Annotated in this window: 57 protein-coding genes, 1 tRNA gene and 1 pseudogene (2 of these 59 only partly in view); 27 read left to right on the top strand and 32 right to left on the bottom strand. The window is 61.5% G+C overall.

Annotated features, from left to right (window positions below):
* Positions 1-358: the 3' portion of a response regulator transcription factor gene (locus tag AAFO92_RS06135; protein ID WP_347533774.1), read on the top strand. 248 nt of this gene lie to the left of the window's left edge; only the last 358 of its 606 coding nucleotides appear in the window; its start codon lies beyond the left edge, outside the window; its stop codon occupies positions 356-358.
* A gap of 142 nt (positions 359-500) precedes the next feature.
* Here AAFO92_RS06135 and AAFO92_RS06130 read toward each other — a convergent pair whose 3' ends face one another.
* The 4 genes from AAFO92_RS06130 to AAFO92_RS06115 all read right to left on the bottom strand — a co-directional run bounded on the left by AAFO92_RS06130 (position 501) and on the right by AAFO92_RS06115 (position 3491).
* Positions 501-788 (bottom strand): hypothetical protein, encoded by a 288-nt coding sequence (locus tag AAFO92_RS06130; protein ID WP_347533773.1) that lies wholly within the window; start codon positions 786-788, stop codon positions 501-503.
* A gap of 374 nt (positions 789-1162) precedes the next feature.
* On the bottom strand, positions 1163-2233 hold the full coding sequence (locus AAFO92_RS06125; protein WP_347533772.1) for a methyltetrahydrofolate cobalamin methyltransferase: 1071 nt from the start codon (positions 2231-2233) through the stop codon (positions 1163-1165).
* Positions 2234-2236: 3 nt separating this feature from the next.
* On the bottom strand, positions 2237-3169 hold the full coding sequence (locus tag AAFO92_RS06120; protein ID WP_347533771.1) for a methylenetetrahydrofolate reductase: 933 nt from the start codon (positions 3167-3169) through the stop codon (positions 2237-2239).
* A gap of 25 nt (positions 3170-3194) precedes the next feature.
* The gene (locus AAFO92_RS06115; RefSeq protein WP_347533770.1) at positions 3195-3491 is read right to left on the bottom strand and encodes a virulence factor; all 297 of its coding nucleotides are present in this window, start codon (positions 3489-3491) and stop codon (positions 3195-3197) included.
* Between the two features lie 237 nt (positions 3492-3728).
* On the opposite strand from AAFO92_RS06115, the gene AAFO92_RS06110 reads away from it, so the two are divergent.
* Both AAFO92_RS06110 and AAFO92_RS06105 read left to right on the top strand, forming a co-directional pair.
* Positions 3729-4841, top strand: a complete 1113-nt coding sequence (locus AAFO92_RS06110; RefSeq protein ID WP_347533769.1) for a Ppx/GppA phosphatase family protein — start codon at positions 3729-3731, stop codon at positions 4839-4841.
* Positions 4841-5563, top strand: a complete 723-nt coding sequence (locus AAFO92_RS06105; RefSeq protein WP_347533768.1) for an RlmE family RNA methyltransferase — start codon at positions 4841-4843, stop codon at positions 5561-5563. The genes AAFO92_RS06110 and AAFO92_RS06105 overlap by 1 nt, the downstream gene beginning before the upstream one ends.
* Here AAFO92_RS06105 and AAFO92_RS06100 read toward each other — a convergent pair.
* Together AAFO92_RS06100 and AAFO92_RS06095 are read right to left on the bottom strand one after the other, a co-directional pair.
* Complete coding sequence (locus AAFO92_RS06100) at positions 5547-5750, bottom strand: hypothetical protein (RefSeq protein WP_347533767.1); 204 nt, start codon at positions 5748-5750, stop codon at positions 5547-5549. The two genes, AAFO92_RS06105 and AAFO92_RS06100, sit on opposite strands and share 17 nt — an antisense overlap.
* A gap of 114 nt (positions 5751-5864) precedes the next feature.
* The gene (locus tag AAFO92_RS06095) at positions 5865-7694 is read right to left on the bottom strand and encodes an extracellular solute-binding protein (RefSeq protein WP_347533766.1); all 1830 of its coding nucleotides are present in this window, start codon (positions 7692-7694) and stop codon (positions 5865-5867) included.
* Between the two features lie 272 nt (positions 7695-7966).
* On the opposite strand from AAFO92_RS06095, the gene AAFO92_RS06090 reads away from it, so the two are divergent.
* Entirely contained in the window at positions 7967-8740 is a 774-nt protein-coding gene (locus AAFO92_RS06090; protein WP_347533765.1) for a 3-hydroxybutyrate dehydrogenase, read from the top strand.
* 91 nt (positions 8741-8831) lie between these two features.
* Positions 8832-9854 (top strand): patatin-like phospholipase family protein, encoded by a 1023-nt coding sequence (locus AAFO92_RS06085; protein ID WP_347533764.1) that lies wholly within the window; start codon positions 8832-8834, stop codon positions 9852-9854.
* On the opposite strand, the gene AAFO92_RS06080 is transcribed toward AAFO92_RS06085, so the two are convergent.
* Together AAFO92_RS06080 and AAFO92_RS06075 are read right to left on the bottom strand one after the other, a co-directional pair.
* Positions 9851-10549 carry a DUF502 domain-containing protein gene (locus tag AAFO92_RS06080; protein WP_347533762.1) on the bottom strand — a complete coding sequence of 233 codons (699 nt, stop codon included), beginning with the start codon at positions 10547-10549 and terminating at the stop codon, positions 9851-9853. The two genes, AAFO92_RS06085 and AAFO92_RS06080, sit on opposite strands and share 4 nt — an antisense overlap.
* Before the next feature lie 124 nt (positions 10550-10673).
* Positions 10674-11582, bottom strand: a complete 909-nt coding sequence (locus AAFO92_RS06075) for a pseudouridine-5'-phosphate glycosidase (RefSeq protein WP_347533761.1) — start codon at positions 11580-11582, stop codon at positions 10674-10676.
* Positions 11583-11961: 379 nt separating this feature from the next.
* Between AAFO92_RS06075 and AAFO92_RS06070 the strand changes: the two genes are divergently transcribed.
* From AAFO92_RS06070 to AAFO92_RS06050, 5 genes are all read left to right on the top strand, one after another.
* Positions 11962-12927: a homocysteine S-methyltransferase family protein gene (locus AAFO92_RS06070; protein ID WP_347533760.1), complete on the top strand. Its 966-nt coding sequence runs from the start codon at positions 11962-11964 to the stop codon at positions 12925-12927.
* Between the two features lie 10 nt (positions 12928-12937).
* Entirely contained in the window at positions 12938-13534 is a 597-nt protein-coding gene (locus AAFO92_RS06065; RefSeq protein ID WP_347533759.1) for an N-acetyltransferase, read from the top strand.
* A 153-nt stretch (positions 13535-13687) separates the two neighbouring features.
* Positions 13688-14497, top strand: coding sequence for a 30S ribosomal protein S2 (gene rpsB, locus AAFO92_RS06060; protein ID WP_347533758.1), 810 nt, complete (start codon positions 13688-13690; stop codon positions 14495-14497).
* A 77-nt stretch (positions 14498-14574) separates the two neighbouring features.
* On the top strand, positions 14575-15447 hold the full coding sequence (gene tsf / locus AAFO92_RS06055; RefSeq protein WP_347533757.1) for a translation elongation factor Ts: 873 nt from the start codon (positions 14575-14577) through the stop codon (positions 15445-15447).
* A gap of 524 nt (positions 15448-15971) precedes the next feature.
* The gene (locus AAFO92_RS06050) at positions 15972-17093 is read left to right on the top strand and encodes a serine/threonine protein kinase (protein ID WP_347533755.1); all 1122 of its coding nucleotides are present in this window, start codon (positions 15972-15974) and stop codon (positions 17091-17093) included.
* 336 nt (positions 17094-17429) lie between these two features.
* Here the strand turns inward: AAFO92_RS06050 and AAFO92_RS06045 are convergent, their stop codons facing one another.
* Both AAFO92_RS06045 and aroQ read right to left on the bottom strand, forming a co-directional pair.
* Entirely contained in the window at positions 17430-18185 is a 756-nt protein-coding gene (locus tag AAFO92_RS06045; protein WP_347533754.1) for a LuxR family transcriptional regulator, read from the bottom strand.
* A complete protein-coding gene (aroQ, locus tag AAFO92_RS06040; RefSeq protein ID WP_347533753.1) occupies positions 18182-18625 on the bottom strand; it encodes a type II 3-dehydroquinate dehydratase in 444 nt (147 codons plus the stop codon). Before aroQ ends, AAFO92_RS06045 begins: the two co-directional genes overlap by 4 nt.
* Positions 18626-18923: 298 nt before the next feature.
* On the opposite strand from aroQ, the gene AAFO92_RS06035 reads away from it, so the two are divergent.
* Together AAFO92_RS06035 and AAFO92_RS06030 are read left to right on the top strand one after the other, a co-directional pair.
* Entirely contained in the window at positions 18924-19577 is a 654-nt protein-coding gene (locus AAFO92_RS06035; RefSeq protein WP_347533752.1) for an IS1595 family transposase, read from the top strand.
* Positions 19574-19801, top strand: coding sequence for a transposase (locus AAFO92_RS06030; protein WP_347533751.1), 228 nt, complete (start codon positions 19574-19576; stop codon positions 19799-19801). Before AAFO92_RS06035 ends, AAFO92_RS06030 begins: the two co-directional genes overlap by 4 nt.
* A 99-nt stretch (positions 19802-19900) precedes the next feature.
* Here the strand turns inward: AAFO92_RS06030 and AAFO92_RS06025 are convergent, their stop codons facing one another.
* Positions 19901-20533 (bottom strand): hypothetical protein, encoded by a 633-nt coding sequence (locus AAFO92_RS06025; RefSeq protein ID WP_347533750.1) that lies wholly within the window; start codon positions 20531-20533, stop codon positions 19901-19903.
* A gap of 188 nt (positions 20534-20721) precedes the next feature.
* Between AAFO92_RS06025 and AAFO92_RS06020 the strand changes: the two genes are divergently transcribed.
* Together AAFO92_RS06020 and AAFO92_RS06015 are read left to right on the top strand one after the other, a co-directional pair.
* Positions 20722-22095, top strand: a complete 1374-nt coding sequence (locus AAFO92_RS06020) for an ISNCY family transposase (protein ID WP_347533749.1) — start codon at positions 20722-20724, stop codon at positions 22093-22095.
* A 17-nt stretch (positions 22096-22112) separates the two neighbouring features.
* Positions 22113-22535 carry a hypothetical protein gene (locus AAFO92_RS06015; RefSeq protein ID WP_347533748.1) on the top strand — a complete coding sequence of 141 codons (423 nt, stop codon included), beginning with the start codon at positions 22113-22115 and terminating at the stop codon, positions 22533-22535.
* A 187-nt stretch (positions 22536-22722) separates the two neighbouring features.
* On the opposite strand, the gene AAFO92_RS06010 is transcribed toward AAFO92_RS06015, so the two are convergent.
* Both AAFO92_RS06010 and AAFO92_RS06005 read right to left on the bottom strand, forming a co-directional pair.
* Positions 22723-24120 carry an MATE family efflux transporter gene (locus AAFO92_RS06010; RefSeq protein ID WP_347533747.1) on the bottom strand — a complete coding sequence of 466 codons (1398 nt, stop codon included), beginning with the start codon at positions 24118-24120 and terminating at the stop codon, positions 22723-22725.
* A gap of 148 nt (positions 24121-24268) precedes the next feature.
* The gene (locus tag AAFO92_RS06005) at positions 24269-25492 is read right to left on the bottom strand and encodes an acyl-CoA dehydrogenase (protein ID WP_347533746.1); all 1224 of its coding nucleotides are present in this window, start codon (positions 25490-25492) and stop codon (positions 24269-24271) included.
* A gap of 117 nt (positions 25493-25609) precedes the next feature.
* On the opposite strand from AAFO92_RS06005, the gene AAFO92_RS06000 reads away from it, so the two are divergent.
* The 4 genes from AAFO92_RS06000 (at position 25610) to AAFO92_RS05985 (ending at position 29988) form a co-directional block, all read left to right on the top strand.
* Positions 25610-26515, top strand: a complete 906-nt coding sequence (locus AAFO92_RS06000) for a LysR family transcriptional regulator (protein ID WP_347533745.1) — start codon at positions 25610-25612, stop codon at positions 26513-26515.
* A 145-nt stretch (positions 26516-26660) separates the two neighbouring features.
* Positions 26661-27686 carry a LysR family transcriptional regulator gene (locus tag AAFO92_RS05995; RefSeq protein ID WP_347533744.1) on the top strand — a complete coding sequence of 342 codons (1026 nt, stop codon included), beginning with the start codon at positions 26661-26663 and terminating at the stop codon, positions 27684-27686.
* 302 nt (positions 27687-27988) lie between these two features.
* Positions 27989-29038, top strand: coding sequence for a hypothetical protein (locus tag AAFO92_RS05990; protein ID WP_347533743.1), 1050 nt, complete (start codon positions 27989-27991; stop codon positions 29036-29038).
* A gap of 176 nt (positions 29039-29214) precedes the next feature.
* Positions 29215-29988: an SDR family oxidoreductase gene (locus AAFO92_RS05985; RefSeq protein WP_347533742.1), complete on the top strand. Its 774-nt coding sequence runs from the start codon at positions 29215-29217 to the stop codon at positions 29986-29988.
* Positions 29989-30206: 218 nt separating this feature from the next.
* Here AAFO92_RS05985 and AAFO92_RS05980 read toward each other — a convergent pair.
* The 12 genes from AAFO92_RS05980 to AAFO92_RS05925 all read right to left on the bottom strand — a co-directional run bounded on the left by AAFO92_RS05980 (position 30207) and on the right by AAFO92_RS05925 (position 39078).
* Positions 30207-30283 (bottom strand) — tRNA-Arg (locus tag AAFO92_RS05980).
* 176 nt (positions 30284-30459) lie between these two features.
* The gene (locus AAFO92_RS05975) at positions 30460-30591 is read right to left on the bottom strand and encodes a hypothetical protein (RefSeq protein ID WP_347533741.1); all 132 of its coding nucleotides are present in this window, start codon (positions 30589-30591) and stop codon (positions 30460-30462) included.
* A gap of 206 nt (positions 30592-30797) precedes the next feature.
* Positions 30798-32018, bottom strand: coding sequence for a cysteine desulfurase (locus AAFO92_RS05970; protein ID WP_347533739.1), 1221 nt, complete (start codon positions 32016-32018; stop codon positions 30798-30800).
* Between the two features lie 3 nt (positions 32019-32021).
* Positions 32022-32624, bottom strand: a complete 603-nt coding sequence (locus AAFO92_RS05965) for a Yip1 family protein (protein WP_347533738.1) — start codon at positions 32622-32624, stop codon at positions 32022-32024.
* Complete coding sequence (locus tag AAFO92_RS05960; RefSeq protein WP_347533736.1) at positions 32621-33106, bottom strand: YIP1 family protein; 486 nt, start codon at positions 33104-33106, stop codon at positions 32621-32623. Before AAFO92_RS05960 ends, AAFO92_RS05965 begins: the two co-directional genes overlap by 4 nt.
* Positions 33106-34392 (bottom strand): Fe-S cluster assembly protein SufD, encoded by a 1287-nt coding sequence (sufD, locus tag AAFO92_RS05955; RefSeq protein WP_347533735.1) that lies wholly within the window; start codon positions 34390-34392, stop codon positions 33106-33108. The genes AAFO92_RS05960 and sufD overlap by 1 nt, the downstream gene beginning before the upstream one ends.
* A complete protein-coding gene (gene sufC, locus AAFO92_RS05950; protein WP_347533734.1) occupies positions 34392-35147 on the bottom strand; it encodes a Fe-S cluster assembly ATPase SufC in 756 nt (251 codons plus the stop codon). Before sufC ends, sufD begins: the two co-directional genes overlap by 1 nt.
* A 75-nt stretch (positions 35148-35222) precedes the next feature.
* Positions 35223-35537, bottom strand: a complete 315-nt coding sequence (locus tag AAFO92_RS05945) for a heavy metal-binding domain-containing protein (RefSeq protein WP_347533733.1) — start codon at positions 35535-35537, stop codon at positions 35223-35225.
* Positions 35537-35896, bottom strand: coding sequence for an ADP-ribosylation/crystallin J1 (locus AAFO92_RS05940; RefSeq protein ID WP_347533732.1), 360 nt, complete (start codon positions 35894-35896; stop codon positions 35537-35539). Before AAFO92_RS05940 ends, AAFO92_RS05945 begins: the two co-directional genes overlap by 1 nt.
* A complete protein-coding gene (sufB, locus tag AAFO92_RS05935) occupies positions 35893-37416 on the bottom strand; it encodes a Fe-S cluster assembly protein SufB (protein ID WP_347533731.1) in 1524 nt (507 codons plus the stop codon). The genes AAFO92_RS05940 and sufB overlap by 4 nt, the downstream gene beginning before the upstream one ends.
* A gap of 17 nt (positions 37417-37433) precedes the next feature.
* Positions 37434-38501 carry a cysteine desulfurase family protein gene (locus AAFO92_RS05930; protein ID WP_347533730.1) on the bottom strand — a complete coding sequence of 356 codons (1068 nt, stop codon included), beginning with the start codon at positions 38499-38501 and terminating at the stop codon, positions 37434-37436.
* Between the two features lie 115 nt (positions 38502-38616).
* Positions 38617-39078, bottom strand: coding sequence for an Rrf2 family transcriptional regulator (locus AAFO92_RS05925; protein WP_347533729.1), 462 nt, complete (start codon positions 39076-39078; stop codon positions 38617-38619).
* A gap of 156 nt (positions 39079-39234) precedes the next feature.
* Between AAFO92_RS05925 and AAFO92_RS05920 the strand changes: the two genes are divergently transcribed.
* The 3 genes from AAFO92_RS05920 to AAFO92_RS05910 all read left to right on the top strand — a co-directional run bounded on the left by AAFO92_RS05920 (position 39235) and on the right by AAFO92_RS05910 (position 40679).
* Complete coding sequence (locus tag AAFO92_RS05920; protein WP_347533728.1) at positions 39235-39888, top strand: alpha/beta hydrolase; 654 nt, start codon at positions 39235-39237, stop codon at positions 39886-39888.
* 4 nt (positions 39889-39892) lie between these two features.
* Complete coding sequence (locus AAFO92_RS05915) at positions 39893-40144, top strand: hypothetical protein (RefSeq protein WP_347533727.1); 252 nt, start codon at positions 39893-39895, stop codon at positions 40142-40144.
* A 409-nt stretch (positions 40145-40553) separates the two neighbouring features.
* On the top strand, positions 40554-40679 hold the full coding sequence (locus tag AAFO92_RS05910) for a hypothetical protein (protein WP_347533726.1): 126 nt from the start codon (positions 40554-40556) through the stop codon (positions 40677-40679).
* A 30-nt stretch (positions 40680-40709) separates the two neighbouring features.
* Here the strand turns inward: AAFO92_RS05910 and mfd are convergent, their stop codons facing one another.
* Complete coding sequence (mfd, locus tag AAFO92_RS05905; protein ID WP_347533725.1) at positions 40710-44168, bottom strand: transcription-repair coupling factor; 3459 nt, start codon at positions 44166-44168, stop codon at positions 40710-40712.
* Positions 44169-44202: 34 nt separating this feature from the next.
* Complete coding sequence (locus tag AAFO92_RS05900) at positions 44203-44733, bottom strand: component of SufBCD complex (RefSeq protein ID WP_347533724.1); 531 nt, start codon at positions 44731-44733, stop codon at positions 44203-44205.
* A gap of 119 nt (positions 44734-44852) precedes the next feature.
* Here AAFO92_RS05900 and hemB point away from each other — a divergent pair, with 119 nt between their 5' ends.
* Complete coding sequence (hemB, locus tag AAFO92_RS05895) at positions 44853-45848, top strand: porphobilinogen synthase (protein ID WP_347533723.1); 996 nt, start codon at positions 44853-44855, stop codon at positions 45846-45848.
* A 3-nt stretch (positions 45849-45851) separates the two neighbouring features.
* On the opposite strand, the gene AAFO92_RS05890 is transcribed toward hemB, so the two are convergent.
* On the bottom strand, positions 45852-46664 hold the full coding sequence (locus AAFO92_RS05890) for a methyltransferase domain-containing protein (protein WP_347533722.1): 813 nt from the start codon (positions 46662-46664) through the stop codon (positions 45852-45854).
* Between the two features lie 196 nt (positions 46665-46860).
* On the opposite strand from AAFO92_RS05890, the gene AAFO92_RS05885 reads away from it, so the two are divergent.
* On the top strand, positions 46861-47421 hold the full coding sequence (locus tag AAFO92_RS05885; protein WP_347533721.1) for a YSC84-related protein: 561 nt from the start codon (positions 46861-46863) through the stop codon (positions 47419-47421).
* Here AAFO92_RS05885 and AAFO92_RS05880 read toward each other — a convergent pair.
* The 4 genes and pseudogenes from AAFO92_RS05880 to AAFO92_RS05865 all read right to left on the bottom strand — a co-directional run bounded on the left by AAFO92_RS05880 (position 47411) and on the right by AAFO92_RS05865 (position 49538).
* On the bottom strand, positions 47411-48031 hold the full coding sequence (locus tag AAFO92_RS05880) for a hypothetical protein (protein ID WP_347533876.1): 621 nt from the start codon (positions 48029-48031) through the stop codon (positions 47411-47413). The genes AAFO92_RS05885 and AAFO92_RS05880 overlap by 11 nt on opposite strands.
* Positions 48032-48250: 219 nt before the next feature.
* A pseudogene (locus AAFO92_RS05875) lies at positions 48251-48922 on the bottom strand (NAD(P)-binding domain-containing protein); the annotation flags it as partial.
* Positions 48923-48936: 14 nt separating this feature from the next.
* Complete coding sequence (locus AAFO92_RS05870) at positions 48937-49182, bottom strand: hypothetical protein (protein WP_347533719.1); 246 nt, start codon at positions 49180-49182, stop codon at positions 48937-48939.
* Positions 49183-49268: 86 nt separating this feature from the next.
* A complete protein-coding gene (locus tag AAFO92_RS05865; RefSeq protein WP_347533718.1) occupies positions 49269-49538 on the bottom strand; it encodes an usg protein in 270 nt (89 codons plus the stop codon).
* Positions 49539-49731: 193 nt separating this feature from the next.
* Here AAFO92_RS05865 and gyrA point away from each other — a divergent pair, with 193 nt between their 5' ends.
* From gyrA to AAFO92_RS05845, 4 genes are all read left to right on the top strand, one after another.
* Positions 49732-52479, top strand: a complete 2748-nt coding sequence (gene gyrA, locus AAFO92_RS05860; protein WP_347533717.1) for a DNA gyrase subunit A — start codon at positions 49732-49734, stop codon at positions 52477-52479.
* A gap of 170 nt (positions 52480-52649) precedes the next feature.
* Entirely contained in the window at positions 52650-53249 is a 600-nt protein-coding gene (locus AAFO92_RS05855) for a hypothetical protein (protein WP_347533716.1), read from the top strand.
* A gap of 106 nt (positions 53250-53355) precedes the next feature.
* Positions 53356-54198, top strand: coding sequence for an NAD-dependent epimerase/dehydratase family protein (locus AAFO92_RS05850; RefSeq protein WP_347533715.1), 843 nt, complete (start codon positions 53356-53358; stop codon positions 54196-54198).
* Positions 54199-54422: 224 nt separating this feature from the next.
* A protein-coding gene (locus AAFO92_RS05845) for a nucleoside-diphosphate sugar epimerase/dehydratase (protein ID WP_347533714.1) crosses the window boundary here: on the top strand, positions 54423-55420 show its 5' portion. 880 nt of this gene lie beyond the right edge of the window; only the first 998 of its 1878 coding nucleotides appear in the window; the start codon lies at positions 54423-54425; its stop codon lies off the right edge, out of view.

Raw genomic sequence — 55420 nt, 5'->3', positions numbered from 1 at the left:
GGCCACGCCTGATGTTGCCCGCCGCGCGCTTTCCTCGGGGGCTGTCGGGTTTCTGCCCAAGACGCTTGCGCCGCAATCCCTGGTCAACGCGGTGCGGCACATGCTGACCGGCGAGGTCTACATGCCGCTGGAGTTCCTGAATGACGAGGGCGCGGATGAGGCCGATGTCACCCTGACCCCGCGGGAACGCGACGTGCTTCTGGGGATTACAGAGGGGAAATCAAACAAGGAGATCGCCCGTGACCTGGATATCCAGGAAGTGACCGTCAAGCTTCATGTCAAGACGCTGTCGCGCAAGCTTGGCGCGCGCAACCGGACTCACGCTGCCATGCTGGGGCGCGACCTGGGGTTGATGTAGCCGAAACCGTGGGCGTGTCTGTGTCTGCTTGGCGGACAAAGTGAGCCTTCGCAGCAGCAGCGCTAGTGGGTGTTTCCAACTTCATTTGCAAATCAGTGTGTTTGGTCAGTCGGTCGCCGCACAGCCGTATCTTTGAGAAAATTTAAAGCTCAGACTTCAGAACGAAAAAGAGAAAAGCTGCGAGTGCTACGGCGACCATCAGGCCAACTTCGATGCCAAAGAAATCCAAAAAAAACAGACCGGCGAAAACAACAAACGCCAAGCCAGACAAGAAAAAGGCCCATCCATTAAAGGCGATGTCAACCACGACGGAGACAATCCAGGAAATCACACCCGCTTCTGGATGAGAAGCCGACTCTGGGCGACTTCCGCGACTTACTCTCGGTGCGATGCGCACCAGCCTCTCCTGAAATGACTTTCGATCGGCCATGTCTTGATTCTGCAATTACGTTTTGTGCCTTCCCTACTGTGGCCCGGAAAATTGGCAAGAGTATGGCAAACAGACCTTGGTGCAGCCCGCAGCATCAAGCGCTAAGCGGGACGAAACGGACCTTCACAACAGAGGGCAGTGACAGACCGCGGGTGGGCGCAGCTACGTATGCTAGTCGCGCTTTATGGTGACACACACCTCCAACGAGTATTGGGTTTGTAACTTCGAAAAAGCGCCCGCCCATAAGGGCGGTCGGGCGCTGCGCGCCTAGATTCCGGGCAAGGGTGCCATGGCCGCTTTGGGCTCGGAGCGGACATTCCGAACAAAAAAAGACCCCGCTACCTGACGGGGCCTTCGTTTGTCTATATCCGCGATCAGGCGCGGCGGCGGCGGCCCCCGGCGCGGCCGCCACGGCCACCGCGGGCGCCGGCTTCTTCGCCGGGCTTCGGCGGGGCCTTGTTGAACTTGATCCAGTTGCCGCCATGCGGGTCGTTATTGGTCAGGAAGTTGGCGGCCATGATCGCCTCCATCTCCTTGCCTGCCTTGGCCTTGGTCGATCCCAGGCCAAAGAGCTGGCAGAAGCTTTCTTCATCCATGTCCTCGGGCAGCACGATACCGGCGGCGGCGATTTCGGCCTTCTTGGCCTCGATCTCGGACGGTTTCACCGGCAGTGCAATCGGGTTCATGATGGCCGAGGTCATCCCGGCACCCATCGCCATCGGCAGGAAGGCGTTGTTGATGCCATGCCTGTTGGGCAGGCCGAACGAGATATTGGATGCGCCGCAGGTGGTGTTCACGCCCAGTTCCTCGCGCAGGCGGCGCACCAGGGTGAAGACCTGCTGACCGGCAGTCGCCATCGCACCGATCGGCATGACCAGCGGATCGACCACGATGTCATGCGCCGGGATACCGAAATCCGCCGCGCGTTCGACGATCTTCTTGGCGACGGCAAAGCGCACGTCGGGATCCTCGGAGATACCGGTGTCGTCGTTCGAGATCGCCACCACCGGCACGTTGAACTTCTTGACCAGTGGCAGCACCAGTTCCAGCCGGTCTTCCTCGCCGGTGACCGAATTCAGCAGAGGGCGGCCCTCGGCGGCTTGCAGGCCAGCCTCCAGCGCACCCGGCACCGAACTGTCGATGCAAAGCGGCAGATCGACCAGCCCCTGGACCAGCTCGACCATCTTGGTCATCAGCGGCGGCTCGGTCTCGTTCGGGTTGGGGTTGGAGTTATAGACCACGCCCGCGTTGATATCGAGAACCGTCGCCCCGGCGGCGGCCTGCGCGAGCGCATCCGATTCCACGGTCGAGAAATCGCCCGCTTCCAGCTCGGCCGCCAGCTTCTTGCGGCCCGTCGGGTTGATCCGTTCCCCGATCACGCAGAACGGTTCATCAAACCCGATGACGGCGGTCTTGGTTTTGCTTTCGACGATGGTGCGGGTCATGTCTTATCCTTGTTGGTTGGCGGGAACGGTCGATGTGCCCCCGTTTTCAATCGCCCAGGTGGCGTTGGTCTTGATTCCGCCCAGCGGGAAGAAATGCACGTTGGTGATATTGAAATCGGGGTTGGCGGCCTTGTGGGCGGCCAGCTCCGCGATCACCTCGGTGGGCTCGTAGGGCAGCAGCAGCTTGGTCACGTCCATCGCGCGTTTCTGCAACACCTTCAGCGACGGGCCGACGCCACAGGCGATGGCGAACTTGATCAGCGTCTGCAGCTTGGCGGGGCCAGCGATACCGATGTGGATCGGCAGTGTGATGCCCGCGGCGGCCAGGTTGTCCGCCCAGGCGATGATCGGCTTGGCGTCGAAGGCAAACTGCGTGGCTAGCGCCATCTCGGCATCGGTGGTCTCGGAAAACTTCTGTTTCCAGCGCAGTGCGTCCTCGACATTCTTCATCGAACCGTCGGGGTCAATATCCCTGTTGCCCTCGGGATGCCCGGCGACATGCAGGCGCTTGAATCCGGCCTTGTCGAACTCTCCCGATTCCAGCAGCTGCATCGAGCTGTGGAAATCGCCATGCGGTTCGGTCACACCGCCCGCAAGCAGCAGCGCCTGGTCGACATCCGCCTCGCCCTGGTAACGGGCGATCCAGTCGGCCAGCGTTTTCTGATCCTTGATGATGCGCGCCGGGAAATGCGGCATCACCTTGTAGCCTTCGGCGTTGACGCGCTTGGCGGTGGCGACCATGTCCTCGATCGGTGTGCCCTCGATATGGGCGATGTAGACACGGGTGCCGGCGGGCAGCAGTTCGCGGAAATCCTCGACCTTCTCAGCGGTCCGAGGCATCACCTCGATCGAGTAATCCCTGAGGAATGCCTCGACCTGACCATTGACTGAGGGCGTCCCCGGTTTTTCGCGCTTGCGGAAGTTCAAAAGAGCCATTGCGGCCTCCCATCAATATTCGGGCTCATGCCCAGCCATCATTGGCGATCAGGGCCTTGATCCGGTCCTGATCATATTCGGCGTCCAGCCGGGCGGCCTCGGTTTCGGCCACCTGATCGGCATCTCCTTCGACCGGGTAGGGATCGGCCTTGCGCCATTCGGCCAGGTAATCATCGGTGCTTTTCGCGTTCACCTTCATGGCGGCGCGGTCGATAGCCTGTTCGAACCGTTCCGGCAGCTGCTTTTTCGCGCCCCGGCGGCCCTTGCCGACAATCACCTGTGCGGGAATGTCCCGCCAGTACACGATGGTTACGTCAACCATGGCTGATTCCTCTTTGCCCAGTTGCCTTTCTCTAAAGCAGCATGGTTCAAATGCGACATCCATTTTCGACAAGTTTGCGATCATGAACGACGCGCGCACCCTAGCTTACACCCGACGGGCGCGGCTACCGCAGAAATTGTGAAAATATCTCAAGATCATGATCGATATCGCCAATGCTTGCGCGACGAACGGATTGGAATTAGTTTGGGGGCAACTCGAAATGGAGGGCGTGACGTCATGACGCCCAAGCGTCCCGAAGGTGCGGGCGCGATCCCTGAAACGGTAGAGAGCCCCGCACTGAGCTCGCCCGATCCAGCCAACCTCTACGCGGCGCTGGATCTGGGAACAAACAGTTGTCGTATGCTGATTGCCCAGCCGCAGGGCAGTCAGTTCGTGGTGGTCGACAGCTTCTCGAAATCGGTACAGCTGGGCGCCGGGCTAGAACGCTCGGGGCGGCTGTCGCGCTCGTCGATCTACCGGACGATTCAGGCGCTGAGGGTATGCCAGCAAAAGCTGAAACGGCATCGCGTCAAACGGATGCGCCTGGTGGCGACCGAGGCCTGCCGCCGCGCCAGCAACGGCAGCGAATTCATGGCCCGGGTGCGGCGCGAGACCGGGTTGCAGCTGGATATCATCGAACCCCAGGAAGAGGCGCAGCTGGCCGTCGTTTCCTGTGCGCCGCTGGTCAGCCGCAACACCGATCAGCTGTTGGTGGTCGATATCGGCGGCGGCTCGACCGAGCTGGTGTGGATCGACCTGACGGATGTCCCCCCGGCGGAGCGGCCGAAATCCATCATGCGGATGCATAACGGGTTTCACGCCGCGTCCCGCGAACGTCCGGCGGCAAGGGTGGTGGACTGGATCAGCGTACCGCTGGGCGTGGCGACGTTGCGCGACCAGTTCAACGATGTCGAGGATGACAGCGCCCGGTTCGCGCTGATGAGCTGGTTCTTCGAGGAGAACCTGGCCGAGTTCGCCCCCTACAAGGACGAACCGCCGCGCGAGGGGTTCCAGATCGTCGGGACCAGCGGCACGGTGACGACGGTGGCGGCCAGCCATCTTGGCCTCAAGCGGTATGACCGCAACAAGGTGGACGGGCTGCGCATGACCAGTGACGAGATCGACAAGGTGATCCGCAACTACCTGGCGCTTGGGCCCGCCGGGCGCCGGCGCGATCCGCGGATCGGGATGGACCGGCAGGCGCTGATCATGTCGGGCGCGGCGATCCTGCAGGCGCTCCTGCGCTGCTGGCCGACGGATCGGCTGTCGGTGGCGGACAGGGGGCTGCGCGAGGGGATGCTTTATGCGCAGATGTCGGAGGATGGTGTGTTGACGGATGGGGATGCGTGATGGCGAAGGGGCCGGATGGCAAGAACACTTCGGGGCGCGGGCAGCGCGATCTGACGGTCAAGGTCAAGACCGCGCGCGGACGCCGTGCGTCGTCAACCCGCTGGCTGCAACGTCAGTTGAACGATCCCTATGTCAAGCGTGCCCAGGCCGAGGGGTACCGCGGTCGGGCGGCGTTCAAGATCATGGAACTGGATGACAAGTACCGGTTCCTGGTGCCGGGGGCGCGGGTGGTTGACCTGGGCTGCGCGCCGGGCGGCTGGTGCCAGGTGGCGGTGCCACGGGTGAATGCCCTGGGCGAGAAATCCGGCAAGGCGGTGGGCCGGATCATCGGGGTGGACCTGCTGGAGGTCGAGCCGCTGGCCGGTTGCGAATTCCATGTCCTTGATTTCATGGAAGACGGTGCCGACGACAAGGTCAAGCAATGGCTGGGCGGCAAGGCCGATGTGGTGATGTCGGACATGGCGGCGGCGTCCTCGGGTCACAAACAGACCGACCATCTGCGGATCATGGCGCTGTGCGAGGCGGCGGCCTGGCTGGCCTTTGACGTGCTGGAACAGGGCGGCACCTTCGTGTCCAAGGTGCTGGCCGGCGGGGCAGAGGGCGAATTGCAGAAGATCCTAAAGCAGCGCTTTGCCAAGGTGGCCAATGTCAAGCCGCCGGCATCGAGATCGGACAGCTCGGAAAAATTCGTCGTGGCCACGGGGTTCAGGGGCGAGAACTAGACGCTTTGCCGGTATCGGTGTTGAACGATCTGTCGGCGCGTGCCAGAAACCGCTGGATCTGTGATCGTTCCAGATCCTCCCGTGGCGGCGCGGCGCGATTGGCGGCCCGCAGGATGTTGTCCTGGCGGATCAGTTCGAACAGGCGGGCGTGACGCAGCTGTGAAGCTATGCGGTCCGGTTTGTCCATCGACCCCTCGTGCGTGAGCGCGTGGCTTTTTGCACCGGGCAGATTGACATTCCATTAAGGCGAATTTGGCGCGCCCCCGCAGCGATATTGCGGCGAATGGCGGCTATGTTGCGGTCAATCTTCCTCGTACCACCAGACCTCGGGCAGGAAATGCACGCCGTCGCCGTAAATCGGCAAATTGTCCTTGGGGTATTTCAGCTCTTTCAGATGGGCGATGCGGCCCACGGAATATTGCTGGATCGGGATGGCATAGCGCCCGCTGGTCAGAACCCGGTCCAGGGCGCGGGTGGCGGCGACGAAATCCTCGCGCGTCTGGGATTGCAGCATCGCGTCGATCATCGCCTCGGCAGCGGGCGATTTCATGCCCATCAGGTTGCGCCCACCGGGCGTGTCCGCCGCCTGTGCGCCCCAATAGAAAACCTGTTCATTGCCGGGGCTCAACGAGATCGCCCGGCGAAAGAAGGCCAGATCGAAATCATAGTCGGCCTCGCGCGCATCATATTGCGCCGAGTCGATGGTTTCGATCTTCAGCGCGATGCCAAGACGCTCCAGCGCGCGGGCATAGATATCCATCATCGTCGAGGCCTGCTGGAGAAGCCCGTCCTGTTTCAGCACCACGTTCAGGATCAGCGGGCGCCCGCGGGCGTTGGTCAGCACACCGCGCGCGTCGACGGTCCAACCGGCATCGGCCAGAAAATCGCGGGCCCTGAGCAGGTTCTTCCGCGCCTGCACGCGATCGGGGCTTTCGGGCAGGGCATAGCCCGACAGCGCCTCGGGCGGCAGGTCGCTGGCGAAGGGTTCCAGCAATTCCCTGACCCGGCCCGTGGCCGGGCCCGGGCGCATCCCCAACTCGGAATTCGAGAAATACGAGCTGATCCGCGGCTGCCGCCCCCCGGTCAGCGTGTCATTGATGGAGTCGAAGTTGAAGGCGTGGATCAGCGCATCGCGCACGCGGATATCGTCCAGCGGCGGGCGGCGGGTATTCATCACGAAACCGGCCATGCCCGACGGTTTCTGATCCGGGATTTCGGATTTGACGATGTCACCGCGCTGGACAGCGGGAAAGCTGTACTGCGCATCCCATTTCTCTGCGTTGAATTCGCGCACGTAAGACACCGCGCCACCCTTGAACGCCTCTTTCAGCACAGTGTCATCGCCGTAGAACTCTATGCGGATCTCGTCGAAATTGCTGGTGCCCCGGCGCAGCGGCAGGTCCTTGCCCCAGTAATCAGGGTTGCGGCGCAGCACGACGTTCCGCCCGACCTCGTAGCTGTGCACCGCGTAGGGGGCGGAACCGATCGGCACATCGCTGATCCCGGCCTCGGCGAAATCCTTGCCGTCCCACTGGGATTTCTTGAGGATCGGGCGCAGACCGGCAACAAGCGCCAGTTCCCGGTCCGCGACGTTGAACGTCATCCGCACGCGGCGCGGTCCGGTCGCCTCGATCCTGTCGATCTTGGACCAGACGCCACGATAGCGGGCATGACCCTCGCTGCCCAGCGTGCGGTAGGACCAGATCACATCCTCGACCGTGACCGGGCTGCCGTCGGAAAACCGCGCCTCGGGGCGCAGGGTGAATTCGACCCACTCCCGATTCGGGCCGGTTTCGACCGATTCGGCCAGCAGCCCGTAAAGCGTGAAGGGTTCGTCATAGGACCGCCCCATCAGCGTCTCGTGCGTGAGGTAGCGCAGCTGCCAGGGCGGGGTGCCCTTGACGGTGAACGGATTGAGCGAATCGAAGCTGCCGACATTGCCGGTAACAACCCGCCCGCCCTTGGGGGCGGCCGGATTGGCATAGGGCAGGGACACAAAATCAGGTGGTAGCGCGGGATCGCCATACATAGCTATGCCATGAACGGGTTCCGCAACCAGTGGCTGAGTGATGGAGAGAACAAGGAAAGCAGCTGCCAGGGTCCGCAAACGGCGGAAAAATTCTGATCTCATTTCGGCAACAATTCCCCGGATTCCTTGTTTGTCTGGGCTGGAACGTAATTAGGGTTTTACGTCTTTTCAAACTTTTAGCTTGGATGCGAGCGCCAGATTGCTTATAAAGGGGTTACTGCTCGATAGGTTTCTTGCCTGTATGAAACCTGCCTCAATAACTTAACGCCCGCTTCGTGCGGGCGTTTTTTTTTGGACCGCCCTGTGCGGTATTCCACTGCACTTTGCAGATGCAGCATGATATGCAGGCCCCATATACCAAAGGAGGGCTGAACATGTCGCTATCGGGTAAGACCGCAATCATCACCGGATCGAATTCGGGTATCGGCCTGGGGGTCGCCACCGAGTTGGCACGGGCGGGGGCAGATGTGGTGCTGAACTCGTTCACTGATTCGGATGAGGATCATGCTCTGGCCGAAAAGCTGGGCGCAGAGCACGGGGTGACGGCGCGCTATATTCAGGCCGACATGTCGAAGGGCGACCAGTGCCGTGCGCTGATCGAAAAGGCCGGGGCCTGCGATATCCTGGTCAACAATGCCGGCATCCAGTATGTCGCGGGCATAGATGCCTTTCCGGTCGAGAAATGGGATGCAATCATAGCGATTAATCTGAGCTCGTCCTTTCACACGACGGCGGCGGCCCTGCCGCTGATGCGCAAGGCCGGCTGGGGCAGGGTGGTCAACATCGCCTCGGCCCACGGTCTGACCGCCAGCCCGTTCAAATCGGCCTATGTGGCGGCCAAGCACGGGGTTGTCGGGCTGACCAAGGTTACCGCGCTGGAGACCGCCGAGGAACCGATCACCGCCAATGCGATCTGTCCGGGCTACGTGCTGACCCCGCTGGTCGAGGCTCAGATCCCCGATACGATGAAGGAATACGGGATGGACCGTGAAACCGTGCTGCGCGAGGTGATGCTGACGCGCCAGCCCAGCCGGGAAATGGCCACCGTCGACCAGATCGGCGGCACGGCGGTGTTCCTGTGTTCCGAGGCGGCCACGCAGATCACCGGCACGACGATCAGCGTCGATGGGGGGTGGACCGCGCTGTGACGGGTTTCGGATTGCTGGCGCAATCCGACCGGGGTGGGGGCGTTGCCCCCACACCCCCAGAGTATTTCAGGAACGATGAAGGATCGGCGGGATGGCCAAGCTGAAACGCATCAATCTGGCGCTGCAGGGTGGCGGTGCGCATGGGGCATTTACCTGGGGTGTGCTGGACCGGTTGCTGGAGGAGGAGCGGATCGAGGTGGCGGGTATCTCGGGCACCTCGGCGGGGGCGCTGAACGGCGCGGCCTTCAAGGCCGGGTGGCTGATGGGCGGGCGCGAGGGCGCGCGCGACAATCTCGACTGGCTCTGGGGGCGGATCGGCGCGGTGCAGGACATGCGGATGCCGGTCTGGATGGCGGGGGTGATGCCCGCGCCGGCGCTGGTCAGCGATGTGCTGCAGATGTCCTGGCCCTTCACGGTCATGGACACCATGTCGCGGGTGATCTCTCCCTATGCCTACGGGCCGTTCTACAGCAACCCGCTTCGGCCCGTGGTCGAGCGTTTCAGCTATGACAAGGTCTGTGCCGATCGGGGGCCGTCATTCTGCGTCTGTGCCACGAACGTGCATAGCGGCAAGATCAGGGTGTTTACCGGCGACGAGATCAGCAGTGAAAGCCTGTTGGCCTCGGCCTGCCTGCCGACATTGTTCCAGGCGGTGGAGATTGACGGCGAGCATTACTGGGACGGCGGCTATACCGGCAATCCGGCGCTGTTTCCGCTGTTTGCCCCGGGGCTGCCGGATGACATCGTGATCGTCAACATCAATCCGCTGGAACGCGCCGAGGTGCCGCGTGCGGCGCATGAAATCCAGAACCGGATCAACGAGATCAGCTTCAATTCTTCTTTGCTGCGCGAACTGCGCGCGATCAGTTTCGTCCAGCGGCTGATTGCTGAGGGTGCGATCACCGAGGGCGCGATGAAACGCGTGCTGGTGCACATGATCGCCGATGACGACCTGATGCGGGAACTGTCTGTTGCCACCAAGCTGTTGCCCAACCCCTATTTGCTGGGCCGCCTGAAAGAGGCTGGGCGCGCGGCGGCGGATCGGTTTCTGGCCGATCATTTCGATGATCTGAACGTTTCCAGTACGACCGACCTGAAAGAGATGTTCGGTTAAGCCCGGTTGCCGTTGCCGTTGGTCTTGCCGTTCCCGTTCTGCCCCGGATAGACCAGGCCTGCAGAAATCACCAGCTTGGCGGCATCCTCGATCGACATTTTCAGTTCGATCACATCCTCCCGCGGCACGAACAGCAGGAAACCCGAGGTCGGGTTGGGGGTGGTCGGCAGGAAGACGCTGAGCATCTCGTTGGCGGTTTCGGGATGGGCCGCCACCTCGCCCTTGGCGGTGGTCGAGATGAAGCCGATCGCCCAGATCCCCTTGCGCGGATACTGGATCAGGCAGGCCTTTTCAAAGCTGCGTTCGGACTGGGCAAAGACCGTTTCGGAAATCTGCTTGATGCCCGAATAGATCGTGCGGACGACGGGCATCCGTTCGACCAGGGATTCCGCGTAGGCGATCAGCGAGCGGCCGATCAGCCCCTTGGCAACCCAACCCACGAAGACCGTGAAGATCAGGAAGAAGATGACGCCGACGCCGCGCAGGTTGATGCCGATATATTTCTCGGGGTTGAAATTATAGGGCACCAGCGGCAGCACGACCCCGTCGATCCAGCCGATCACCGACCACATCAGCCAGATCGTCAGGCCCACCGGCGCAATGACCACCAGGCCGGTCAGGAAACTGGCGCGCAGCCCGCCGAAGAGGCGTGGTTTCTTGGGTTGCGGCGGTTCTTCGTCGAAGGGCGTGTTCATCAGGCACAAATTATTGGGTCAGGACTGCGCACATGTAAGCAGAATTCCGCCGGGCGACAATGGGGCAGGGCAACAGATTTCCGATGGATATTCGCGGTTTGCCTGAATTTTCAACCCTGCGTTGCTAATGGCGCACCAATTCAGCGGCAATCGCTGCCGCCAGGCGCGCATTATTCAGGACAAGCGCGATATTGGCCTTCAGAGTTTGCCCCCCGGTCAGGTCACCCAGGCGTTTGAGAAGATAGGGGCTGACGGCCTTGCCGGTGATGCCCTGATCGTCGGCCTCACGGCTTGCGCGGGCAATCAGGGGCGCAAGGCGGCTGGCCGGGATCTCATGCGCCTCGGGGATCGGGTTGGCCACCAGCTGCCCGCCGGGCAGGCCAAGCTGCGCCCGCATCCTGTGGGCCGCGGCGATCTGGCCGGCATGGTCCATGCGCAGCGGCGCGGGCAGACCGGACTGCGCCGACCAGAAGGCGGGAAAGCTGTCCTGACCCACGGCGATCACCGGCACGCCAAGGGTTTCGAGCAGTTCGAGTGTCTTGGGCAGGTCGAGGATGGCCTTGGCGCCCGCACTGACAACAGTCACCGGGGTTTGGGCCAGTTCCTGCAGATCGGCGGAGATGTCAAAGCTCTGCTCGGCGCCGCGATGCACGCCGCCGATCCCGCCGGTGGCAAAGACCGCGATCCCGGCCAGATGGGCCGCAATCATCGTCGCCGCGACTGTTGTCGACCCGGTGCCGCCGCGGGCCAGGCAGACCGCCAGGTCGGCCCGGCTGAGCTTGGCCACGTCCGGTGTCCGGGCCAGGCGCGCCAGCTGCGCATCCGTCAGGCCGATGTTCAACTGCCCGTTCAGCACCGCGATCGTGGCCGGGGTCGCGCCGGCCTCTCGCACGGTGCGTTCCACCTGGCGGGCGGTTTCCAGGTTTTCGGGGTAGGGCATCCCGTGGGTGATGATCGTGCTTTCCAGTGCAACCACGGGCGCGCCGAGGTCGCGCGCCTTGCGGACATCCGGTGAGAGGGTCAGGAATTTCATGGGCGGATCATGTCGCGATGCGACCGGTTTCGCAATTGTCGTTGATCCGATGACAGCATGAATTGCCTGGCATGAATTGTTTCAACACAGGTGTTTCAGCGACGTATCAGACCGCGCTTTTCTGTTTCAGTTGTAACAACGTCATCAGGCGCGCCACCCGCGTCTGGTCTGTAAACCATATGAAAACAGACCGTTTCCCGGCAAGGTCAGCAAAAAGCCGCCCTTGCAACATTTGAAACGCAAAACCCCGCCGGGTGAAAAGAAACTGCAACCTTGGCGGCGCAGACCCGCCACACCGCAGAACTGCCCGGTATTCAGAGGGGCGCCTGTGGACACCCTGTAACCGGTGTACGCACCGATCGAACAAGGACTTTAGAATATGGCACATTTCACGAGTACAACAATTGACGCGCTGGTATCGGCCAAGCAGCCTTTTCTGACCGATGGCGGCCTGGAAACGACGCTGGTCTTCCTCGAAGGGGTGGACCTGCCCGCTTTTGCCTCCTTTCCGCTTCTGAACGACGAAAAGGGCCGGGCGATGCTGAAGGGATATTTCGAGAGATACCTGCGACTGGCACAGGAAAATGCCACCGGGTTTGTGCTGGACACGCCCACCTGGCGCGCCAGCCAGGGCTGGGCCGAAGATACCGGCCATACCCCGGAACAGATCGACCGGATCAATGCCAAGGCGGTGCAGTTTGCCCGCGACATCGCAACGGAATGGGAGGCCAGGGGCGTGCCCGTCGTGGTCAATGGCGTCGTTGGTCCGGCGGGCGACGGCTATGTGCCGGACCACGCCATGTCGGCGAAAGAGGCGCAGGAATACCACGCGCGGCAGGTGGTCAACTTTGCAACCGCCGGTGCGGACATGGTCTCGGCGGTGACGATGAACTATGTCGAAGAGGCGATCGGCATCGCCCGTGCCGCGCGGGCTGCCGGGGTGCCCGTGGTGATCTCGTTCACCGTGGAAACCGATGGCAGGCTGCCCACCGGGCAGAGCGTTGCCGAGGCCATCGCCGAGGTGGACAGCGCGACGGATAGTGCACCGATCTATTACATGATCAACTGCGCCCACCCCGATCACTTCTCGGCCATTCTTGATGGCGCCGACTGGACCCGCCGCCTGGGTGGGCTGCGGGCCAATGCCAGCCGGATGAGCCACGAAGAGTTGGACAATGCCGAAGAGCTGGATGATGGTGATCCGCAGGAATTCGGCCAGCTGCACGCGGCCCTGATGCAGGGGCTGACCGGGATCAAGGTGCTGGGCGGTTGCTGCGGCACCGATCACCGGCATGTGCAGGCGGTCGGGGATTGCTGCGTCAAGGGCCGTGCCCATGCCGCTTGAAGGAGACACTATGCAGTCCGTTCTGATACGCCCTGCCGGAGTCGACGACGCGCCTGTTTTCAGGCGCGTCTTTGAACTGGCCAGCGAGGGCCTGGCGCCCTGGGTCTGGCAACAGGCGGTAACGGCGGACAAGGATGCCGGCGCGATCAGCCTGGAGCGCATGGAGGCGAAACTTGGCGCCGCCGCACCGGGCACGGCGCTTGTGGCCGAAATGGGCGGGCAACCGGTGGGCGGGGTTATTACCTATGACATCGGCGCCGAGCCGGAAGAGATCGAAGACGACACCCCGGCGGTGTTTGTCCCCCTGATCGAGCTGGAAAACCGCGCGCCGCGCACGCATTACGTCAATGCCCTTGCCGTCTTCCCGCGTTTCCAGGGGCAGGGCATCGGCCGCCGCTTGCTGCAGGCGGTCTATCGCAACGCGTTGGATAACGGCATGAGCCTGATCGCCGAAGACGCCAATCTGTCCGCGATCGGGCTTTATGAAACCGAGGGGTTCACCGAGGTTGCCCGCCGCCCGGTTGTCGAGGCGCCCGGCTGGTCCAGCCCGGGGCAGAACTGGATCCTGATGATCCGTCCGCCACAGACGGCAGGGGCGCCGATTTAGCCCTTGCCACGGGGCGCATTCTCCAGTATGCGCCCCTTCATTGAAATCCGCAGGTACGGGCGGGCCGTTGGGGGAGACATCCCCATATGTCCACCGGTTGAGGCATCCGCCTCTCATCCCGTGCCGAGGCGAAAACCGGAAAAGGAAAACGACATGGCTCTTCCAGAGTTCACCATGCGTCAGCTGCTTGAAGCTGGCGTTCACTTCGGCCACCAGACGCAGCGTTGGAACCCCCGCATGGGCGAGTTCATCTATGGCGCGCGCAACGGCATCCACATCATGGACCTCACGCAGACCGTTCCGCTGCTGGACGCGGCGCTGAACGCGATCCGCGAAACCGTCGCCAAGGGCGGCCGGGTTCTGTTTGTCGGCACCAAGCGTCAGGCCAGCGCCCCGATCGCCGAGGCGGCCGAGAAATGCGCGCAGTATTACATGAACCACCGCTGGCTGGGCGGCACGCTGACCAACTGGCAGACCGTTTCGAAATCGATCCAGCGCCTGAAGCAGATCGATGAAGCCCTGGAAGGCGGCGCCGAGGGCCTGACCAAGAAAGAGCGTCTGGGCATCGAGCGCGACCAGGAAAAACTGCAGGCCTCGCTGGGCGGTATCCGCGAGATGGGCGGCACGCCGGACATGCTGTTCGTGATCGACGTCAAGAAAGAAGCCCTGGCCGTGGCCGAAGCCAACAAGCTGGGCATCCCGGTCGTGGCCGTGGTCGATACCAACTGCTCGCCCGACGGGATCGATTACATCATCCCCGGCAACGACGACGCGGCGCGCGCCATCTCGCTCTATTGTGACCTGGCATCGCGTGCGGCGCTGGACGGCATGTCGGCGCAGCTGGGCGCGGCAGGTGTCGATCTGGGCGCGATGGAAGAAGCCCCGGCCGAGGAAGCCGTAGAAGAGGCGCCCGCGGAAGAAGCTGCAGCCGAGGCACCGGCCGAGGAAGCCGCCCAGAGCTGAGCCGCTTTTACAGAACTGACATGGGGGCAGGGTAGGCCCGCCCCCAGGCATAATCGAGAATTTTGAGGAGAGCCGAGATGGCGATCACTGCTGCAATGGTGAAGGAACTGCGCGATTCGACAGGCGCAGGCATGATGGACGCAAAAAAGGCACTGACCGAGAACGATGGCGACATGGAAGCCGCCGTCGACTGGCTGCGCACCAAGGGCCTGGCGAAGGCCGCCAAGAAATCCGGCCGTACCGCGGCCGAGGGTCTGGTGGCCGTGAAGGTTGACGGGGGGCGCGGCGTCGCGGTCGAGATCAACTCGGAAACCGACTTCGTTGCCAAGAATGCCGAATTCCAGGGCATGGTCAGCGCGATTGCCGGTGCCGCGATTGGTGCCGCTGATCTGGACGCGCTGAAAGCCGCCGATCTGGATGGCAAGACGGTCGAGGCCACGATCACCGACAAGATCGCCACTATCGGCGAGAACATGTCGCTGCGCCGCATGGCGTCAGTCGAAGGCGACACGGTTGTGTCCTACGTCCACAACGCCGCCGCGGACGGCATGGGCAAGATCGGCGTATTGGTCGCGCTGAAGGGCGACGAGGCATTCGGCAAGCAGGTCGCGATGCACATCGCCGCCACCAACCCGGCCGCGCTGAACGAGGCCGAGCTGGACCCGGCGGTGGTCGAGAAAGAAAAACAGGTTCAAATCGACATCGCCCGCGAATCCGGCAAGCCCGAGCAGGTGATCGAGAAGATGATCGTCGGCCGCATGAAGAAATTCATGTCCGAGGTCACGCTCCTGGGCCAGTCCTTCGTGATGAACCCCGACCTGACGGTCGAGGCCGCCGCCAAGGAAGCCGGCGCCGAGATCCTGGGCTTTGTCCGCCTCGAAGTGGGCGAGGGCATCGAAGTCGAAAAAGAAGACTTCGCGGCTGAGGTTGCGAAAGCGGTCCAGGGCTAATACCAGCCTGGGAATTAAAAAGAATAAGGGGCGCCCTTGCGGGTGCCCCTTTTTTGTTGAATGAAACATCAACTTACTGACCGTTCTGAGTCCAAAGTAGTCAGTCAATGCGAGCGGCGTGATTGCCAGACCGCGGGGTGGCGGCGAACCTGAGTTCAGCGCAATTTATCCCTGCCAGAACCGAAAAAGACCTGAAGGATGCGCCTACTTCACCCAATCGCCAGCCCGGGGGGCGGTCTGGCGATCGCGCGGCGGCCTGCGGCCTTGATTCCGCGCGGGGAACACCGCAACGTCTGCTTTGTCCGCAAAGCGGACATACATTCTTGTGCGGTTTCTTGTCTGAACGCTTAACGCATTGCAGAAATGCTGCGACCGGTGCTATATCTCCTTCCGGCAATCGGCGATGGCGTCGCCGGAGCGCATCACAGCCTCCTGCCGTTTCACACGATCCTGTACGCCGGGACTTTCAATCGGGAGGTTGAGGGGCCCGGCCTTCGTCTCCTCCAATCAGGGAGGCGCGGGCCATGTCTTGGTCGCCAGAGAAAACGCAGGTCAACAGCTGGAACGAGTGGGATCCGCTGAAACATGTGATCGTGGGCCGGGCGGATGACTGCCATATCCCGCCCGAGGAACCGGCGTTGGACGCCAAGGTACCCGAAGACAGCGACATGCGCGGGCAGTGGGGCAGGCGGCCTCAGGAGACGATTGACCGCGCCAACGAGCTGCTCGATAACTTCGCCGACCTGCTGCGCAAGCGCGGCATTCGCGTGGATCGGCCCACGCCGATCGACCACAGCCTGCCCGCCACCACGCCGGATTTCCACACCGACAGCCAGTTCGGCTGCATGCCGCCGCGCGATGTGCTGCTGACCGTAGGCAGTGAAATGCTGGAGGCGACGATGTCCTATCGCTGCCGCTGGTTCGAATATCTCAACTACCGCCCGCTGATGCAGCAGTATTTCAACGAGGACCCGAATTTCCGCCATGAATGCGCACCCAAGCCGCGCCTGACCGATGCCGATTACCACCCCGATTACCTAAGCGAGAAGATCGGCGTGGAGAAGCGGCTGAAATGGACCGCCGAGAAATTCTTTGTCACCACCGAGGAGGAACCGCTATTTGACGCGGCCGACGTGCTGCGTTTTGGCCGTGACCTGGTGGTTCAGCACGGGTTCACGACGAACCTCAAGGGCATCGAATGGATCCGGCGGCATTTCCCCGATCACCGCGTCCACGCGGTCAACTTCCCCGGTGATCCGTACCCGATCCATATCGACGCCACCTTCACGCCGCTGCGCCCCGGTCTGATCCTGAACAACCCGCAACGCCGCCTCCCGGACGATCAGCGCAAAATGTTCCAGGACAATGACTGGGAGATCGTCGATGCCGCCCAGCCCGCCCATAACACGCCGCCGCCGCTGTGCTATTCCTCGACCTGGCTCAGCATGAATGTGCTGGTTCTGGACCCCAAGACCGTCTGCGTCGAGAAATCCGAAGTCTACCAGGCGGAACAGATGGACAAGCTGGGCATGGACGTGGTCGAGGTCGAGCTGCGCGACGCCTATGCCTTTGGCGGCGGGCTGCATTGCTGCACCGCAGACGTTTACCGCGAGGGCGATTGCCAGGATTATTTCCCAGAGATGTAGCGGGGCAGGGCGCTCGCCTTAGGCGGGTGCGGTGCCGCCTTGAGGAGCGGCACCGCGGGTCGTTGGACTGTCCTCTAGTTGGGGATGAAACGACAGTCTGGTAAGCGCCGGTCACTGACCCGATCAATAAGACCAGTGACCGACATCCGGTAGGACCGGCAGACCCGAGTGCCCTGATATCACAGAGGTTCCGGGCCTGATGTTCCCGGGCTTAAAGCCACCACTCACGGAACATCACTATATTGCGACGTAACGCGCTTTAGCGAAAGTCTGGATTTCCTTACCAGATGCCTAAATTCGGCTCATATCGGAAACAATGTTCTCGTATGACGGGAATTATGTATCCAGCACGAACATTTGATTCTGAAAAGCGGCCTTCAGAACCGCCTGTGCCGTGGTCTCGACGCTCAGGGCCTCACGTGCCAAACGCAGGTGCTTTTCCACCGTTGCGGGCGTCAGTTCCAGCAGCATCGCGATATCCTGGATCGTCTTTCCGTCGCCCACCCATTCCAGCACCTCGCGCTGCCGTTTGGTCAGCGAGCGGCCGGGCGCGGTATAGGGTAGGGACAGGATCCGCAGATGCGCCATGTTGTTGAGCGCAACGATATCTTCGCCATGTTCCTCCCAGATCGCGTCCACGTCTTCCTGGCTCAGACCTTCGCGGGCGGTCAGGGCGATTGCCCCCTTGGTTCTGGGTGAAATCGACTTGAAACTGACGGAATAGCCGGCCGTCACCCCCATGGACTGGTTGAACTCCAGGACCTTGGCCTCCTGCTCGGTCATCGCCCCGGAAGAGATCATCATCCGCAGGACCGACCATGAACAGGCACCGTCATGTTCCAGCGCCCAACGGACCATGGGCGCATGAAAGAACAGGCCCTCGCCAATGAACACATCCGTGTAATCGACGCTGTGATTGGTCAGCAGCACGAAATCCTCGGGATCCCCCAGAGAGGTCGCGGTACGGTAGCGTGTATAGCCATAGATCAACCGGTCAAATCCGTAATCGGCCATGCACTTGGTGTGAATGTCCCACAACGCCTCGATACTGGGCGTGTTGAGCAACCTGTTGATCTGCGTCGTCGGGATCATCCGGCTGCCTCCAGATGGTCACGCATCGCCTGGATCGCCATCGGATATCCCGCGGCACCGAAACCGCAGATCAGGCCAAGGGCAACACCGCTGATATAGGACCGGTGCCGGAACGCCTCGCGCGCGTGGATATTCGACAGGTGCAGCTCGATCACCGGCAGCTCGACCGAACTGATCGCATCGCGCAGCGCGATGGATGTGTGCGTATAGGCGCCGGCATTCAGGACGATGCCATCGACGGATCCGCGCGCCGCATGGATCATGTCCAGCAAAGCACCTTCGTCGTTGCTTTGCCGGAAATCGACCGTCACGTTCAGCGCGTCGGCCTTTTCCCGGCACATCGCTTCGATATCCGCCAGCGTCGTGGTGCCATACACGTCAGGCTGCCGCTGACCCAGCAGATTGAGATTGGGACCATTAAGAACAAGAATAGAAGTCATGGTGAATGTATTCCTCGCCAGTCTGTTTAGACCAGAAGCACCGACGCTGTCGAGCATGGCAGCGGCAAGTTACTGAAATTTGCGGAGGTTTGTAGCTGTTGTGGTCATCTGGCAGGGCCTGTTGACGGATAATTCCGCGGTTGTTGATCTGCTTTTGGGTAAGGTACGCAACATAAGACGCTGTAATTAAGCGGTTTAAGGAACTTCAGGTTAGTTGGATACACTCCGAAGATGTGGGGTGTATCCCCTTGACATACGGTAGTTCGTACCTATCTCCTTAAGTATAGGAGATAAGCCAATGAAAATGTGCAACGTTCGTCAGTTCTTCAAGCAGTTCCCCGACGATGAGGCTTGTTTGCTGCACCTGTTTGACGTGCGTTTCGGTCAAGGCCACGACTGCCCCAAGTGCAAGCGTGAAGCTAAGTGGTATCCCCTGACGAACGAAAAAGCTTACTCCTGCCAGTGGTGCGGCCATCACATTCATCCGATGGTCGATACGATATTCGAAAAGAGCCGCACACCCCTGCAGCTCTGGTTCTATGCAATCTTCCTGTTCACCACGTCCAAGCACGGCGTCAGCGGCAAGGAATTGCAGCGTCAGCTTGGCGTTACCTACAAGACCGCGTGGCGCATGGCGGCGCTCATTCGTGAACACATGGCCGCTATCGACGGTGAAGCGCCCCTTGGTGGCGAAGGCAAGATCGTAGAGGTTGATGAAACCTATGTTGGTGGCAAGACCGAAGGCCGCGACTGGCGTGCCCGCAAGACTGTTGTAATGGGCATGATCGAGCGCGGCGGCGATGCCATGCTCAAGGTTGTTCCCGACCAGAAGCGCGGATCATTGATGCCCGTGATCCGCGAGAACGTAGCAGGCGGAACAGAAATCCACACAGACGAACTGAGCGCCTACAAGAAAGCCATCCGTTGGAACGCTATGGACACAAGACCGTGAACCACTCAGAGGGCGAATACGCCACGCCAGAAGGTGTCAGCACGAACCAGATTGAGAGCTTCTTTAATCACCTGAAAAAGTCTATTGCTGGCACCCATACCAGCGTTTCACGCAAGCACCTGCAGCGTTACGTCAAGGAGTTCGAATACCGCTTCAATCGTCGTCTGCGTCCCGAGACGATGCTTTCCGAATTACTTTCTCGATTTCCCGAACTGGACGCTTGAGAACTTCATCCAACTTGTCGAGGTCGCCTTCGGGATCGGCCTCGTGCTCTTTGATGACGTCCTCTAACTTATTGTCTTTCCTTGCTTTCTTAAGGTTTGTCATTTTTTGAGCCACCTAAGATATTCATCTATAGACGGGCGGTAAATCTCAGTGATTGACCAATCCATGTCCTCATCGTCCGTTATAACGCCGTCCGTAATGTCGTACACACTCTTGGATATTGTACTTGGTATATTGCGGAGCGCGCTACTCTGCTCCTTGTGGCCACGCGCCCTGATAAGGCCTTCACTAATCCCATTGAGAAAGAAATGCTCTACGCAAGGCCATACACTTCCATCTGGCGTCTCACCGACATTTTTCAACGCTTGGGCCATTTCGCCGGTTTTGTCGAATGCCGGTAAAGTGGCTTTATCATAAAAATGCGGCGCCGCTGTTTCCATATCGATCCAAGATTCATATTTTGGCTCGGGCGGCGACAGCTTTTCCCGACGATCCTTACATTCAGCGCGCGCCTCGTCACGCTGACGTATCGGCGCTGATGCGGTTGCACCAATCAACAGAAAGGCAAAACCACCAATTATCCAAACTACAGCCCACCATCCCTCAATTGCACCGATCACAGCGCCACCGCCGCCATCATGCACCCAAAATAACTTACTGTTTTGAATAACCCAACAAGCGTCGCGCCATCCACATATCCAAGCCGTTTCTTCCAAGTCGATTTCGCCCATACCCAATTCATCTCACGGTTCTCCCGTGAGAGTCGAGGGCAAACGTATGCTGAGGGGATACACCCCAAAGATGTTACCATAATACTGATTATGCGAATATTTGAGATGTAGCCGCAAAGCTAAAATGTCACCCGTGAGCAATTCAGGAATGTCACTCTGCCCTCAAAAATCATTGAGGGTGAGCAGACATGGGATGGGTGGTTATGAGCGAGCGCGAGCTGAACCGCGTGGAGGTTCTGGCGCAGGTCGATGACGGTCGGTTGAGCGTCGACAATGCGGCGAACATGCTGGGACTAACGCGACGACAGGTTTTCAGGCTGTTAAAGCGGTATCGTCAGGATGGCGCTTCCGCGATCCGGCACAAGGCGCGCGGCAAACCTCCGAACAACCGCATCCATCAAGCCAAACGAGATTACGCGCTTAGCCTGATCAAAGAGAACTATGCAGATTTCGGGCCGACACTGGCGGCTGAGATGTTGGCCGAACATCACGGATTCAAGGTTTCGCGTGAGACGATGCGCAAATGGATGCAAGAAGATGGCATCTGGCTCTCGCGCAAGCAGCGCCGGACGTTTCATCAGCCGCGCTTGCGTCGGGAATGCTTCGGTGAACTGATCCAGATTGACGGGTCTGACCATCGGTGGTTCGAGGATCGGTGCGATCCTTGCACCCTGCTCGTCTTCATTGACGATGCGACCAGCACATTGATGGAGCTGCGGTTTGTCACATCTGAGAGCACCTTCAGTTGTTTCGAGGCACTGGAAAGCTATTTGCTCAAACACCGGCGCCCGGTCGCGTTCTACAGCGATAAGCACACCGTTTTCCGCGTGCCAAAGCCCAACGAACACATGACGGGCATGACCCAATTCGGGCGCGCCCTGGCCGAGCTGAACATCGAGATCATATGCGCCAATTCTTCCCAAGCCAAAGGCCGTGTCGAGCGGGCGAACCGAACGCTTCAGGATCGACTGGTCAAAGAGCTGCGCATTGCGGGCATCTCAAACATGGACGACGGCAACGTATTTCTCGCGGGCTTTGTTGAGCGCCACAACGCCAAGTTTGCCAAGGTTCCGGCCAAGCCAGACAACCTGCATAGCGCCTTGAACATCGAGCCAGATCGTCTCGCCGAGGTCTTCTGCTTGCGCGACAAACGCTATGTCACCAAGGATTTGACGCTAAAGTACGACCGCAAACGCATCCGGTTGGAAGTCAACGATCTGACACGCGGATTGGTTGGCAAATACGTTGATGTTTACGAGATGCCAGATGGACGTATCCAGGTGCGCGCAAAAGGTGTTGCCCTACCCTGCAGCATTTTCGATCCGCACCAGCAACGGGTCACGCACGCCGCGATAACCGAGAACAAACGCCTCGGTGCAGTCCTGGCTCATATCAAAGAGGAACAAGAGAAGGCCGCGCCGCCGCCCAAGGTCAAACCTGTCAGCGTAAAGAACGGCTACAAGAAGACAGGCCGCCGTCCCCGGGGGCGACCTTCAAAGATGGAAACGTATTATGAGCGACGACGTGCAGAACGATCTGCTAAGGAAGACGCTCAAACTTAAAGCCAATGAAGAGTTTCATGTCGATCAGAAGCGATATCATCACCACATCCCCATTCTTCGATTTGATCACCGAGAGGTTTTCCGATTTCGAGACTGATCTGGACGCTCTCGCCTATGCTATTGAAGGTCAGCTGCGTGGCACTCCTGACATGGGCGCAATTGATGGCTTCAACACTTTTCATGTTCTTGAAGAAACGGATACGAAGCTACGAGTGGCTGGGATGGCATATTTCTTGCCATCAAGCCTCATCCCGTTAGACGCGTCTTTCAACACAACAAACGGCGGAACTTCGTATCGCGTCAAACTGGGCGCAGAAGACGGCAAGTGGAAACGCCTTACCGAGAAAAAGCGTTGGTCTGCGGTCTACCTGTACGCCACGGAAAACTACGAACCTCAGTGGAATTGGGAACCTACACAAAAAGGGGTTCTCAGCCGCTGACTGACGGTCTGCCGTTCCAAAAGTCTGATAACCGCAAAGCCAGCCAGGGCTGCGATACATGAGGTCTCCGCCCTGTCAGGCTTTGCTACCGTTGGCGCATTTGGTGACACTTCTGCTTTGCAAAACCAGTGACATTTCTACTTGGTTGCAACATGGAGATGCTTGCGGATCCGTTCCCGACTGGCCGTTAGCGGCCGCAGCGGTTGCAGAGCGTATGAATGCGATCTTCCTGATATTTGAAGCCCATTGGCAAGGGCTCCCCTTCGGGGTTGGCAATCACCCGCAGGCCAAGCGCAACGGCAATCACTGCAAAAATTATGCCACCGGCGGCCTGGCCAATGAGCACCCCCGGCGCGCCCCAGACGGTGCCGGCCCAAATCGCCAGCGGCCAGGTTCCCAGCGTATTGCGGCCCCAGTTTACCATCGTGGAATAGCCCGGATGACCCAGGTTGTTGAACGAGGCATTGGCCACGAATATCGCGCCGTTGAAAAAACTGGCCAGCGCCAGCGGCCCGCAAAACAGCAGGATCAGCGTTCTGGTCATGCCGGTGGCGTCAAAGAGGCCGGCAATCGGCTCGCGCAGCAGGAACAGTATGGCGGCGGCAAGCAGCACATAGATGCCGACGAAGGTCAGCGCGTCAAAGAACGCCTCCTTGACCCGGCCCATCTGCCCTGCCCCGTAATTCTGACCGATGATCGGCCCGATGGCGCCCGAAAGCGCCAGCACCACCGAAAACACCACGGGAATGATCCGGCTGATGACGGCCAGACCGGCCACGGCGTCGGTACCGTATTTGGCCATTTCCCGGGTGACGATGGCGGTGCCGACCGGTGTTGCAACCGTGCCCAGGACCGCGGGGATCGCGATCTGCATGGCCGCCTTCGCATCCCGGCGCAGGCATTGCGGGCGAATATAGGTAAACGCCTGGTACCGCCTGATGGCCGGGTACAGCGCCACGCCCAGGGTCACGATCCGCGCGGCAACCGTCGCCAGGGCGGCACCCGGCAACCCCAGGCCAAGCCCGAAAATCAGGATCGGATCCAGGATTCCGTTTGCCGCGCCGCCGGCCAGTGCCGGATACATCGCACGCGAACCGTCACCATGGGCGCGCAGCACCGCAACGGCCGTCATCGACAGGCCGGAAACCATTGTCGTCGGCAGAATGATCCACAGGTATTGCGCGGCCTTTTCGGCAACCTCGCCCTCGGCCCCCAAGGCCCCCAGGATCGCCCCGACATTCGGAAGCGCCAGGATCGGCAGCGCGATCCCGATCAGAACCGACAGGACCACCACGCTGGTGGCGTATTCGCGGGCATCGGTCTCGTTATCCGAACCGATCGCGCGCGACACCAGCGCGCCCGCGGCCACCGACAGGCCGATATTCACCGCGCTGGCGAAGAACATCACGGTACTGGCATAACCGGCGGCGGCGGCCAGCGCGTCCTGCCCCAGCATGGATATGAAGATGATGTCGATCAGGTCGACGGCGAACACCGCCATCAGGCCCAGGCTGGCCGTGAATGACATGACCGAGACATGCCGCATCAGGTTGCCCCTGGTAAAGCTGGCTTCGGCCAATGCCATGAACACGCTCCATCACACCGTTAACGTCGGACTAACGAATATGAAAACGGACGCGCCTCATTACAATATCGTAACGGCCTGTTTCCGTGATTAAAAAGCAGATTTTTTGCGGCGGGGGCATTAGTGCCCCCTGCCCCGAGCCCACGGATCAGAAAAACGCCTGCAACCCGGTTTGCGCACGGCCCAGAATCAGCGCGTGCACATCATGGGTGCCTTCGTAAGTGTTTACCGTCTCCAGGTTCATCATGTGGCGGATTACCTGGAATTCCTCGGAAATGCCGTTGCCGCCATGCATGTCCCGGGCGTGGCGCGCGATCTCCAGCGCCTTGCCGCAATTGTTGCGCTTGATGAGCGAGATCATCTCGGGCGCGGCATTGGCCTGATCCATCAGCCGGCCAACCCGCAGCGCAGCCTGCAGGCCCAGGGTGATCTCGGTCTGCATGTTCGCCAGCTTGAGCTGGAACAGCTGCGTCTGCGCTAGCGGCCGTTTGAATTGCTGCCGGTCCAGCCCGTATTGACGCGACGCATGCCAGCAGAATTCCGCCGCGCCCATCACGCCCCAGGCGATACCATAGCGCGCCCGGTTCAGGCAGCCGAACGGCCCTTTGAGACCCTGGACATTGGGCAGCAGCGCCTCTTCACCCACCTCGACACCATCCATGACGATTTCGCCGGTGATCGACGCCCGCAGGGACAGTTTGCCGCCGATCTTGGGCGCGCTCAGCCCCTTCATGCCCTTGTCGAGCACAAAGCCGCGGATCTTGCCCTCATGCGCATCGGATTTAGCCCAGACGACAAAGACATCGGCAATCGGGCTGTTCGAGATCCACATCTTGGACCCAGTCAGGCGATAGCCGCCGTCAATCTTCTCGGCACGGGTCTTCATTCCCGCCGGATCGCTGCCCGCGTCAGGCTCTGTCAGGCCGAAACAGCCGATCATCTCTCCGCTGGCCAGTTTCGGCAGGTATTTCTGGCGCTGTTCTTCGGAGCCATAGGCATAGATCGGGTACATCACCAGCGACGATTGCACCGACATCATCGACCGATAGCCGCTGTCGACCCGCTCGACCTCGCGCGCGACAAGACCATAGCTGACGTAAGAACTGCCCAGCCCGCCATATTCCTCGGGGATCGTCGTGCCCAGCAGGCCCATCTGCCCCATCTCGCGGAAAATCTCGGGGTCGGTTTCCTCGTCGCTGAACGCCTTGATGACACGCGGCTGCAGCTTTTCCTGCGCATAGGCGCGGGCGCTGGCGGCGATCATCCGTTCATCTTCTTCCAACTGGTCGTTCAGGCGAAACGGGTCTTGCCAGTCAAAAACACCCAGATCCGGGGCATCCTTGGCTTTCAGTTTGGGGGAATCGAGTGTCATTGGGGCCTCCACCACATGAGTTTTTCGCAATTTATCCGCTGTTTCAGTGGACAATACATCACGCAAAGGCCTATTCCTATCAGCAATTCCGCAAGTACCTATGAGTTTTATGCAACTATGAACGCACCGCGCCGCTTTGTGCCATCCATCGCCTCGTTACGCGCCATCGAGGCGCTGGACCGGCTTGGCAGCGCCACCGCCGCGGCCAGCGAGCTTTCCCTCAGCCAAAGTGCGGTCAGCCGTCAATTGCAAACCCTCGAAGAACAACTGGGGGTGTCCCTGATCCATCGGCAGGGGCGCGGCATGATCCTGACGCCCGAGGCCAGGGATTACGCCGCGACGGTCCGGCAGGCCCTTCAGCAGATCACCCAGGCGTCGGTGAAACTGACAGTGAATCCCGCCGGTGGCAGCATTGACCTGGCGATCCTGCCGACATTCGGGATGCAGTGGCTGGTGCCGCGGCTTGGCGATTTTGCCCGTCTGCATCCCGAGGTGACGATCAACCTGGCAACCCGGATCAAGCCGTTCAGCTTTGCCGCGGAACCCTATGACGCGGCCATTCATTTCGGCAGACCGGACTGGCCGGGAACCGATCACCTGCGCCTCAGGACCGAGCGGGTCATCGCGGTCTGCGCGCCGGGGCTGCTGCGGGACAGGCCCAGCCATCCCCGGGACGTCCTGCGCCTGCCGATCCTGCATATCGAGACCCGGCCCGAGGCCTGGCAGCATTGGTTTGCCGCACATGGCGTCACCGCCACCACGGTCACCGGCACGGTTTACGATCAGTTCTCGACCATCACCCAGGCGGCCTTGCACGGGCTGGGTGTGGCGTTGTTGCCTGACTATCTTGTCGAACAGGATCTTGCCACCGGGCGCCTGGTGCCGGTCTGGGGTGGTACAACTGAATCTCCGGGCGCCTACTACCTCGTCTGGCCGGTGCAGAAATCAGGCGATCCGGCATTGATGAAATTCCGCGACTGGCTGGCGGGCCAGAGCGAGGATGAAGACCTGCTGCCGCGCTGACCCGGTCCCGCTTTGCCTGCGCAGGGCAAGGCGTGGGCCCTGACCGCGACGACCACTCAGCAGCGACCCCGGCAGGTTACCGAGCTTTTCCAATAATCGGCAGGCCGTGCGGATTGATCGACATTCAAGTAATCAGACCCTGCGCATGCGGATGCGCAACCGTATCTGTCAGTTAGCTCACCTGCGCGTGAGCAAAGATGATCCCGTCTGGACCGGCTTTCCGTTGCGCTGCAGGTTATTGTCTGCTCGGGTATCTCCTGACATGTCGATCGAATCTGACAACGACCACCTCGCCCTGATGCGCGCGTTTGTCGAAGGCGCAAGGTGCCTGAATTTCGCCGAAGCGGCACGGGGGCTGGGGATAACGCCGTCGACGCTGGGGCGCCGCATCAAGCGGCTCGAAGAACGCCTGGGTGTGAACCTGTTTATCCGAACGACTCGCCGCATGACGCTGACCGAGGCCGGTACGGCCTACCAATCTTCATGCGCGCGCATTCTGGCCGATATCGAGGAAGCAGACGCCGCCGTGTCGGTTCTGGGCAATGATCCGGCCGGCCTGTTGCGGGTAAGTCTGCCGGCGACCTTCGGACGGCTTCGCCTGGCGCCTCTTCTTCCCCGCTTCACCGAACGCTACCCTGAAATCCGCCTGGATGTGATCTACACGGACGACTATGTCGACATTGTCGCGCGGCGGGTCGATGTGGCCATTCGCATCGGTACGCTCTCGGATTCCAGCCTGCGCGCCAGAAAGATTGGCCCGATCGGTCGCCGACTGGTCGCTTCGCCGGCCTATCTGGCGAATGCGCCGGGGCTTGAAACACCCGATGACCTGTCCGACCACCGCATCTTGCATTTCTCGAACCTTGTGACCGGAGATGCCTGGTTGCTTGAGCGCGACGGTGTTTCGCGAACCGTCAACGTCAAACCTTTTATTTGCGCCAATGATTCATCTGCCTTGTACCACGCCAGCGCAGAGGGCCAAGGCGTCGCGCTACTGGCCGATTTCCTTGTCGGACCGGCCTTGGAAGCCGGAGAGCTGGTCACTGTTCTCCCAGAGTGGGTTGTGCCGACGTCAACGCTGCACGCAGTTTATGCAACGTCTGGCTCTACGCCACCGAAGGCGCGCGTGTTCATCGACTTCCTGTTGGAAAACAAGGATTCTTTCACATAATTGCCAGTTGGATGCCGCGCTCGCATCCGCCAACCCGGTTTTCCGGCAACCTGCCGGCCGTTGATCGCCCGCGGTTGCCGGCATCGGGTAACGTTGACCCGCAATGATACGCCACCACGCGGATCCGCCGCCGGTACGGATTATTGCGCCGCGCGCAATACTCTATCTGCGCCGGGTTCGATTGAAGCGCGCCCGCCCTGCCCCCATAATACTGAGCGAGCGGCTGCCCCTGGTCATGCCGGAATTTTTCACGACTCGACAGGAATTGAACCCGGATGGCCCGGAAGGTTTGGAGGTATGGCATGAGGTCGACTGAATATAGATTGCCAGCGGAACAACGCGCCGGATACCGAATTACCCGCCACTTTCTGCTCATCCTTGCGATGTGTTTCGCGGTGGCGGCACCGCCCGCATCGGCGCAGGTGGAATCGCTCGATCCGATCGAGCTCCCATCCTCGTTCCTCTATCCGAACGGGATCACCCAAGACCCGGATGGCGCCCTTTTCGTCGGATCTGTCGTCAGCGGTCAGATCCTCAGGATCAGCGGCGAAGGCAAGGAGCGGTTTGATATCGAGGACCCGTCAGTCTTCGCAGGCACCACGCTCAAATATGACAATGGATCGGGTCGCCTGTGGGGGGCCTCTCCTGACTTTCTCGGGGTAGAGCAGCCTGATGGCAGCCACAAGCGGCGCGCACACCGCATTTTCGCGCGCGACGTCACTACGGGGGCCGTCGACATCGTTATGCTCGTGCCCGACGCGGGCTTTGCGAATGATATCCTGTTGGGCGAGGATGGCACACTCTTTGTCACAGACACGAGCCTACCGCGCATCCTGATGCTTCCTCCTGGCGCCAATCGCCTGTCGGTCCTTGTCGAGGATCAGCAGCTTGCCTCCGAGGGAACAGGCATTAACGGCGTTGGCGCCGCGGGGATCGCGATGGCCGCAGATGGCCGAACGCTGCTTGTTGGCGTACTGGGTTCCGGCACCATCCTTGCGGTCGAGCGCGCCGATGCGGGCCCTGCGCGGCTACGCCGCCTGGAACTTCAACGCCCACTGGAATACCCCGATGCCTTTGCCGTTGACCAGAACGGAGACCTGTTGCTGGTCGAAAGCGGCGTGGGCAGCGGGAATGGCAAGCTGACACGCATTGTCGATCCGCTGGCCCAAGGTGCTCGCCCGGTTGAAACACTGGCCGAAGGTCTTGATATTCCTGTCAATCTCATGATCGACGCGGCCGATCCGTCGCTGGTCTATGTCACCGAGTCCGGGCTCGGCCACCGCCTTACCGAGAGCCGCCGTTCCGACACGCCGCCGGAGAAGTTCTATATCCGGCGCTACCGGCTGAAATGACCTGTCCGGCCCGGGATCTCTATCCGAAATCGATCGTGGTCGAAACGAACATGCAGATCCCGCCGGCGCATATTCTGATGCCATGCAAACGGAACGCTTGTCGTCTGATTTATTACAACATGCGAACGGGCAATCGCGGCCCCTATCCGGTTGACTGAGAACGCAAGGAGAAGCGAATGATTGATCTGACAGGCAAGACAGCCATCATCACGGGCGCGAGCCGCGGCATCGGTCTTGCGACCGCGCGCAAATTGTCCTTGTGCGGCGCGAATGTGGTCCTGGCAGCGCGCTCGGATGACGCGATCAGGCACGAGGCGGATGCGCTTAGCGCCGCGGGGCGCGGCGCGCTGGCGGTTGCCTGCGATGTCGCGCGATATGCGGATTTGGCTGCCGTCTTCGAACGCACGATCGCGGAATTCGGTGCGGTTGACATTCTGGTCAACAACGCGGGCGTCATTGACCCGATTGCCCGCCTCGAAGATGCCGACCCCGAGATTTGGTCAACGGCGGTGGACATCAATTTCAAAGGTGTCTTTTACGGTCTGCGGCTGGCCATCCCCCATATGCTGGAGCGCGGCCAGGGCGTGATAATCAACCTGAGCTCGGGCGCGGCCAATAGCGCGCTTGAAGGCTGGAGCCATTATTGTTCGACAAAGGTGGCGGCCAGAAAACTCACCGAATGCGCGCACCAAGAGGTCGGTGACAAGGGCGTGCGCGTGGTGGGCCTGAGCCCCGGCACGGTGGCCACAGGGATGATGGAAAAGATCCGGGCTTCCGGCGTCAACGCGGTCAGTCAGCTCGACTGGTCGGTGCACAAACCGCCAGAATGGGCCGCCGAGGCGGTGGCATTCCTGTGCGGGCCGGAAGGTGCTGAGTTTGCCGGAGACGAGTTTTCAATCAAGACCAAGGAAGGGCTGGCGCGCCTCGGCCTTTTGCAAACCGAGGCATGAACCTATGCGCGGTGCCTGGCAACGCACCCTGCGGCCGGTCTTCACCAACAAGCAGGACCGGCCCCTTCGCGCGCGCGCCTGCTTGCAGGTCAGGGCGGCCACTGCAAGCGATGATAGATCTGCCGCGCGGCCGGACCGAGGCGTGCCACATGATACGGGCGCATCCGTACCGGAAAACGCAAACAACTTATGGGGTAAGAGGTCCACACCATGAGGAATGGCGCACCTGAGAGGATTCGAACCTCTGGCCTCTGCCTTCGGAGGGCAGCGCTCTATCCAGCTGAGCTACAGGTGCGTTGGCGGCGGTATAGGGCAAAGCCTGTGCGGCCTCAATTGGAAAATTCGCGGCGGGAAAACAATCGAACATCGCATGGAAAACTGCGTGTTCAGAAGGGTTTTACCCGGCACGAGAAAACCTGGGCGGGAATAACCAGCCCAGGTTCAAGTGATTCTTCGGAACTGGGTCGTCAGTTAGACCGGGTTGCCGTATTTGTCGTAAACCGGCTCTGGCTCGACCACCGGTGCGGGCTCTTCCTGCTGCTGTGCGCAGGCAGTCAGAAATGCGCCGAGGGCAATCACTGTCATGATGTTGAAGAGTTTCATATTTTTCTCCGTTGTTGGCAACAACTGCACTCTAACAACACCTGTTACCGCTCGTCGAGTCCTAGTTGCGCGAACCGGCAAAGCTGTGCCGGGATTGCAACTTTGCAACATACGTCTGTTGTCGGGGGCCGGGGTGATCGGCCTAAGGCACCGTTTTCAAACGGGTTTCTTACCGATCCAGCCAGCCGCGACTGCCCCGCTGTCACCTAGGCGAATAGCTCATGCGCCAGTTCCAGCGCCTCGATCAGGGTATCGACCTCGGATTCGGTATTGTACATTGCGAACGAGGCGCGGCAGGTCGCGGTCATGCCCAGGTGATCCATCAGCGGACCAGCGCAATGATGTCCCGCGCGCACGGCCACCCCCTTCTTGTCGAGAATCGTCGAGATGTCATGGGCATGCGCCGCCCCTTCCAGCGTGAAGGAAAAGATCGCGCCCTTGTCGGGCGTCGTGCCCTGCAGGTTCAGCCAGTTGAGGCCGGTCAGGCGACTGGCGGCATAGGCGGTCAGCGCGTCCTCATGGGCGGCAATCGCCTCCATTCCCACGTCCATCATGTATTCCAGCGCCGCCCCCAGCCCGATGATCTGCACGATCCCGGGTGTGCCGGCCTCGAACTTCATCGGCGGGGTGTTGTAGGTGATGCTGTCCTTGTGCACCTCGCGGATCATGTCGCCGCCGCCCATGAAGGGGCGCATCTCGGCCAGGCGTTCCTTGCGCACGTAGATCGCCCCGGATGCTGACGGACCGTAGAGTTTGTGGCCGGTGATCGCATAGAAATCACAGCCCAGGTCGGTGACGTTCACGGGCATATGCACGGCACCCTGGCTGCCATCGACCAGTACCGGCACGCCCTTTTCGTGCGCCGCGTCGCAAATGGCCTTCACATCCACCTTTGTGCCCAGCACGTTTGACAGCTGGGTCACGGCGATCAGTTTTGTGCGGGGCGTGATCGCGTCGATCACCTTTTGCGGATCAAGCGCGCCGGTGGCATCCACATCGACCCATTTCAGAACCACCCCCTGGCGTTCGCGCAGGAAATGCCAGGGCACGATGTTGGCATGGTGTTCCATCACGCTCAGGATGATCTCGTCGCCCGCTTCCATCCGCGGCATGGCCCAGCCATAGGCGACCATGTTTATCCCCTCGGTCGTTCCCGAGTTGAGGACAATCTGATCCTCGTCCTCGGTCCCCAGGAACCGGGCAATGATACCGCGCACGTTTTCGTATTTCTCTGTCGCGATATTGGACAGCGTGTGCAGCCCGCGGTGCACGTTGGCGTATTCATGGGCATAGGCGTTGGTGATCGCGTCGATCACCACCTGTGGCTTCTGCGCCGAGGCGCCATTGTCCAGATAGACCAGCGGCTTGCCGTTCACCTCCCGACTGAGGATGGGAAAATCCGCGCGGATCTTTTCGATGTCGAACATTTCTCAGGAGGCTCCGATGAAGGGGGCGGCGACAGCCCCGAGAATGACCGAGATGCCGAAAGGCACAACGAAAGTAGCCATCAGAAAGACGGCGATGGCCTTGCCGATACTCTGAAAGCCATGTGCGACGGCGATGACCGAAACCATCGCCCAGATCGCCCAGACAGCAAACAGCACGAAGGCCAGCAGAGAGACGAAGGGCAACAACATGCTGACCAGCGCGATCGCGAACAGTAGCACAATAACGGTGGCCTGAAAGAGAACGATGACCGACAGGATATCGCGAATCTGTCCGGTCCCGCCAAACATGCGGCCCGACCAGAACAGGACAAAGATCGACAGAACCGCGTTGCCCAGGTTGAGCAGCGCAAAACCGATGGGCGAGCTGTAGAAGAGCATCGAGCGGATGACCTCGCCCGTGTCATCCTCGGGCACCGGCATCAGGTGGAACAGCGCCGACACGATCGCCGACATCGTGATCGAAATCAGCGTCAGCGCCATCCAGAGCTCCTGGTTGGCGAAGTTCAGCGCGATGATGTCGCGCGCGCCCTCGCGCGGCCGGGTCAGCGTGGTGCGCAGAAGGTTCCTGATCGAAATCTTGCTCATGCCGCGCCCCACTCCGCCTCGCGCAGGTTCATCGCCCAGAACCAGCCAAACACCACCAGCCAGAGCACGCCGACGATCTGCAGCTGAAAGCCCGGTCCGATGAAGCCCGCCACCAGGCCGTGCAACAGGATCAACGGGCTGGCGGCCAGAAACGACCAGAACAGCGCCATGCGGGCGCCGTAACCGCTTCCCTTTCCGCCCAGAACCCGGGCGGCCAGGTGGCTGATCATGGCCACCGCATAAAGCAGCAGCGGCGCAATGAATATCCACGCCATCAGCGCGCCGCCCAATAGCGGGTTCAGTTCCTGCCCGGTCAGGTGCGCCTCGCGCGCCAACCGGGGCCACTGCCCAACGAACACCACCACGCAGCCGGCCATCAGCACCGCCAGCGCCCGATCCTCGCGCATGCCCAGATCGAGCAGACGGCGCATCACCCGGCGCGGCCTGCAATAGGTCGCCACGATATCGGCGGCGACAGACATCAGCCGCGTCTGCGCTCCAGCCAGCCAGCCAGGTGCCGCGTGATTTCCTCGCGCAGCGTCTCGTCCTCGACCTCTTCCACCGCCTCGGCCAGAAAGGCCTGGGTCAGCAGGTCGGTCGCGATGGGTTTGGGCACGCCGCGCGCCCGCAGGTAGAACAGCGCCTCTTCGTCGATCGCACCACTGGTCGAGCCGTGCGAACAGACCACATCATCGGCATAGATCTCAAGCTCGGGCTTGGCGAGGAACTGGCTGTCCTCGTCCAACAGCAGCGACTGGCTGATCTGGTAGCCGTCGGTTTTCTGCGCCCCCTCCTTCACCAGGATCTTGCCCTGGAAAACGCCGGTGGCACCGTTGCGCAGCACCTTCTTGAACACCTGGCGGCTTTCGCAGCGCTCGGCATCATGGGTGATGAACACGGTGTCGTCATGGTGAAAATCGCCATCGCCCATCGCCGCGCCGGCCACATGCGCCACCGCATCGTCACCGGTCAGCTCGATCACGCATTCATTGCGCGTCAGCACGCCATTGGCGGTCATGGTAAAGGATTTGAGCGTGCTCTCGGCCCCGAGGCGGGCAAACATATGCGTGGCGGCCCTGCGCTCATGGTCGCGCCCCTGCACCCGGACGTGATGAAAGCCCGCTCCGTCTGCCACCTCGACCTCGGTCACCTTGTTGAACCGCGCCGCGGCGGGTCCGGTTTCCAGAACAGTGATGTCCGCGTCTTTCTCCAGCTTGATGACGTGATGGAGAATCGCATCGGAAATCGTTGAATTATGGTGGTAAATCAGGTTGATTGGCTTGCTGACGCGACCGGTCACATGGATCACCACGCCATCCGTCGCGCAGGCCGTGTTCAGCGCCGCCAACGGGCGTTCCACAGGGCTTTGCCCGGTTGTTTCGAACACGCCGTAAACGTCCTTGGCCCAGTGGATATCGGCCTGCGTCACATCGGCAAGCCGCTCGATCACCGCGCCTTCAACCGACAGGTCATCGCTGGCATCTGCGTCGAACACGCCATCGACAAAGACGATTTTCAGCCGGTTCACCGTGTCGAATACGGGCGTATCGGTGTCGTGGAACAGCGCCGCTTCGGGTGCGGCAACATCGACCAGCGTATCCGGGCGGGTGAATTTCCAGTATTCGTCGCGCCGGGTGGGCAGGCCCATCGCCCGCACCCGCGCCTGCGCCGCATCCCGCGCCGCCGTCGCCCAGCCCGACCCGTCCGGCCGTGGCAGGGCCGACAGCCGCGCCTCGGTCGCATCCTGCTTGGTCTTTAGCTCTGCCATCACGCCACCTCTGCCAGAATGTCGGCATAGCCGTTGTTCTCGACCTCAAGCGCGAGGTCGGGTCCGCCGGTCTTGACGATCCGACCATCGGCCATGATGTGCACGACATCGGGTTTGATATGGTTCAGAAGCCGTTGATAATGCGTGATAACAAGGAAACCCCGGCCTTCGCTGCGCAGGGCGTTCACCCCCTCGGCCACCAGTTTCATCGCATCCACGTCAAGGCCCGAGTCGGTTTCGTCCAGGATGCACATCTTGGGCTCCAGCACGGCCATTTGCAGGATTTCGTTGCGCTTCTTCTCACCGCCCGAAAAGCCCATATTGACCGGGCGTTTGAGCATGTCGGCGTCGATCTTCAGGTCCTTGGCCTTGGCGCGCACCATCTTGAGGAAGTCGGCGGCGCTCATTTCGTCCTCGCCGCGCGCCTTGCGCTGCGCGTTGAGCGCGGTGCGCATGAAGGTCATGTTGCCCACGCCGGGGATCTCAACCGGGTATTGGAACGCCAGGAATAGGCCCGCCGCGGCCCGCTCTTCGGGCTCCATCTCCAGCAGGTCCGCGCCTTCCAGCGTGGCCGACCCCTTGGTCACCTCATAGCCATCACGCCCCGACAGGACGTAGGACAATGTCGACTTGCCCGACCCGTTGGGCCCCATGATCGCATGGACTTTGCCGGCCTCGACACTCAGGTTCACGCCCTTAAGGATCGTCTTTTCTTCTTCTTCAAGATCAACGTGCAGGTCTTTGATTTCCAACATCTAACTTCTTCCTTGTGTCCGTATCGGCCACCGGGGCCGCGTCCTGTTTTCGCGCCGGGTCGACCCGGCAGTTTTCTATCCCAGCGCCACCGCGGTGCCCGAGGCGCTGACCATCAGCATGGATTGGCCCACCACCTCGTAATCCAGATCGACGCCGACAACCGCGTCAGCGCCCTTGGCCCGTGCGCGTTCTTCCAGTTCCGCCAGCGCCGTGTCACGCGCATCCTGCAGCTTGGATTCATACGCGCCCGAGCGCCCGCCCACGATATCGGTGATCGAGGCAAACACATCCCGCACCACGTTGGCGCCCATGATCGCCTCGCCCACGACAATGCCGCGATATTCGGTGATCTTGTGGCCTTCGATGGTGTTGGTGGTGGTGATGATCATCAAGCTTCCCCTGCTCTAAATTCTGAGACAACGGCTATCTGCCCAACAATTTTATTGTTGAAAGTCGAGAGTTCCTCAGAAGGAATCCAATATTCCTCGTGCTCGCGACCTCCGACCACTTGTTTTTCGAAGTTTGAAAGGTATTCGGCATCAACGTCAAAACGGGTCACGTAGCCGACACCGGTGGGTTCCTTCGTGTTCCAGTCACGCGCAATCTGTTCCGCATATCCTTGATTTGTCACAGGATAGAAAATCGGTTGTTCCGGCAACCTTGGCGGAAATTCAGTCCAACCGCTGGCTTCGAGAAGCTTGAATTCTGCAAGCCCAATCGGTCTAAATAGAGTAACAGTTGCGGTCACCCCACTGACCCCTCCAGCGAAATCGCCACAAGCTGCTGCGCTTCAATCGCGAATTCCATCGGCAGGGCCTGCAGCACGTCGCGGCAGAAGCCGTTCACGACCAGCGCCACGGCCTCTTCCTCGTCCATGCCGCGCTGGCGGCAATAGAACATTTGGTCGTCATCGACCTTCGACGTGGTGGCCTCATGCTCAACCCGCGAGGAGTTGTTCTTGACCTCGATATACGGGACCGTATGCGCGCCGCATTTGTCGCCGATCAGAAGGCTGTCGCATTGCGTGTAGTTGCGCGAATTCTTGGCCTTGGGGTGCATGCTGACCAGCCCGCGATAGGTGTTCTGCGCGCGCCCCGCGCTGATGCCCTTGGACACGATACGGCTGCGTGTGTTCTTGCCCAGGTGGATCATCTTGGTGCCGGTATCGGCCTGCTGGTAATTGTTGGCGATGGCGATGGAATAGAACTCACCTTGGGATTCATCACCGCGCAGGATGCAGGACGGGTATTTCCACGTCACCGCGGATCCGGTTTCCACCTGCGTCCACATCACCTTGGCCCGGTCGCCCCGGCAATCGGCGCGCTTGGTCACGAAGTTGTAGATCCCGCCCTTGCCGTTTTCGTCGCCCGGGTACCAGTTCTGTACGGTCGAGTATTTTACCTCGGCGTCTTCCTCGACGATGATCTCGACCACCGCGGCGTGCAGTTGCGAGGTATCGCGTTGCGGTGCGGTGCAGCCTTCGAGGTAGCTGACGTAAGACCCCTTGTCGGCGATGATCAGTGTGCGTTCGAACTGGCCGGTATTTTCGGCGTTGATGCGGAAATAGGTGCTCAGTTCCATCGGGCAGCGCACGCCCGGCGGTACGTAGACAAAGGAGCCGTCCGAGAAGACCGCGCTGTTCAGCGTGGCATAGAAATTGTCGGAAACCGGCACCACCGATCCGAGGTATTTGCGGACCAGTTCGGGATGTTCCTTGATCGCCTCGGAGATCGAGCAGAAGATGACGCCCGCCTCTTTCAGCTCTTTCTGGAAGGTGGTGCCGACCGAAACGCTGTCAAATACCGCATCGACCGCCACCTTGCGCCCTGCTGCAGGCGCCGTTTCGGCCCCTTCGACACCGGCCAGGACCATCTGCTCCTTCAGCGGAATGCCCAGTTTTTCATAGGTCGCCAGCAATTTCGGATCAACCTCGTCCAGCGATTTCGGCTTGACCTCCATCGATTTGGGCCGGGCGTAGTAATACTGGTCCTGAAAGTCGATTTCCGGGTAATCGACCATCGCCCATTTCGGCTCTTCCTTGGTCAGCCAGCGCTCATAGGCTTCCAGCCGCCAGTTGGTCATCCATTCGGGTTCTTCGTTCTTCTCGCTGATGAGGCGCACGATATCCGGCGTCAGCCCCTTGGGGGCGTAATCCATCTCGATCTCGGTTTCCCAGCCGTATTTATAGGCGCCGCCAACCTCGCGCACCGCATCGACCGTCTCCTGGTCCACGCCTTCCTTGACTTGCGTCTCGTCCAGAACAGCCATGCTCGTCTCCTCTCGTCTCACGCCGCGCGGGCGCGATGCTTGTCCAGTTGCTTCAGCCAGATCTCGGCAAAGCGGTAAATCTCGTCCTCGGTGGTTTCGGGCCCAAGGCTCACCCGGATCGCGGATCTTGCGACCTCTTCGTCAAATCCCATTGCCCGCAACACGCGGCTTTCGCGGACCTTGCCGCTGGAACAGGCGCTGCCGGCAGAAATGGCAAAACCGGCCAGGTCCATCTGCATTACCTGCGTTTCACCCTTCCAGCCGGGGGCGGCAAAGCAGGAGGTGTTCGGCAGACGTCGCTCCGATTTCCCGACAAAAATAGTCTCTTTTGCCGATTCCTCAATAGATGATTCTAGAATGTTTCTAAGTTTTTCCACCTGGCGCCATGTTCCGTCAGCAAGATCGCGCATCGCGGCCTCTGCGGCAGCCCCAAACCCGGCGATCCCGATGACGTTCTCGGTCCCCGAGCGCCGCCCCATCTCCTGCCCGCCGCCACGTGCCAGCGCCTCGATTTCCAGCCCCTGGCGCACGATCAGCGCACCCACCCCCTTGGGCCCGCCCAGCTTGTGCGCCGAACAGACCGCCAGATCGGCACCGGACCAGGCAAAGGAAAACGGAACGCGCCCGATCGCCTGTGTCACGTCCAGCAGCAGGCTGGTTGCGTGATAGGCCCCATAGGGCCACCCCTCAGCGCCCTTCGTGCCGGGGTCGGTAATCACGCCGGTCTCGGAATTCGCCAGGCCCATCGCCAGCACATTGGCGCCGCTTTCCACGTGGGTCAGGTCGAAATGCGCCCACAACGCATCATGCGCCGTGTCATCGACCATCACCGCCCCATGCGGCTGAGCCGACCGCAAGACGCCCGCCGCCTCTGTCGCGCCGGAGGTAAAGATGACTTCCTGCGGCTTGCACCCCACGGCGCCTGCCACCTGCGCCCGGGCGCGCTCGACAATCGCCTTGGCCGCCCGCCCTTCGCCGTGCACGCTGGACGGGTTCCCCACCACGTCCATCGCCGCCACCATCGCGTCGCGCGCTTCCGGCCGCAACGGCGCCGTGGCGTTGTAATCCAGATAGACCCGGCTCACCGCAACGCTCCATCGCTTTCATCTTGCCCAAAATACTCTCGCCGAAGGCCCGCGCCCGCCAGGGCGCGCCACCGCGGCGCCGAAGGCGGCGCAACCCCGGGTGTCACACCTGCGTTCATTCCTCATCCACCACCGCAAACAGGTTCGGCACCGCCGGGCACGGCGCCAGTTCATTGGCCACGACATCACTCAGCCGCGTCTGGTGCAGGAACACGTAGACATGCGCGCTCAACCCCTCCCACAGACGGTTGGTCACCGACTGCGCTTTCGATCCCGACGCCGCGCCCGAGGCCCCTGCCCCCTTGTGCAGCGCGTCCACCGTTTCATCCACCGCGGCCAGTACATCCGCCACGCGGATATCCGAGGCCGACCGCGCCAGCCGGTACCCTCCGCCGGGGCCGCGCACCGACGCCACCAGATCCGCCCGCCGCAGCTTGACAAAGAGCTGCTCCAGATAGGGCAGCGAAATATCCTGCCGCTTCGAAATCTCTCCTAGTGTCACCAGGGTGTCGTCGGATTGCAGGGCAATATCGGTCAGCGCAACCATCGCATAGCGGCCTTTCGTGCTCAATTTCATGGCCTTCTCCCTGCGAATTGATTGACCTGCCGCCGCGCAAGCCTTATCTCGCTTTCAGCGTTTCCGGGGCTTCCCGGAAATTAGAATTGTTCTAAGGTGCACGAGCGATTTCGTCAAGAATATCCCGGCACCTCTTATGGGAGACACAGGGACCACATGCCCGAGGTAATTTTTCCTGGCCCCGAAGGCCGCCTAGAAGGTCGCTACCACCCGCAGAAAGAGAAAGACGCGCCAATCGCGATCGTGCTGCATCCGCATCCGCAATTCGGCGGTACGATGAACAACAAGGTCGTCTATAACCTGCATTACGCGTTCTACAACATGGGCTTCACTGTCCTGCGGTTCAATTTCCGCGGCGTCGGGCGCAGCCAGGGTGAATACGATCAGGGCGTGGGCGAACTTTCCGACGCCGCCTCGGCGCTCGACTACCTGCAATCGATGAACAACAACTCCAAGCATTGCTGGGTCGCGGGCTTCAGCTTTGGCGCCTGGATCGGGATGCAGTTGCTGATGCGCCGGCCCGAAATCACCGGTTTCATCAGCGTATCGCCCCCGGCGAACATGTATGATTTCTCGTTCCTGGCCCCCTGCCCCTCATCCGGGCTGATCATCAACGGCTCGAACGACCGTGTTGCACCGCCGGCCGATACCGTGGCGCTGGTCAACAAGCTGCACGAGCAGCAGGGCATCACCATCACCCATAACGAGATCGACGGCTCGGGGCATTTCTTCGAAGAACCCTACATGGACACGATGATCAACGACGTGACCACCTATGTGAAACGCCGCCTGACCGAAAACACGCGGTGAACCCATGGGCGTAACCGAAGACATGGCCGACGAGCTGGCGACCCATACGATCAAATATATCGAGGCCTCCGGCGACGAGGAAATCATCGCCGAGCTGGTCAAGGTTCTGGGCTCGACGTCGCAAACCGCCGAAGAGGCGTTTCTGACCTCGATCCGCGTCCGCCGCGCCAACCAGAAGGCCAAGGCGCTGCTGGTCGAGCGGGTGAAGGCGTTCAAGGCCAGGCAGGAACAGAAATCGGCATCATCCGATACCTGATCGGGGCACCGGGATACCGGTGACAAAACCGAACCCCGGGTGCGAATTTCCGCTATACTCGACCCGAACAGAAAAGGGTGATTGCGATGGCACGGTTCAAACTCGTACTTGCAGGTCTGATCCTCTCCTGTGCAGCACTCAGCGCCTGCGAGATATCCGACCCCGACCGTAGCGCCAGCGCACCGCCCCAGGGGTGCGGTGTCCCGCCTGACTGCGAAGACCTCTAAAGCGGTCCGTACTTTCCTGAACCCATCACGAATCCCCCCACGGGTAATCGCATATCCGGGAGCGATGATGCCATGCGCGTCACTATGCGTGAGCGGACCTTCACCTTGCAGTCAGCCGCTATTCCCTCGGCCCGGACACGCGCCACTTCATTCATCAGTCAACACGAAGAATGGAGGATATCATGTTGCGTTCAATGTTCTACGTCTCGTTTCTGGTCACTCTTCTGAACGGCTGCGCGGGGGGCGCCCCCGCCGTGGTGGCAGGAAATCATGACTTTCCGCCCACCGATTGCTGCAATGACCGGTAACGGGCCCCAAATGACCCGGCGGCGCTCCGGCTAGGTTTTCGCCGGTTTTTTCTTCTCGGCCACGACCTTTTCCGCCAGATCGCGGGCAATGGCGAAGGCGCCCTTGATCTTGTCGCCTTCCTTTTTCCAGTCGCGGCGCACGACGATCTTGTTGTCACGCACCTTGGCCAGCCCGCGCTGGTCCTTGATGAATTCGACCAGCCCGGCGGGCGAGGCGAACTTGTCATTGTGAAACTGGATCGTCGCGCCCTTGGGCCCGCCATCCAGCTTGGCAATCCCCGCCTTCTTGCACATCGCCTTGATCCGCACGATCAGCATCAGCATGTTGACCTCGCGCGGCAGCTTGCCGAACCGGTCGATCAGTTCGGCGGCAAAGCCTTCGAGTTCAACTTTGCGCTGCAACCCGCTGAGACGGCGATACAATCCCAGCCGAACGTCCAGGTCCGGCACATAGCTTTCGGGGATCAGGACCGGCACGCCCAGGTTGATCTGCGGGGCCCATTGGTCGTCTGCATCACTGAGCCCTTCCAGCTCGCCGGCCTTGATCTTGGCGATCGCCTCTTCCAGCATCGACTGATAGAGCTCATAGCCCACGTCGCGCATCTGGCCGGATTGTTCCTCGCCCAGCAGGTTGCCCGCCCCGCGAATATCCAGATCCTGCGAGGCCAGCGTGAACCCCGCCCCCAGCGTATCGAGCGATCCCAGCACCCGCAGGCGTTTTTCGGCCGTGGGTGTCAGGCGCATCCGCGGCTTGGTGGTCAGGTAGGCATAGGCGCGGGTTTTTGAACGGCCAACGCGGCCGCGGATCTGGTAGAGCTGGCTGAGGCCGAACATGTCGGCGCGGTGGATGACCATCGTGTTGGCGGTGGGGATATCCAGCCCCGATTCCACGATCGTCGTGGCCAGAAGCACGTCGTACTTGCCGTCGTAGAACGCGTTCATCCGTTTATCCAGCTCACCCGCCGCCATCTGGCCATGCGCGATCACATAGCTTACCTCGGGCACCTGGGTTTTCAGGAAATCCTCGATCTCGGGCAGGTCGGAGATGCGCGGCACCACGTAGAAGCTCTGCCCGCCCCGGTAATGTTCGCGCAGCAGCGCCTCGCGGATGGTGACGGTGTCGAACTCGCTGACATAGGTGCGGATCGACAGGCGGTCCACCGGTGGCGTGCCGATGATGCTGAGGTCGCGCACGCCCGACAGCGACAGTTGCAGCGTGCGGGGAATCGGCGTGGCCGTCAGGGTCAGCACATGCACGTCGCTGCGCAGCTGTTTCAGCCGTTCCTTGTGGGCCACGCCGAATCGCTGTTCTTCGTCGATCACCAGCAGCCCGAGATTCTTGAACCTGACACTCTTGGCCAACAGCGCGTGGGTACCGACGACGATATCGACCTGCCCGCGCGCCAGTTCGTCCCGCGTTTTTGCGGCATCGCCGGCCGAGACGAAACGTGAAAGTGGCTTAACGCTAACCGGGAAGCCTCTGAAACGCTCGGAAAAACTCTGGTAGTGCTGCCGCGCCAGCAGGGTCGTGGGCGCGATCACCGCCACCTGCATCCCCGACATCGCCGCCACGAAGGCCGCCCGCATCGCCACTTCGGTCTTGCCGAAACCGACATCGCCGCAGATCAGCCGGTCCATCGGCGTGCCGGTTTCCAGATCACCCATCACGTCCTGAATGGCGCGCAGTTGATCGTCGGTTTCCTGATAGGGGAAACGGGCCGAAAACTCCTCCCACGCGTGGTGTTCGGCCTCCAGCACCGGGGCGGATCGCAGGGCCCGCTCGGCGGCGATCCGGATCAGCCTGTCGGCCATCTCGCGAATGCGTTCTTTCAGCTTGGCCTTCTTGGCCTGCCACGCGCCGCCGCCCAGCCGGTCCAGCAGCCCTTCTTCGTGGCCGTACTTGCTGAGCAGTTCGATGTTCTCCACCGGCAGGTAGAGGCGCGCGCTCTCGGCATATTCCAGTGCCAGGCATTCATGCGCCGCGCCGGCAGCGGTAATCACCTCCAGCCCGTGATAGCGCCCGATGCCGTGATCGACATGCACCACCAGATCACCGGGGCTTAGCGCCTGCGCCTCGGTCAGGAAATTCTCGGCCCGGCGGCGGCGCTTGGGCGCGCGGATCAGCCGGTCGCCCAGGATGTCCTGCTCGGCGATGACGGTCAGGCCCGGCGCCTCGAACCCGTGCTCTAGCGCCCAGACCGCCAGATGCAGCCCGCGTTTTTCCAGCCGTGACGCATCCTTGACCGTTACCGCGCCGATCAGCCCCTCATCTTCCAAGAGCCCCTCAAGCCGTTCGCGCGCGCCTTCGGAATAGGCGGCTAGCAGCACCGGGCCGGAACTTAACTTTGCCTCAATATGGGTCTTCAGCGCGCTGAAAAGCCCCACTGATTCCATCTGTCGTTCGGGGGCGAAGTTCCGCCCGATCCGGCCGCCGGCATCAATCACCCCCGGGCCCAGTGCCTGTGACAGCGGTGCCATCTGCAGGATGCGGTGATCGGCAACTGCCGTCTCCCAGGCCGCGTCGTCCAGATAGAGCAGTCCCGGCGGCACCGGTTTGTACACGGTATCGCCGCGGGTTTTCTGTGCCAGCGCATGGGTCCGTGCGCCGTACTGGTCCTCGATACTGTCCCACCGGGCCAGGCGCGCCGGTGTCACCTGGTCGTCCAGCGTGATCGTGGCGCACGGCAGGTAGTCAAACAGCGTCTCGAGCTTTTCGTGAAAGAAGGGCAGCCAATGTTCGATGCCTTGGTGCTTGCGGCCCGCGCTGACCGCCTCGTAGAGCGGGTCGTCGGTCCCGGCCGCGCCGAATTCGATACGGTAATTCTGCCGGAAACGCGTGATCGCCGCCTCGTCAAGAATGACTTCGGACACTGGCGACAGTTCGATCTGGTCGAGCTTCTCGGTGGTGCGCTGCGTCGCCGGATCGAACCGCCGGATACCGTCCAGTACGTCGCCGAACATATCCAGCCGCACCGGCCCGGAATCGCCCGGCGGGTAGATGTCGATGATACCGCCGCGCACGGCGAAATCCCCCGGTTCCATCACCGTGGGCGCCTGGGAAAATCCCATCCGGGTCAGGAAGGTGCGCAGCGCCGTTTCGTCAAGCTGGTGATCGACTCGCGCGGAAAAGGCCGCCTCTTTCAACACCGTCCGCGCCGGCACCCGCTGCGTGGCGGCGTTGAGCGTGGTCAGCAGCACGAATTGCGACGGCATCCCGTGCACCAGCCCGGCCAGCGTGGCCATGCGCCGCGCCGATGTATCGGCATTGGGCGACACCCGGTCATAGGGCAGGCAATCCCAGCCCGGAAACTGAATGACGGGCATGCCAGGCGCAAAGAATCGCAGCGCGTCGGCCATGGCGGCCATGCGCTTGTCATCCCGCGCGATATGCAGGACCGGCGCATCTTGCCGCGCGACCTCTTCAAGGATCAGCCGCGCATCGAAACCCTCCGGGGCGCCGCCTACGGTGATCTGTTCTGCCTTGCTCATGCCGGTAATGCCCCGCTGCGCGATCCTTCTGTGCCTATCCGCCCAGGGCGCCAAGCGACAAGTTCTGCAGCATCCCCCACACCGAGGTCACGAAGATCGAGATGATACCGATGATCTGGGTCAGAACGCGATGCCGAAACAGCCGTTTGTACAATGCCTCGCCGCGCAGCGCGTCGCGATGGATATGCCGGGCGGTCGCAACCGAAAGCAGCGCCACGAGGCTCAGCGGAAAGCCCAGCAGGAACACCGCCTGGGCAAACTCCTTCCCGTAAACGAAACCCGTCATCATCAGGACCGTCAGGATAAAGCAAACGAATCCTGCCAGAAGCAGGCCTGACGTATCGGCGATGTAGAGAATCCGGTTGGTATAGATTCGCACAAGGTCTTCAAAGTCGATCACGCCCTGGCCGCTCTCTTCCTTGCGGGCGCGCTGCGCCATGTCCCAGGGCACGCCCAGAACCCAGTGGCTGGTCGAAGACCACATCACTGCCAACGCAATCCAGAACCACAGGTTGCTGAAACTGCGCATGTCGATAAGTTCGAAGACACTGTCGTACCAGTCCACTGCCGCGCCTCTGATGTCGTTCGCCGCCCCTCTTAGCGCCCGCGCACGACAATTCCTACCCTTGAGATGCGCTAAATTCCGTGTCACTCAGAAATCTGCAACAGCACGAGAGCCCGCCCATGCGCCCGACCCAAGCCCCCTTCCCCGCCACGCGCCTGCGCCGCACCCGCCGCACGCCTGCCATCCGGGCGCTGGTGGCCGAAAACACCCTGTCCGCGGCCGATCTCATCTGGCCGGTTTTCGTGCGCGAAGGCGAAGCGGTGGAAGAGCCCATTCCGTCGATGCCCGGCGTCGTGCGCCGCAGCGTCGACAAGGTGGTCGATGCCGCGCGTGAAGCTGCGGATCTGGGCATTCCCGCAATTTGTCTGTTTCCCTACACTTCCGGCGAAAACCGCAGCAAGGATTGCGCCGAGGCCTGGAATCCCGAGAATCTCAGCAATCGTGCGACACGGGCAATCAAACAGGTCGTGCCGGATATCGCGGTCATGACCGACGTGGCGCTTGATCCTTATTCCGACACCGGTCATGACGGCTTTGTCGAAGGCGATGAGATCGTCAATGACGAAACGGTCGAGGCATTGGTGAAACAGGCGCTCAGCCAGGCCGAAGCCGGGGTGGATATCATCGGGCCGTCGGACATGATGGATGGCCGGATCGGCGCGATCCGCCACGCGCTCGAAATGGCGGGGCACAGGAACGTTCTGCTGCTCAGCTATGCGGCCAAATATGCCAGCGCCTTCTACGGCCCGTTCCGTGACGCCGTGGGCGCGTCGGGCGCGCTGAAGGGCGACAAGAAGACCTATCAGATGAACCCCGCCAATACCGACGAGGCGCTGCGCCTGATCGAACGCGACCTCAGCGAAGGCGCGGACATGATCATGGTCAAGCCCGGAATGCCCTATCTGGATATCTGCCGCCGCGCCAAGGACGCTTTCGGCGCGCCCACATTCGCCTATCAGGTGTCGGGCGAATACGCGATGATCATGGCGGCGGCGCAACAGGGCTGGATCGACGAGGACCGGGCGATGATGGAAAGCCTGATGGCCTTCAAACGCGCCGGTTGCGACGGGGTACTGACCTATTTCGCCCCTGCGGTGGCCCGCGCGCTGGCCTGAGCTTCAGGCCCGCGCCACCACCACATGGGTCTGTATCCGGCCGGCCACCGCACCGTCGCCAAAGCAATCGGCCAACCGCGCCGCGGCGTGATCCGTGACCCGCTCCAGCGCCGTCGCATCGCGCGCCTCGATCTCGTTGCGCAGGGGCGTACCCTGACAATAGGCCACCGCCGCATGTCGGGCCGAGGGCGCCGGGCTGATATCGGCGACGGTCTCGATCGAAATTGCGCCGAAGCCCCCGGCGCGCAGATCGGCTTCGATCTGGTCGCGGTCATGATAGCCGTGCGGCGTGCGCGCCAGAAAGAGCGGCGGGTCGTCGGGGAAGAGTTCGGCCGCCGCCCGCGTGACCTGATCCGCGAATTCGTTCTCTTCGATCCTGTCCCATGTGTTGAAGATGAACGCCCCGCCGGGCCTGAGCACGCGGCGCGCCTCGGAAAATCCCGCCGCGCGGTCGGGAAAGAACATCGCGCCGAACTGGCAACAGACTACGTCGAACGTATCGTTCCCGAAGGGCAGCGCCAGCGCATCCGCCTGCTGCCAGCTCAGGCGAACATCGTCAGGCTGCCTGATGCGCGCCCGTTCCAGCATCGGACCGTTGAGATCGGTAACCACGTAGCGCGCGCTGCGGGCCAGTTTGGGGGCAAGCGCCCGGGTCACGACGCCGCTGCCCGCGGCCGTCTCAAGAACGGCGGCCGGTTCCAGGCCCGCCACCAGGCCGGCAAGCCCCGCCGCAAATCGTTCGAAAATCAGCGGTACCATGTGGGTGTCGTAGATTTCGGGTATCGACCCGTCGAAAACCTTGTCCGTCTTGTCCATCTTGCCCCCTTTTCGTTGGCCAGCCAGAGCGAAGCCTACAGCAATGCCGTAAAACCGCCAGATGGCGATTGCCAGCCAAAGAGCCGTGCCGCGACACAATCCGTAGTGACAGCACCCGGATTGACCCCTATACTCGCGATCAGACCGGTGAGGCAAAACACCGGCACTCAAGTCAGGCAACAAACAGGCAAAACCGATGAGCAACTTCACCAGACGCAGTTTCACGCTGGCGGCCCTTGCGGGCGCGTCGATGACCGCCGCCTGCAACAACGGCGTCGGCAGCCAGGGCGGCGCCCGCATTGATGCGCGCGTCGACTCCACGCTGAACTATCTCTTTTCCCAGTATCCCAACACGCAGGAGATCGCCGCGAAATCCACCGGGATGCTGGTGATGCCCCTGATCACCGAGGCCGGGCTGTTCGCCGGCGGCGGCTATGGGCGCGGCGCGCTGCGGATCAACGGATCGACCGTAGATTACTACTCTGCCACCAAGGGCAGCTTCGGGCTGCAGATCGGCGGCCAGCAGTTTTCGCATGTTCTGTTCTTCATGACCCAGGATTCATTGTCGAATTTCCGCCGCTCCTCGGGCTGGGTCGCGGGCGCGGATGTGGAATACGTGTTCAAGGATGAGGGCGAGAACCTGCGCGCCGATACCACCACGATCAACGCGCCGGTGGCGGCCGTGATCTTTGGCCAGGCGGGGCTGATGGCGGGCGCGTCGCTGGAAGGCGTGAAATACACCCGGATCATTCCCTGACCGGCACTGGCCGCTCAAGGCCATCTGCGGTGAGGTCACGGTAATCGCGCGCCTGGTAGGGGGCAAAAACCTCGGCAAGCGGGGCCAGCGGCCCGCGTTTGCGCAGCGGGTTCAGCCCCATGTCGACCATCAGTTCGTCGAGATAGTGCTGAAGATGCGCGATCAGGCGCGCCGCACGGGCATGGCTGAACGGCATCCAACTGCGTTTCCAGTCTCTTAACTGCGCGATTTCGCGCAGCTGTGCCTCCCGATCAGGAAGTTTGTGGCGCCCGGCGATGAGGGCCGCCAACCACATCGCCTGCATGTGATAGGCCAGGATGTTCGACACGGTCGAGGCATAGCCGACAAACGCCAGCCCCGGCACCTCGGGGTGCAGCATCTGCCGGTAGAGGTAAATGCCGTCCTCCGCGAACCCCAGCCGCTTCTGCAATGCCTTTGACAGATAGCCGTAGTCGCTGCGCCAACCCGTTCCGAAGATAATACAATCGACCTCCAGACGCTCGCCATTGTCCAATTCCGCCCCGGTTTTGGTCAGTCTGGCGATCTGTCCGCGGTGAAACCGGATCGCACCGGACCGGATGGCGCGAAACAGCTCGGGCCGTGGCACCATGGTGGCTTCGCTGAAGGCGCCGATTTCGACCGGTTCGTCCGGCACCAGGCTGGTCCGCGCGCCAAATCGCGACCACAATCCGCATTGCAGGCACAAGAGCGCTTCGACGGCCCGCCAGTAAACCCAGACCAGTGGCGCGCCCCAGCTGTGTATCGTTCGCTCGACCGGTGTCGGATGCTTGTAGGGCGGCACCATCGCCAGAGTCAGGCGGTTCAGCAACCCCCATTTGAACGGCAGAAGGCCCGCCAGATTGCGCGGAATCGGCCAATGCAGACTGCGGGCCACCATATGGGCGCTGTCGCCATGGCGCTGTGCCAGCAAGGCGGCGTCAGTGGCGCTCTTGCCGTAACCCACGACGGCAACGCGCCTGCCCCTTAGCAGATCGGGTGACACCAGGGCCGAGATATGATGGACCTCGCCCTTGAACGCCTCGTGTCCGGGAAGCTGGGGCATGTGGGGTATGTTTGAATAGAGCCCGACGCAGACAACCACCAGATCGTAACGCGCGCGGACCTCCTGACATTCCTACCGAGTTACAACCTCCCAGTCCCCGTCCTGGCCCGGTGGGATCACCTCGATCACCTCCGTGTTCAGGGTGATCGAGTCCCGCAACCCGGCGTGGTCGACGAATTCCTCCAGATAGCGCTGAATGTCGGGACCGGGCGTGAACTCGGCTACATCGCGGCCCAGCGGGAAATCAGGAAATTCGTAAAGCGCCTTGGGAACCTGAACGCCGAACTCAAGGTAACCGTCCGTCCAGACGCCGCCGATCTTGTCCCGGCGGTCATAGATGGTGCACGTAACCCCCACGGCGGCAAGAGCGCGTGCCGCCGCCAGTCCGGCTACACCGGCGCCGATGATGCAGGCACTTTTCACCGTCGCGTAATCCATCGCCGTTCCCCCGGTTACCGTTCTCCTGCTCTTTTGGTTCGCCAACCCGCCAGCGGGCGCAGCACGAGGCCGAGTAGCCAGAAAAACAACAGATACGCCCCGAACAGGGTCCACAGCAGAACGGCCCAGATAGCGCGATAGATGATGAACGCCATCCCTGCTTTGCCGGGTAGATGGCGATGGTGTCTGAGAATTTGAAAACTATGCAGAAGCCCGACCGCCAGGCCCGCGAATATTCCGACGGTCAGAAAATATGACACCGCTCCCCCCATTGCGCGATCCCGGAACGGTATCACAGCTTGCCGGTATCACCAACTTGGGTGGGCGCGGTATGCGGATCGGCCCGCTAGTGCAGCGTGAATTCACCGGTCACGTTGCGCCATTCGCCGGGCGCGACCAGTTTGCGGTGGCTGAAGCTGACCGAATGCAGCGGCCCGTCGATCTCGCGCTGCCAGAATTCGATGAACCTGAACAGGCGCGGATGGTCCGGCGCGGTATCGTATTCCTGCCAGACGAAGCTGTTGAGCACATGGGTATAGTCGGGCATGTGATAGAAAAACTCCGCCGTGGTCAGCCCGTAGCCCTTCAGCAACATCTCGGTTTCAGACATTTCCATTTTTCTGCTCCTTATTCATCGCCTGATACCTCCATTTTGAGGCATTAAAATTACTTTTCAATGAAAACAATGTGTTGGCATCGCGCGTTGGTCAGCGCCTGCGCAGATGCGCAACAACCGTTGCACCCCATATCCTGCCTCTGATATAGTCCGGGCAACAAAATATAGAAGAGTTAACAGGACAGGCATCAAGTTGAGCGATACGCCGCAACCACCTGAAGATACAGAAGAAAACACCCCCGAACGCCCGGTATATGATGGTCCGAAAATCTCGATCACCGACGAGATGAAGACCTCTTATCTGGACTATGCCATGTCGGTCATCGTCAGCCGCGCGATCCCCGATCTGCGCGACGGGCTGAAACCGGTGCATCGCCGCATCCTCTACGCGATGAAGGAGGGTGGCTACACCCACGACAAACCTTACCGAAAATCGGCAAAATCCGTGGGCGACGTGATGGGGAGCTACCACCCGCATGGCGACTCGGCGATCTATGATGCGCTGGTGCGGATGGCGCAGGATTTCTCGATGTCGCTGATGCTGATCGACGGTCAGGGCAATTTCGGCTCGATGGACGGGGATAACCCGGCGGCCATGCGCTATACCGAGGCGCGGCTGGCCAAGGCGTCAACCGCATTGCTGGATGACCTGGAAAAGGACACGGTCGATTTCCAGGACAATTATGACGGCAAGGAACAGGAACCCACCGTCCTGCCCGCCAAGTACCCCAACATGCTGGTCAATGGCGCGGGCGGCATCGCCGTGGGCATGGCCACCAACATCCCGCCCCACAACCTGGGCGAGGTGGTGGACGCCACGCTGGCCCTGATCGAAGACCCGGACCTGACCAGCGAGCAGCTGATCCAGTATGTCCCCGGCCCCGATTTCCCGACCGGCGGCATCATGCTGGGCCGCTCGGGCGCGCGGAAGGCCTATATCGAAGGCCGTGGCAGCGTCATCATCCGCGCCAAGACCCGCGTCGAGGAGATCCGCAAGGACCGCTATGCCATCGTCATCGACGAGATCCCCTATCAGGTGAACAAGGCGTCGATGATCGAAAAGATCGCCGAGGCCGCGCGCGACAAGCGGATCGAGGGGATCACCCATGTACAGGACGAATCCGACCGCAACGGCGTGCGGGTGGTCGTCGAGCTCAAGCGCGACGCCACCGCCGAGGTGGTGCTGAACCAGCTTTTCCGCTTCACGCCGATGCAGACGTCGTTTGGCTGCAACATGCTGGCGCTCAATGGCGGCCGGCCCGAGCAGCTGACCCTGCGCGGCTTCCTGACCGCCTTCATCGCCTTCCGCGAGGAGGTGGTGGCGCGGCGCACCGCGTTTGAACTGCGCAAGGCCCGTGAACGCAGCCATATCCTGTGCGGCCTGGCCGTGGCGGTCAGCAATGTCGACGAGGTCGTGGCCACCATCCGCGCCTCTGCCGACGCCGCCGAGGCGCGCGAGAAACTTATGACCCGGCGCTGGCCTGCCGGCGACATCCTTGAATATATCGCGCTGATCGACGACCCGACGCACAAGGCCAACGAGGACGGCACCTATAATCTGAGCGAGACCCAGGCCCGCGCGATCCTTGACCTGCGCCTGCAGCGGCTGACCCAGCTGGGCGTCAAGGAAGTGACCGACGAGCTGCAGGAGCTGGCCGGCAAGATCAAGGAATTCCTTGCCATTCTCGCCTCGCGCGACCGGATCATGGGCATCATCGGTGATGAGCTGAAAGAGGTCCGCGACCAGTTCGCCGTGCCGCGCCGGACCGAGATCGTCGACTGGTCGGGCGACATGGAAGACGAAGACCTGATCGAGCGCGAGGAAATGGTGGTGACCGTGACCAGCGGCGGCTATATCAAGCGCACCGCGCTGGCCGATTTCCGCGCCCAGAAGCGCGGCGGCAAGGGGCTGTCGGGGATGCAGACCAAGGAAGAGGACGTGGTCACCACCCTCTTCGTGGCCAACACCCACACGCAGCTTCTGTTCTTCACCACGGATGGCATGGTCTACAAGCTCAAGACCTGGCGGCTGCCGCTTGGCGGGCGCACCTCCAAGGGCAAGGCCATCGTCAACATCCTGCCCATTCCCGCGGGCGTATCCATCGCCGCGATCATGCCCGTCGATGTCCCCGAGGATCAATGGATGGATCTGCAGATCGTCTTTGCCACCTCTGCCGGGACCGTCCGGCGCAACCGGTTGAGTGATTTCACCAACGTGAAATCCAATGGCAAGATCGCGATGAAATTCGAGGATGACCACGCCGAGACCAAGCTTATCAACGCGCGGATCTGTTCCGACGAGGATGACGTGATGCTGGTCACGAAATCCGGCCGCGCCATCCGTTTCCCGACGACCGAGTTGCGGGTCTTCAACTCGCGCGCCTCGGTCGGTGTGCGCGGGGTCAAGCTGACCGGTGACGACCAGGTCGTGTCGATGTCGATCATCCGGCATTTCGAGGCGACACCGGACGAGCGCGCGGCTTACCTCAAGATGCGCCGCCAGCTGGCCGGGGCAACCGAAGACGAGGCAAATGGCGACGAGGAAGGCAATGCCGACGCCGCGATCAGCCCGGAACGGTTCGAAGAGATGCAGGCCGCCGAGAACCTGATCCTGACCATCACGTCGCAGGGCGCGGGCAAGCTCAGCTCGTCGCATGACTACCCGGTGCGCGGACGTGGCGGCATGGGCGTGACGGCGATGGACAAGGCCATGCGCGGCGGGCCCCTGGTGGCCTCCTTCCCGGTGACACTGGAGGATCAGATCATGCTCGCCACGTCCAAGGGGCAGTCGATCCGGGTTCCGGTCAACGGGATCTCGTTCCGCTCGCGCAGCGCCGGCGGGGTCCGTGTCTTCAATACCGGCAAGGGCGAAGAGGTCGTCAGCGTCGCCTGGATCGCCGAACAGGGCGATGAGGACGAGACCGTCGAACAGGAACAATGATGGGTTAAAGGCGGGCCTACTCGCCTTTAACCTGCGTTAACCACGAATTTTCACGTAAATGGCGTATTCCTGCCGGATTTGCCGCGATACTGCGTAAGAGCCCCATCTTGTCCGGGGTTGTGACCAGTGACGCCCTGTTCCCTTGAAACCGCATGTACCAGGAAGTTCCCGTGGTCCGCAAAGATGATCGTTGGCTCAACCAAACCGGCCTCAATCTGATCCGAATTGTCATCGGTTCGTATTTTGCCGCTGTCTCGCTTGATCTGATCACCGGCATAGATCAGAAGGCGCTGTTCCTGCCTTTTGTGCCCATGATCGCCGCCGATGTCATCGGTTCGACCCTTCTTTTGCTGACCAGCCTGGCCTTCATGACCGGTTTCTACCTGCGCCCCACGGCACTGATACTCGCGCTTTTCATTTTCGGTTCCAGCCTGGTTCAGAATTTCCTGCTGGCGCCGGTCGAGGATATCTCGGCCTTCTGGCGCGATGTCACGCTGGTCTGCGCGATTATCCTGAACTACTCCAACATGAACCGCCACGAATTGCGCCGGGCGGATCTCATGCGGCGGCGCAGGATCGCCCGCGTGCGCAAGATCCCGGTTTATTCGGCCGAGGTGACGCCGCGGCGGATCACACCCGACGCACCGCAGAAGCCGCAGCCGAAACGCGAGGCCAGGCCGGTGCTGCAAATGCCCTCTTTCATGAAACACCCGAAAGAGCGGCAGGCGGATCGCGACCTGCTGGACATCAACCTATTCGCCAACATCTGATCTTTTCAGCCGTACCCGAAGCCGCCCGGCACGGCACTTGACAGGCGTGCGCACCCGTTAGAGGGTCAGCGCTTCGCAACAGGCAAGCGCCAGGAAGGAATGACCGGTGACACATGCACGACTTTCGCCGGTATTGATTCTGGGGGTCGGTGGACGGTTGGGCAAGATGCTGCGGGCAGCCTGGCGAAAGACACCGCCCCTCGGGCTTGAAATACACTACCAGTCGCGCCGGATGCTGTCCGGGGAAAACAGCGTCCGATGGGCGCCGGGCGATGACCCCGCCGCCCTGCCCGCTTGCGACACGGTGATTGCCCTTTGGGGACAGACCTCGGGGGAGGCCCCGGCCCTGGATGTCAACGTGACGCTCGCCGATCAAAGCCGCGATGTCGCACGGGCCTGTGGCGCCTCTCGGGTGCTGCACCTGTCAAGCGCGGCGGTCTACGGCCCGGCAAGCGCGGCCAGCGAAGTCACGCCCCCCGCGCCCGTCAATGCCTATGGACAATCCAAACTGGCAATGGAAACCGCCGTTGCCGGGTTTGACGACCTGGGGCTGCGGCACGTCTGTCTGCGGTTGGCCAACGTGGTCGGCGCCGACAGCTTGGCCCCGGTGCTGACCGGTTCGGCCCCGGCCCGGCTGGACCGGTTCAGCGACGGGAACGGCCCCCTGCGCAGTTACATCGGGGCCGCCGATCTGGCCGATGTCCTGGCGGCGCTGTCGCGGTTGCCCGCGGCACAACTGCCCGCGCTACTTAATGTCGCCGCCCACCGGCCCGTCGCCATGCAGGACCTGATCACCGCGTCCGGCAAAGACATAACCTGGCGCAATGCCCCGCCCGATGCTGTTCAGGAAGTCACCATGGACTGTTCCCTGCTGCGCCGTCTTTTGCCGCATGTAACCCCTCAAAGCGACCCGGTGGCGCTGGTGAAAATGCTTCATGCACAAGGTTGAGTGACAGAACCGTGAGGGGTTTTGTGGATCTGCGGGCGCCCCCGGCGCACCGGCAACTGTGCCATAAGAAAAACACATGGAAACAAGCAGCTTACGCTGTCACAATCGTTACTTGTTCGGGTTGATGGCGGTGGGATATGATAGCACCCGACACCAAGTAGACACCGCAGGCAATGTTCGCTATGGGCCATGTCTCGTCGGGGCATCGCCTGGGGGTAACGGGCATGATATTTGATCTTTCACAATCGCTCAGCCGGGCGCAGAAGTCCTGGTTTGTCTTTGTGATCGACCTCTGCCTGATCGTGGCGTCCTATTTCATCGCCGCGCTGCTTCTGTCCGGGACCGAGATGTGGATGACCGTCCCTGCAGCAGCCGCGACAGATCTGGTGGTTATCCTGGGCGTCGGGGCGACCCTGACCGCACTTTTGGGGCTGCACCGGATCCGTCTTGCCGCCTATCAGATGCAGGGCGTCATGCAGTCGGCGCTGGTGGCCGTGATGATGGCCGGAACAGGCGCCGTGGCGTCTCGGCTGATCGCCGTTTCACCCACGCCTGCGCATGTTTTCGTCGTGTTCGGCATGGTCTTTCTGATTCTGACGGTGATGGCCCGGCTGGCGCTGCGGCACTGGATGATCTGGGTCTTTGCCGGGCATGGGCACCGCACCCGGCTGATGATCTACGGCGCCGGTCAGACCGGCCAGCAACTGGCCTCTGCCCTGACCACGGATGACAGCGTGACACCGGTTGTGTTCGTCGATGACAATCCGCTCTTGCACGGCCACACCATCGCCGGTCTGCGCGTGCACCCGTCGGCGGAGATCCACGACCTGGTCAATACCCACCGCATCGACCGCATCATCCTGGCGATGCCCAGTGTCGGCGCCGCCGCACAGGGGCGCATCATCCGAAAGCTGGCCGATATGGGATGCGAAGTGCACGCCCTGCCCTCGTTTGCCAATCTCATCGCCAGCCGCGCCACGGCCCTGCCCGCCACCAAGCCCGTCGACCTAAACGCGCTTCTGGGCCGTGAACGTCTGGAGGAGGAGCTTCCCGGCGTGTCCGAGACCTATCGCGGGCATTCGATCCTGGTGACGGGCGCGGGCGGGTCGATCGGCTCGGAAATCTGCCGCCAGTTGGTGGCCTGCAAACCCGACCGACTGGTGCTGATGGACCATTCCGAACTGATGCTGTTCGAGATCGACCGTGAACTGCGCCACATGGG

The organism is Roseovarius sp. CAU 1744, from assembly GCF_039839345.1.
Taxonomy (GTDB): Bacteria; Pseudomonadota; Alphaproteobacteria; order Rhodobacterales; family Rhodobacteraceae; genus Roseovarius.
The sequence above is the reverse complement of the archived record's forward strand: the minus strand, read 5'-3'. Positions and strand labels throughout refer to the sequence as shown.

Excerpts from the sequence above, each read along its gene's own strand:
- AAFO92_RS06130 (WP_347533773.1), bottom strand. The coding sequence starts at position 788 with ATGGCCGATCGAAAGTCATTTCAGGAGAGGCTGGTGCGCATCGCACCG.
- AAFO92_RS06125 (WP_347533772.1), bottom strand. The coding sequence starts at position 2,233 with ATGACCCGCACCATCGTCGAAAGCAAAACCAAGACCGCCGTCATCGGG.
- AAFO92_RS06120 (WP_347533771.1), bottom strand. The coding sequence starts at position 3,169 with ATGGCTCTTTTGAACTTCCGCAAGCGCGAAAAACCGGGGACGCCCTCA.
- AAFO92_RS06115 (WP_347533770.1), bottom strand. The coding sequence starts at position 3,491 with ATGGTTGACGTAACCATCGTGTACTGGCGGGACATTCCCGCACAGGTG.
- AAFO92_RS06110 (WP_347533769.1), top strand. The coding sequence starts at position 3,729 with ATGACGCCCAAGCGTCCCGAAGGTGCGGGCGCGATCCCTGAAACGGTA.
- AAFO92_RS06105 (WP_347533768.1), top strand. The coding sequence starts at position 4,841 with ATGGCGAAGGGGCCGGATGGCAAGAACACTTCGGGGCGCGGGCAGCGC.
- AAFO92_RS06100 (WP_347533767.1), bottom strand. The coding sequence starts at position 5,750 with ATGGACAAACCGGACCGCATAGCTTCACAGCTGCGTCACGCCCGCCTG.
- AAFO92_RS06095 (WP_347533766.1), bottom strand. The coding sequence starts at position 7,694 with ATGAGATCAGAATTTTTCCGCCGTTTGCGGACCCTGGCAGCTGCTTTC.
- AAFO92_RS06090 (WP_347533765.1), top strand. The coding sequence starts at position 7,967 with ATGTCGCTATCGGGTAAGACCGCAATCATCACCGGATCGAATTCGGGT.
- AAFO92_RS06085 (WP_347533764.1), top strand. The coding sequence starts at position 8,832 with ATGGCCAAGCTGAAACGCATCAATCTGGCGCTGCAGGGTGGCGGTGCG.
- AAFO92_RS06080 (WP_347533762.1), bottom strand. The coding sequence starts at position 10,549 with ATGAACACGCCCTTCGACGAAGAACCGCCGCAACCCAAGAAACCACGC.
- AAFO92_RS06075 (WP_347533761.1), bottom strand. The coding sequence starts at position 11,582 with ATGAAATTCCTGACCCTCTCACCGGATGTCCGCAAGGCGCGCGACCTC.
- AAFO92_RS06070 (WP_347533760.1), top strand. The coding sequence starts at position 11,962 with ATGGCACATTTCACGAGTACAACAATTGACGCGCTGGTATCGGCCAAG.
- AAFO92_RS06065 (WP_347533759.1), top strand. The coding sequence starts at position 12,938 with ATGCAGTCCGTTCTGATACGCCCTGCCGGAGTCGACGACGCGCCTGTT.
- rpsB (WP_347533758.1), top strand. The coding sequence starts at position 13,688 with ATGGCTCTTCCAGAGTTCACCATGCGTCAGCTGCTTGAAGCTGGCGTT.
- tsf (WP_347533757.1), top strand. The coding sequence starts at position 14,575 with ATGGCGATCACTGCTGCAATGGTGAAGGAACTGCGCGATTCGACAGGC.
- AAFO92_RS06050 (WP_347533755.1), top strand. The coding sequence starts at position 15,972 with ATGTCTTGGTCGCCAGAGAAAACGCAGGTCAACAGCTGGAACGAGTGG.
- AAFO92_RS06045 (WP_347533754.1), bottom strand. The coding sequence starts at position 18,185 with ATGATCCCGACGACGCAGATCAACAGGTTGCTCAACACGCCCAGTATC.
- aroQ (WP_347533753.1), bottom strand. The coding sequence starts at position 18,625 with ATGACTTCTATTCTTGTTCTTAATGGTCCCAATCTCAATCTGCTGGGT.
- AAFO92_RS06035 (WP_347533752.1), top strand. The coding sequence starts at position 18,924 with ATGAAAATGTGCAACGTTCGTCAGTTCTTCAAGCAGTTCCCCGACGAT.
- AAFO92_RS06025 (WP_347533750.1), bottom strand. The coding sequence starts at position 20,533 with ATGGGCGAAATCGACTTGGAAGAAACGGCTTGGATATGTGGATGGCGC.
- AAFO92_RS06020 (WP_347533749.1), top strand. The coding sequence starts at position 20,722 with ATGGGATGGGTGGTTATGAGCGAGCGCGAGCTGAACCGCGTGGAGGTT.
- AAFO92_RS06015 (WP_347533748.1), top strand. The coding sequence starts at position 22,113 with ATGTCGATCAGAAGCGATATCATCACCACATCCCCATTCTTCGATTTG.
- AAFO92_RS06010 (WP_347533747.1), bottom strand. The coding sequence starts at position 24,120 with ATGGCATTGGCCGAAGCCAGCTTTACCAGGGGCAACCTGATGCGGCAT.
- AAFO92_RS06005 (WP_347533746.1), bottom strand. The coding sequence starts at position 25,492 with ATGACACTCGATTCCCCCAAACTGAAAGCCAAGGATGCCCCGGATCTG.
- AAFO92_RS06000 (WP_347533745.1), top strand. The coding sequence starts at position 25,610 with ATGAACGCACCGCGCCGCTTTGTGCCATCCATCGCCTCGTTACGCGCC.
- AAFO92_RS05995 (WP_347533744.1), top strand. The coding sequence starts at position 26,661 with ATGCGGATGCGCAACCGTATCTGTCAGTTAGCTCACCTGCGCGTGAGC.
- AAFO92_RS05990 (WP_347533743.1), top strand. The coding sequence starts at position 27,989 with ATGAGGTCGACTGAATATAGATTGCCAGCGGAACAACGCGCCGGATAC.
- AAFO92_RS05985 (WP_347533742.1), top strand. The coding sequence starts at position 29,215 with ATGATTGATCTGACAGGCAAGACAGCCATCATCACGGGCGCGAGCCGC.
- AAFO92_RS05975 (WP_347533741.1), bottom strand. The coding sequence starts at position 30,591 with ATGAAACTCTTCAACATCATGACAGTGATTGCCCTCGGCGCATTTCTG.
- AAFO92_RS05970 (WP_347533739.1), bottom strand. The coding sequence starts at position 32,018 with ATGTTCGACATCGAAAAGATCCGCGCGGATTTTCCCATCCTCAGTCGG.
- AAFO92_RS05965 (WP_347533738.1), bottom strand. The coding sequence starts at position 32,624 with ATGAGCAAGATTTCGATCAGGAACCTTCTGCGCACCACGCTGACCCGG.
- AAFO92_RS05960 (WP_347533736.1), bottom strand. The coding sequence starts at position 33,106 with ATGTCTGTCGCCGCCGATATCGTGGCGACCTATTGCAGGCCGCGCCGG.
- sufD (WP_347533735.1), bottom strand. The coding sequence starts at position 34,392 with ATGGCAGAGCTAAAGACCAAGCAGGATGCGACCGAGGCGCGGCTGTCG.
- sufC (WP_347533734.1), bottom strand. The coding sequence starts at position 35,147 with ATGTTGGAAATCAAAGACCTGCACGTTGATCTTGAAGAAGAAGAAAAG.
- AAFO92_RS05945 (WP_347533733.1), bottom strand. The coding sequence starts at position 35,537 with ATGATCATCACCACCACCAACACCATCGAAGGCCACAAGATCACCGAA.
- sufB (WP_347533731.1), bottom strand. The coding sequence starts at position 37,416 with ATGGCTGTTCTGGACGAGACGCAAGTCAAGGAAGGCGTGGACCAGGAG.
- AAFO92_RS05925 (WP_347533729.1), bottom strand. The coding sequence starts at position 39,078 with ATGAAATTGAGCACGAAAGGCCGCTATGCGATGGTTGCGCTGACCGAT.
- AAFO92_RS05920 (WP_347533728.1), top strand. The coding sequence starts at position 39,235 with ATGCCCGAGGTAATTTTTCCTGGCCCCGAAGGCCGCCTAGAAGGTCGC.
- AAFO92_RS05915 (WP_347533727.1), top strand. The coding sequence starts at position 39,893 with ATGGGCGTAACCGAAGACATGGCCGACGAGCTGGCGACCCATACGATC.
- AAFO92_RS05910 (WP_347533726.1), top strand. The coding sequence starts at position 40,554 with ATGTTGCGTTCAATGTTCTACGTCTCGTTTCTGGTCACTCTTCTGAAC.
- mfd (WP_347533725.1), bottom strand. The coding sequence starts at position 44,168 with ATGAGCAAGGCAGAACAGATCACCGTAGGCGGCGCCCCGGAGGGTTTC.
- hemB (WP_347533723.1), top strand. The coding sequence starts at position 44,853 with ATGCGCCCGACCCAAGCCCCCTTCCCCGCCACGCGCCTGCGCCGCACC.
- AAFO92_RS05890 (WP_347533722.1), bottom strand. The coding sequence starts at position 46,664 with ATGGACAAGACGGACAAGGTTTTCGACGGGTCGATACCCGAAATCTAC.
- AAFO92_RS05885 (WP_347533721.1), top strand. The coding sequence starts at position 46,861 with ATGAGCAACTTCACCAGACGCAGTTTCACGCTGGCGGCCCTTGCGGGC.
- AAFO92_RS05880 (WP_347533876.1), bottom strand. The coding sequence starts at position 48,031 with ATGGTGCCACGGCCCGAGCTGTTTCGCGCCATCCGGTCCGGTGCGATC.
- AAFO92_RS05865 (WP_347533718.1), bottom strand. The coding sequence starts at position 49,538 with ATGGAAATGTCTGAAACCGAGATGTTGCTGAAGGGCTACGGGCTGACC.